Origin of the sequence: Moraxella sp. RCAD0137 (assembly GCF_002894025.1) — a bacterium.
GTDB lineage: Bacteria > Pseudomonadota > Gammaproteobacteria > Pseudomonadales > Moraxellaceae > Moraxella > Moraxella porci.
Map to the genome: position 1 here is coordinate 115,344 of NZ_LTCC01000003.1, position 57,671 is coordinate 173,014.

General features: G+C 47.4%; 49 protein-coding genes, 3 tRNA genes and 1 pseudogene (2 of these 53 cut by a window edge). 26 read left to right on the forward strand and 27 right to left on the reverse strand.

The genetic code is table 11. From position 1 onward, the window contains the following. Positions 1–2,026 carry the 3' portion of an RNA polymerase-associated protein RapA gene (rapA, locus tag AZ602_RS04080; RefSeq protein ID WP_103033813.1) on the forward strand. It extends 839 nt beyond the left edge of the window, so the window shows 2,026 of its 2,865 coding nt (coding positions 840–2,865); its start codon lies off the left edge, out of view; it ends in the stop codon at positions 2,024–2,026. A 189-nt stretch (positions 2,027–2,215) separates the two neighbouring features. Here the strand turns inward: rapA and AZ602_RS04085 are convergent. Then, positions 2,216–2,292: transfer RNA gene (locus AZ602_RS04085), tRNA-Val, on the reverse strand. 71 nt (positions 2,293–2,363) lie between these two features. After that, positions 2,364–3,407, reverse strand: coding sequence for an EF-P beta-lysylation protein EpmB (epmB, locus tag AZ602_RS04090; protein ID WP_103033881.1), 1,044 nt, complete (start codon positions 3,405–3,407; stop codon positions 2,364–2,366). A gap of 169 nt (positions 3,408–3,576) precedes the next feature. On the opposite strand from epmB, the gene efp reads away from it, so the two are divergent. Next, on the forward strand, positions 3,577–4,152 hold the full coding sequence (gene efp / locus AZ602_RS04095; RefSeq protein WP_078317875.1) for an elongation factor P: 576 nt from the start codon (positions 3,577–3,579) through the stop codon (positions 4,150–4,152). Positions 4,153–4,458: 306 nt separating this feature from the next. Continuing rightward, positions 4,459–5,364: a UDP-3-O-acyl-N-acetylglucosamine deacetylase gene (lpxC, locus tag AZ602_RS04100; RefSeq protein ID WP_103033814.1), complete on the forward strand. Its 906-nt coding sequence runs from the start codon at positions 4,459–4,461 to the stop codon at positions 5,362–5,364. A gap of 421 nt (positions 5,365–5,785) precedes the next feature. Here lpxC and AZ602_RS04105 read toward each other — a convergent pair whose 3' ends face one another. Next, positions 5,786–6,319 carry a hypothetical protein gene (locus tag AZ602_RS04105; RefSeq protein WP_103033815.1) on the reverse strand — a complete coding sequence of 178 codons (534 nt, stop codon included), beginning with the start codon at positions 6,317–6,319 and terminating at the stop codon, positions 5,786–5,788. A 280-nt stretch (positions 6,320–6,599) separates the two neighbouring features. On the opposite strand from AZ602_RS04105, the gene AZ602_RS04110 reads away from it, so the two are divergent. Continuing rightward, positions 6,600–7,277 carry a CHAP domain-containing protein gene (locus tag AZ602_RS04110; RefSeq protein ID WP_103033816.1) on the forward strand — a complete coding sequence of 226 codons (678 nt, stop codon included), beginning with the start codon at positions 6,600–6,602 and terminating at the stop codon, positions 7,275–7,277. A gap of 107 nt (positions 7,278–7,384) precedes the next feature. Here the strand turns inward: AZ602_RS04110 and AZ602_RS04115 are convergent, their stop codons facing one another. The 3 genes from AZ602_RS04115 to AZ602_RS04125 all read right to left on the reverse strand — a co-directional run bounded on the left by AZ602_RS04115 (position 7,385) and on the right by AZ602_RS04125 (position 8,920). Further along, the gene (locus AZ602_RS04115; protein WP_103033817.1) at positions 7,385–7,858 is read right to left on the reverse strand and encodes a hypothetical protein; all 474 of its coding nucleotides are present in this window, start codon (positions 7,856–7,858) and stop codon (positions 7,385–7,387) included. 82 nt (positions 7,859–7,940) lie between these two features. After that, on the reverse strand, positions 7,941–8,591 hold the full coding sequence (locus AZ602_RS04120) for a hypothetical protein (protein ID WP_146025220.1): 651 nt from the start codon (positions 8,589–8,591) through the stop codon (positions 7,941–7,943). An 11-nt stretch (positions 8,592–8,602) separates the two neighbouring features. Further along, positions 8,603–8,920, reverse strand: coding sequence for a YhbY family RNA-binding protein (locus AZ602_RS04125; protein WP_103033819.1), 318 nt, complete (start codon positions 8,918–8,920; stop codon positions 8,603–8,605). Between the two features lie 141 nt (positions 8,921–9,061). Here AZ602_RS04125 and AZ602_RS04130 point away from each other — a divergent pair, with 141 nt between their 5' ends. The 3 genes from AZ602_RS04130 to AZ602_RS04140 all read left to right on the forward strand — a co-directional run bounded on the left by AZ602_RS04130 (position 9,062) and on the right by AZ602_RS04140 (position 12,656). Then, positions 9,062–9,694 (forward strand): RlmE family RNA methyltransferase, encoded by a 633-nt coding sequence (locus AZ602_RS04130; protein WP_103033882.1) that lies wholly within the window; start codon positions 9,062–9,064, stop codon positions 9,692–9,694. A gap of 114 nt (positions 9,695–9,808) precedes the next feature. Beyond that, positions 9,809–11,704 (forward strand): ATP-dependent zinc metalloprotease FtsH, encoded by a 1,896-nt coding sequence (ftsH, locus tag AZ602_RS04135; protein ID WP_103033820.1) that lies wholly within the window; start codon positions 9,809–9,811, stop codon positions 11,702–11,704. Between the two features lie 175 nt (positions 11,705–11,879). Then, the gene (locus AZ602_RS04140) at positions 11,880–12,656 is read left to right on the forward strand and encodes a 1-acyl-sn-glycerol-3-phosphate acyltransferase (RefSeq protein ID WP_103033821.1); all 777 of its coding nucleotides are present in this window, start codon (positions 11,880–11,882) and stop codon (positions 12,654–12,656) included. Positions 12,657–12,739: 83 nt separating this feature from the next. On the opposite strand, the gene AZ602_RS04145 is transcribed toward AZ602_RS04140, so the two are convergent. Continuing rightward, positions 12,740–15,100 carry a penicillin-binding protein 1A gene (locus tag AZ602_RS04145; RefSeq protein WP_103033822.1) on the reverse strand — a complete coding sequence of 787 codons (2,361 nt, stop codon included), beginning with the start codon at positions 15,098–15,100 and terminating at the stop codon, positions 12,740–12,742. 244 nt (positions 15,101–15,344) lie between these two features. Here AZ602_RS04145 and AZ602_RS10290 point away from each other — a divergent pair, with 244 nt between their 5' ends. The 6 genes and pseudogenes from AZ602_RS10290 to gdhA all read left to right on the forward strand — a co-directional run bounded on the left by AZ602_RS10290 (position 15,345) and on the right by gdhA (position 21,047). Further along, entirely contained in the window at positions 15,345–15,467 is a 123-nt protein-coding gene (locus tag AZ602_RS10290) for a pyrimidine dimer DNA glycosylase/endonuclease V (protein WP_255409063.1), read from the forward strand. 47 nt (positions 15,468–15,514) lie between these two features. Further along, positions 15,515–15,559 (forward strand): annotated as a pseudogene (locus AZ602_RS10395) (hypothetical protein); the annotation flags it as partial. 3 nt (positions 15,560–15,562) lie between these two features. Further along, positions 15,563–15,829, forward strand: a complete 267-nt coding sequence (locus AZ602_RS10295) for a hypothetical protein (protein WP_255409064.1) — start codon at positions 15,563–15,565, stop codon at positions 15,827–15,829. A 45-nt stretch (positions 15,830–15,874) separates the two neighbouring features. Then, entirely contained in the window at positions 15,875–17,821 is a 1,947-nt protein-coding gene (gene htpG, locus AZ602_RS04155; RefSeq protein ID WP_199174082.1) for a molecular chaperone HtpG, read from the forward strand. Between the two features lie 167 nt (positions 17,822–17,988). After that, complete coding sequence (locus tag AZ602_RS04160) at positions 17,989–19,416, forward strand: C13 family peptidase (protein WP_103033824.1); 1,428 nt, start codon at positions 17,989–17,991, stop codon at positions 19,414–19,416. Between the two features lie 290 nt (positions 19,417–19,706). Continuing rightward, positions 19,707–21,047, forward strand: a complete 1,341-nt coding sequence (gdhA, locus tag AZ602_RS04165; protein WP_103033825.1) for an NADP-specific glutamate dehydrogenase — start codon at positions 19,707–19,709, stop codon at positions 21,045–21,047. Positions 21,048–21,108: 61 nt separating this feature from the next. Here gdhA and AZ602_RS10195 read toward each other — a convergent pair whose 3' ends face one another. Continuing rightward, the gene (locus AZ602_RS10195; protein WP_227525167.1) at positions 21,109–21,366 is read right to left on the reverse strand and encodes a hypothetical protein; all 258 of its coding nucleotides are present in this window, start codon (positions 21,364–21,366) and stop codon (positions 21,109–21,111) included. Positions 21,367–21,540: 174 nt separating this feature from the next. On the opposite strand from AZ602_RS10195, the gene AZ602_RS04175 reads away from it, so the two are divergent. Beyond that, complete coding sequence (locus AZ602_RS04175) at positions 21,541–21,825, forward strand: hypothetical protein (RefSeq protein ID WP_103033827.1); 285 nt, start codon at positions 21,541–21,543, stop codon at positions 21,823–21,825. On the opposite strand, the gene AZ602_RS04180 is transcribed toward AZ602_RS04175, so the two are convergent. From AZ602_RS04180 to AZ602_RS04195, 4 genes are all read right to left on the reverse strand, one after another. Continuing rightward, a complete protein-coding gene (locus AZ602_RS04180; protein ID WP_103033828.1) occupies positions 21,822–22,637 on the reverse strand; it encodes a sulfite exporter TauE/SafE family protein in 816 nt (271 codons plus the stop codon). The genes AZ602_RS04175 and AZ602_RS04180 overlap by 4 nt on opposite strands. Before the next feature lie 2 nt (positions 22,638–22,639). After that, positions 22,640–22,822: a cbb3-type cytochrome oxidase assembly protein CcoS gene (ccoS, locus tag AZ602_RS04185; protein WP_078317437.1), complete on the reverse strand. Its 183-nt coding sequence runs from the start codon at positions 22,820–22,822 to the stop codon at positions 22,640–22,642. Positions 22,823–22,901: 79 nt separating this feature from the next. Next, positions 22,902–24,395 (reverse strand): protein adenylyltransferase SelO family protein, encoded by a 1,494-nt coding sequence (locus tag AZ602_RS04190; protein ID WP_103033829.1) that lies wholly within the window; start codon positions 24,393–24,395, stop codon positions 22,902–22,904. 119 nt (positions 24,396–24,514) lie between these two features. Further along, positions 24,515–25,693 carry a fatty acid desaturase gene (locus AZ602_RS04195; RefSeq protein WP_103033830.1) on the reverse strand — a complete coding sequence of 393 codons (1,179 nt, stop codon included), beginning with the start codon at positions 25,691–25,693 and terminating at the stop codon, positions 24,515–24,517. Between the two features lie 419 nt (positions 25,694–26,112). Between AZ602_RS04195 and AZ602_RS04200 the strand changes: the two genes are divergently transcribed. Further along, positions 26,113–26,841, forward strand: coding sequence for a TetR/AcrR family transcriptional regulator (locus AZ602_RS04200; protein WP_199174083.1), 729 nt, complete (start codon positions 26,113–26,115; stop codon positions 26,839–26,841). Between the two features lie 79 nt (positions 26,842–26,920). On the opposite strand, the gene AZ602_RS04205 is transcribed toward AZ602_RS04200, so the two are convergent. From AZ602_RS04205 to AZ602_RS04235, 7 genes are all read right to left on the reverse strand, one after another. Further along, positions 26,921–28,309, reverse strand: coding sequence for an APC family permease (locus AZ602_RS04205; RefSeq protein WP_078317435.1), 1,389 nt, complete (start codon positions 28,307–28,309; stop codon positions 26,921–26,923). 324 nt (positions 28,310–28,633) lie between these two features. After that, positions 28,634–29,404 (reverse strand): pteridine reductase, encoded by a 771-nt coding sequence (locus AZ602_RS04210; protein WP_103033883.1) that lies wholly within the window; start codon positions 29,402–29,404, stop codon positions 28,634–28,636. A gap of 76 nt (positions 29,405–29,480) precedes the next feature. After that, the gene (locus tag AZ602_RS04215; RefSeq protein ID WP_103033831.1) at positions 29,481–30,170 is read right to left on the reverse strand and encodes a metallophosphoesterase family protein; all 690 of its coding nucleotides are present in this window, start codon (positions 30,168–30,170) and stop codon (positions 29,481–29,483) included. A 61-nt stretch (positions 30,171–30,231) separates the two neighbouring features. Next, positions 30,232–31,407: a tRNA nucleotidyltransferase gene (locus AZ602_RS04220; protein ID WP_103033832.1), complete on the reverse strand. Its 1,176-nt coding sequence runs from the start codon at positions 31,405–31,407 to the stop codon at positions 30,232–30,234. Between the two features lie 100 nt (positions 31,408–31,507). Next, complete coding sequence (locus AZ602_RS04225; protein ID WP_078317431.1) at positions 31,508–33,838, reverse strand: NADP-dependent malic enzyme; 2,331 nt, start codon at positions 33,836–33,838, stop codon at positions 31,508–31,510. Between the two features lie 270 nt (positions 33,839–34,108). Then, positions 34,109–35,113 (reverse strand): porphobilinogen synthase, encoded by a 1,005-nt coding sequence (gene hemB / locus AZ602_RS04230; RefSeq protein ID WP_103033833.1) that lies wholly within the window; start codon positions 35,111–35,113, stop codon positions 34,109–34,111. A 195-nt stretch (positions 35,114–35,308) separates the two neighbouring features. Beyond that, the gene (locus AZ602_RS04235) at positions 35,309–35,833 is read right to left on the reverse strand and encodes an MCR_0457 family protein (RefSeq protein ID WP_103033834.1); all 525 of its coding nucleotides are present in this window, start codon (positions 35,831–35,833) and stop codon (positions 35,309–35,311) included. Between the two features lie 349 nt (positions 35,834–36,182). Here AZ602_RS04235 and ruvB point away from each other — a divergent pair, with 349 nt between their 5' ends. Beyond that, positions 36,183–37,172, forward strand: coding sequence for a Holliday junction branch migration DNA helicase RuvB (gene ruvB, locus AZ602_RS04240; RefSeq protein ID WP_078317428.1), 990 nt, complete (start codon positions 36,183–36,185; stop codon positions 37,170–37,172). 257 nt (positions 37,173–37,429) lie between these two features. On the opposite strand, the gene AZ602_RS04245 is transcribed toward ruvB, so the two are convergent. Next, positions 37,430–38,713, reverse strand: a complete 1,284-nt coding sequence (locus AZ602_RS04245) for an acetyl-CoA C-acetyltransferase (protein ID WP_103033835.1) — start codon at positions 38,711–38,713, stop codon at positions 37,430–37,432. A gap of 361 nt (positions 38,714–39,074) precedes the next feature. Between AZ602_RS04245 and AZ602_RS04250 the strand changes: the two genes are divergently transcribed. From AZ602_RS04250 to hpt, 4 genes are all read left to right on the forward strand, one after another. Further along, positions 39,075–40,442, forward strand: coding sequence for a 3-oxoacyl-ACP reductase (locus AZ602_RS04250; protein ID WP_103033836.1), 1,368 nt, complete (start codon positions 39,075–39,077; stop codon positions 40,440–40,442). 39 nt (positions 40,443–40,481) lie between these two features. After that, positions 40,482–41,375 carry a MaoC family dehydratase gene (locus tag AZ602_RS04255; RefSeq protein ID WP_103033837.1) on the forward strand — a complete coding sequence of 298 codons (894 nt, stop codon included), beginning with the start codon at positions 40,482–40,484 and terminating at the stop codon, positions 41,373–41,375. Positions 41,376–41,655: 280 nt separating this feature from the next. Further along, positions 41,656–42,915, forward strand: a complete 1,260-nt coding sequence (locus tag AZ602_RS04260) for a serine hydrolase (protein ID WP_103033838.1) — start codon at positions 41,656–41,658, stop codon at positions 42,913–42,915. 33 nt (positions 42,916–42,948) lie between these two features. Next, positions 42,949–43,485: a hypoxanthine phosphoribosyltransferase gene (hpt, locus tag AZ602_RS04265; RefSeq protein ID WP_103033839.1), complete on the forward strand. Its 537-nt coding sequence runs from the start codon at positions 42,949–42,951 to the stop codon at positions 43,483–43,485. Positions 43,486–43,532: 47 nt separating this feature from the next. Here the strand turns inward: hpt and AZ602_RS04270 are convergent, their stop codons facing one another. Both AZ602_RS04270 and ilvD read right to left on the reverse strand, forming a co-directional pair. Next, entirely contained in the window at positions 43,533–43,934 is a 402-nt protein-coding gene (locus AZ602_RS04270) for a hypothetical protein (RefSeq protein WP_103033840.1), read from the reverse strand. Between the two features lie 64 nt (positions 43,935–43,998). Next, entirely contained in the window at positions 43,999–45,897 is a 1,899-nt protein-coding gene (gene ilvD / locus AZ602_RS04275) for a dihydroxy-acid dehydratase (protein WP_078317421.1), read from the reverse strand. A gap of 563 nt (positions 45,898–46,460) precedes the next feature. On the opposite strand from ilvD, the gene AZ602_RS04280 reads away from it, so the two are divergent. Then, positions 46,461–48,149, forward strand: a complete 1,689-nt coding sequence (locus tag AZ602_RS04280; protein ID WP_103033841.1) for a BCCT family transporter — start codon at positions 46,461–46,463, stop codon at positions 48,147–48,149. A gap of 258 nt (positions 48,150–48,407) precedes the next feature. After that, entirely contained in the window at positions 48,408–49,649 is a 1,242-nt protein-coding gene (locus AZ602_RS04285) for an AI-2E family transporter (protein ID WP_103033842.1), read from the forward strand. A gap of 34 nt (positions 49,650–49,683) precedes the next feature. Here AZ602_RS04285 and AZ602_RS04290 read toward each other — a convergent pair whose 3' ends face one another. Continuing rightward, the gene (locus tag AZ602_RS04290; protein ID WP_103033843.1) at positions 49,684–50,331 is read right to left on the reverse strand and encodes a hypothetical protein; all 648 of its coding nucleotides are present in this window, start codon (positions 50,329–50,331) and stop codon (positions 49,684–49,686) included. 153 nt (positions 50,332–50,484) lie between these two features. On the opposite strand from AZ602_RS04290, the gene AZ602_RS04295 reads away from it, so the two are divergent. Further along, complete coding sequence (locus AZ602_RS04295; protein WP_103033844.1) at positions 50,485–50,910, forward strand: HIT family protein; 426 nt, start codon at positions 50,485–50,487, stop codon at positions 50,908–50,910. A gap of 70 nt (positions 50,911–50,980) precedes the next feature. On the opposite strand, the gene AZ602_RS04300 is transcribed toward AZ602_RS04295, so the two are convergent. After that, the gene (locus AZ602_RS04300) at positions 50,981–51,604 is read right to left on the reverse strand and encodes a hypothetical protein (protein ID WP_103033845.1); all 624 of its coding nucleotides are present in this window, start codon (positions 51,602–51,604) and stop codon (positions 50,981–50,983) included. A 101-nt stretch (positions 51,605–51,705) separates the two neighbouring features. Continuing rightward, positions 51,706–52,479: a ferredoxin--NADP reductase gene (locus AZ602_RS04305; protein WP_103033846.1), complete on the reverse strand. Its 774-nt coding sequence runs from the start codon at positions 52,477–52,479 to the stop codon at positions 51,706–51,708. 139 nt (positions 52,480–52,618) lie between these two features. Here AZ602_RS04305 and tsaA point away from each other — a divergent pair, with 139 nt between their 5' ends. Continuing rightward, positions 52,619–53,335, forward strand: a complete 717-nt coding sequence (gene tsaA, locus AZ602_RS04310; RefSeq protein WP_103033847.1) for a tRNA (N6-threonylcarbamoyladenosine(37)-N6)-methyltransferase TrmO — start codon at positions 52,619–52,621, stop codon at positions 53,333–53,335. Positions 53,336–53,405: 70 nt separating this feature from the next. Here tsaA and AZ602_RS04315 read toward each other — a convergent pair. Then, a tRNA-Leu gene (locus AZ602_RS04315) sits at positions 53,406–53,492 on the reverse strand. Positions 53,493–53,768: 276 nt separating this feature from the next. Continuing rightward, a tRNA-Cys gene (locus AZ602_RS04320) sits at positions 53,769–53,842 on the reverse strand. A 400-nt stretch (positions 53,843–54,242) separates the two neighbouring features. On the opposite strand from AZ602_RS04320, the gene AZ602_RS04325 reads away from it, so the two are divergent. Both AZ602_RS04325 and AZ602_RS04330 read left to right on the forward strand, forming a co-directional pair. Continuing rightward, positions 54,243–55,658 (forward strand): efflux RND transporter periplasmic adaptor subunit, encoded by a 1,416-nt coding sequence (locus AZ602_RS04325; protein ID WP_103033848.1) that lies wholly within the window; start codon positions 54,243–54,245, stop codon positions 55,656–55,658. Between the two features lie 20 nt (positions 55,659–55,678). Further along, positions 55,679–57,671: the 5' portion of an efflux RND transporter permease subunit gene (locus AZ602_RS04330; RefSeq protein ID WP_103033849.1), read on the forward strand. The gene runs 1,163 nt beyond the window's last position; 1,993 of the gene's 3,156 nt are visible here — the first part of the coding sequence; it begins with the start codon at positions 55,679–55,681; the stop codon falls past the right edge of the window.

The window sequence follows — 57,671 nt, forward strand, 5'->3', positions numbered from 1 at the left end:
GCATCACTTACACTGGGATAGCGAGCAAGGCGGTAATGATAAATATGAGATGGTGGCGGATTTTGCTGCCAATATCGCAGGCGTGCTACTACTGACAGCGACACCAGAGCAGCTTGGGGTGGAGAGTCATTTTGCTCGTCTAAGACTGCTGGATCCGCATCGCTTTGATGATTTGGATGATTTTGTGGCCGCCCAAGATGCCTTTGCCGATGTGGCGATGGTGGCGACCTTGTTAATTGATGATCAAGAATTATCCGAAAAACAAATCCGTGCCGTGGCAGGCTTACTGGGTTTTGATGAACCTGAGCTTGCTGATATCAATGCCAATGAGCGACTGCGTACCCATGTGATTAATGAGCTGCTTGACCGTCATGGTACAGGCCGTGTGCTGTTTCGCAATACCCGTGATAGCGTCCAAGGCTTCCACGGTCGCATGAGTATTCCTTATCCATTGCCACTGCCTGATGCATGGAAGGGTACACATTATACCGATGGTAAGCTGCGTGAACAGCTGTGGGGCGAAGAGAATTACCCTGATGGTGCATGGCTTGAGACCGACCCGAGAGTATCGTGGCTGATTGGGCTATTGCGCCAAGAACTCAAGCACAAAAAAGTACTGCTGATTGCTCGCAGTGGTGCGACGATTGAGAGCCTAGAAGCGGTGCTACGCTTGCACGCTGGCATCAAGACAGCGATTTTTACCGAGCAGATGAGCCTGCTTGAGCGAGATCAAGCGGCGGCTTACTTTGCTGATGATGCTGGGGCACAGATTTTGCTGTGTTCAGAGATTGGTTCAGAGGGGCGTAATTTTCAGTTTGCCCAAGATTTGGTACTGTTTGATTTACCTGCCAATCCAGATACGCTTGAACAACGCATCGGCCGTCTCGATCGTATCGGTCAAACTGCCCAAATCCGCTTGCACGTGCCATTTGTGATGGGGACTGCCCAAGAGCGTCTATATAACTGGTATGATGGTGCTTTGAATATTTTCCATCAAATCAGCCCAACTGCCCAGTCTGTCCAAGAAGCCTATATTGCGACACTCAAGCCACTGCTTGAAGGTGGTGACAATGCGGATAATCGCACAGCACTCATTGAGCTGATTGCCGAAGCGGCCGTCTATCGTGGACAGCTTGAAGCCGAGCTACAGGCAGGACGAGATCGCTTGCTTGAGTATAATTCATGCCGTCCAAATGTCGCCACACGCATTGAGACTGCCATGCACGAGCTTGACAACAACAAGCTGCTGCCTGTATTCCTAGATCGCTATCTGACCGCAGTGGGTATGGATTATAGCGTTCAGCGGGATGGCTCATGGATCATTCATCCGGTCGATGCATCCGAAGTGGATATCGAAGGGATTGAGAGCCTACCGATTGATGAAGATGGCATGACTTTGACCTTTAGCCGTCAGCAGGCACTGGCTCGTGAAGATATGGAATACATGACTTATGAGCATCCACTGGTGCAGGCGGTGCTTGAGATGGTGCTGTCAGGGACTTTTGGTAATACCCAAGTGGCACTACTCAAATCATCTGCTCTACCAAAAGGTATGCTGCTGATCGAAAGCCAGTATCGTATCGAAGCCATCGCTGCTAAGTCGCTCAATTTATCCGCTTATTTGCCGCAGCAGAGCCTAAGGGTGTTTTTGAGCGAACGCGGAGATGATCTAACCAAAGTCGCCACCACTGACAAAATCATGCCGCTGATTGATCGCCTTGACAAGCCAAGAGCCCGCCAAGTCACCAAAGCCCGTGCTGCTGTGATTGATGCTCGTGCCCAAGATGCCAAAGCCCGTGCCACCGCTCAGCTTGATGAGATCAGCGCACAGGCGATGAGCGCCTTTGGTGAGTATATGGATAAAGAAATTGGCCGTCTGACTCGCTTACAAGCCATCAACCCAAATGTGCGTGATGATGAGATTATCGCACTTGCCAAGCGTAAAGAACAGGGCCTCGCGGCACTTGCCAATCTGTCACTCGTGCCTGATAGCATCCGAGTGCTGGTGGTGGTATCGCCTGACTAACGCAGATGGGACTCATCCAAATCGCTTAGGTGTTTACTTAAGCGATTTTTTTGGTGGTATGGCTTGGCTCAATTTGCGTTTACTTTGGCTGTTTTTGTCAAAAGGCACAAAATATCATCAATGTAAATTTTCAGTAATTGTTAAATAACAAAAAGCCCTTGAAATCATTGACTTCAAGGGCTTTGGATTTGGTAGGCATAACTAGATTCGAACTAGCGACCCCCACCATGTCAAGGTGGTGCTCTAACCAACTGAGCTATATGCCTGTGTAAGTGGACGCTATTTTACCAAGTTTTTAAGATATTGCAAGTGTTTTTTGCAAGAATTTGCAAATTTTTTAGTCATCGTCGATAAGATGGAGATTAACGGGTGTTTTGTAAGGGCGATTTGGCAGCTCTTGCACCAGTTTTGGCACCAAATAGCCTGATAAGCGCTCAAGCAGCTGCCAATAGATGCCCACCGCTTGTTTGATTGGCAGATCAAAGTGCGCCGCGCCTGCCACCTTATCAAGCACATGCAGATAGTAGGGCATGATGCCAGCGGCGAATAGCGCATGGCTAAGCTTAGATAAGACCTCGGCATCATCATTGATGCCTTTTAATAGCACAGTCTGATTCAGCAGCATGACATTGGCTGCGCGCAGGGCTTGGCATTTTTTGATGAGCGCCTCATCGATCTCATTGGCGTGATTGATGTGCAGCACCATCACTATTTTTTTTGGATAATTGGCAAACAGTGATAACAGCTCGTCATCTACGCGATTGGGCAGCACCACAGGCAGGCGCGTGTGCAGACGCACGGTATGAATGTGGGAAATGTCAGCAATTTTATCGAGCCATAGTGACAAGAATTTATGATTCACGCTCAGTGGATCGCCACCACTAAAAATCACCTCATCAAGTTCAGGATGGGCGCTGATGTACTCAGTCACCGCACTGATTTCACGGCTACTGGGCTGATTGGCGGCATAATCAAAATGCTGACGAAAGCAGTAGCGGCAATGCACAGCGCAGGCGCCTGTGATGGTCAAAAGCACGCGCGAGCGGTATTTGTGCAGCAGCCCTTTGATGGGATTTTGGTGATTTTCAGCCAAAGGGTCGGTACCATATCCCTCGACAGCCAAGCGCTCAGCAGGACTTGGCAACACCTGTAGCAGCAAGGGGTCGAGTAGATCTGATTTTTGCATTTTTTTGATAAATGCATGTGGTACGCGCAGGCCGAAGTGCTTGGATGTATCGGCAGCTTCTGGTGCAGGCAAATCAAGCAGCCGATGCAGCTCATCTAAATCGCTGATGGCAGCAGCAAGCTCGCTTTGCCAATCGTCAAAATCGGGAAAATCGGCACTTTGAAAAAATTTTTTTGGGGAAATGGTGGAAATCATGGTTTTATTTTTGACAAAAATCACTAAAACTTTATATAATACAAGGTTTGAGGTCACTGATGTATTCAGCACTGACACTGCTGCAAATTATACCGCATTTTTGACAAAGAATTGAAACTTTACACCGAGCGTTGCTCGATTTTTTATTGATAAGTTGCAGGTAATCCCTATGGCAAGTTTTTCTACGAACGATTTTAAAGCTGGATTGAAAGTCATGTTGGATGGCAATCCATGTTCAATCATCGAAAACGAATATGTCAAGCCAGGCAAAGGCCAAGCATTCAACCGCGTCAAGCTGCGTAATCTGCGCACTGGCAAAGTGCTTGAACAAACCTTCAAATCAGGTGACAGCCTAGAAGGCGCTGATGTGATGGATACTGAGATGAACTATCTGTATAATGATGGTGAGTTTTGGCATTTCATGCACCCAGAGACTTTTGAGCAGCTACAAGCTGACAAAACTGCGATGGGTGATGCTGCTCAATGGCTAAAAGAAAACTCAAACGCACTATGCACCATCACGCTGTTCAACGGTGCGCCATTGTCAGTGACTGCGCCAAACTTCGTGGAGCTTGAGATCGTCGAAACTGATCCTGGTGTACGCGGTGATACTTCAGGCGGCGGCGGCAAACCAGCTCGCCTAGAGACTGGCGCTGTGGTTCGTGTACCGCTATTTGTCCAACAAAACGAAATCGTACGCGTCGATACCCGTACTGGCGAATACCAAACTCGCGTTAATGCTTAAGTCTTAGCCTTAAAACAGATGTCAGCAATGGCATCTGTTTTTTTATGCGCATTACACCCGCTATGATGGATCAATTACAAACCATAAAACAAATCAAACACAATTATTGAGAAAGCTTAAGCCGAATGGATGACAAAAAAGCTGCTAAATGTTAAAATATTATGACACATTTTGAAATATTTTGCTGAAGATGGCCACAGATCATCGCTAAGTTAAACAGCGTTAAACAGCCTTTCGTTGTCTGTTAAGAGGCTTTATGATCAGGATGCATCATTTGGCAACACTACGACCCTATCGAGAATAATTATGACAAAGCTCTATCAACGCACGATCGCAAAAGCCATCACTGCCACAGGCATCGGCCTGCATAGCGGCAAAAAAGTCACGCTGACGCTACTGCCTGCTGAGGTGGATACGGGCATCGTGTTTGAGCGGACGGATTTGGACGCCATCGTACCGATGGATGCCTTTTTGGTGGTGGATACGATGATGTCATCAAATCTAGTGCAAGGCGAGGCGCGTATCGGTACGGTGGAGCATTTATTGTCTGCTGTGGCAGCTTATGGCTTGGATAATCTGATCATTCAAGTCGATGCGCCCGAAATCCCAATCATGGACGGCTCTGCAGCACCATTTTTATATTTGATTGATCAAGCTGGGATCAAAGACCAAACGCAACTAAAAAAATTCATCAAGATTCTAAAGCCAGTTGAGGTGATAGACGGTGATAAGTGGGCGCGCCTTGAACCTTATGATGATGGCTTTTTGATGGATTTTGAGATTGATTTTAATCATGCGGCCATCGCTGCGACCGAGCAGAGCACGCGTCTGGATTTTAATACCGCTAATTTTGCCATCGAGGTCGGGCAGGCGCGCACTTTTGGGTTCTTAAAAGACATCGAATATTTACAAATGAACAATCTGGCATTGGGCGGTAGCCTAGATAATGCTGTGGTACTTGACGATGATAAAGTCGTCAATGAAGGCGGCCTGCGCTATCCGAATGAATTTGTGCGCCATAAGATGCTCGATGCGGTGGGCGACCTTTATGTCATCGGCCATCCTTTGCTGGCGAAGTTTTCTGCCTTTAAATCTGGGCATGCACTGAACAACACACTGATCCGTGCGGTGCTAAACGATGAAAGTTCTTTTGAAATTGTAACATTTTATGACAAAAATGACTGCCCGATTGTCTATGTCGAAGCGGCTTGATGGCTGACATCTTTAGTGTACGGTTGTACGACTCACTACAAAAATTCGGCAAAACCTTCGCAAAATAAGGGAAACATTTTATTTTTTGCATAATCCGCACTAAGCCCAGCGAATGATTTTGCTGGGCTTATTTGCTAAATGGATCATCGCTGGATGAAGTTTTAATTGGATAAACCCTTGTTTACGATAAGGCTTTGATTGGCAATGGTTGGCATAGAGAGGTAATTGTGCAATTATGCCGATGGCTTATTTTTGAATGATTAACATGCAAATACCACTATTGGCTGTTTGATCATAAAAAATTGCAGGTCAAATACGGTAAATTTACAAAAGTTTACAAAACTTAGCAGTTTTTTACGGTTTACATGATAAAAATAACCGTAAACTGCATCGTTTTATTTATCAATATAAATTTAATAAATTATTGATTATTTTTAGATGATGGGTTGCTTAGCCTAGCCAAAGCTTGCTTTAGGCGTGTATTTTGGGTGACAAACTCGGCATTTTGTGCTATTATTTGCCTTGTGTTTTCGCTTAGGGTCTTTTTAGTACCGTCTGGGCGAGTCTCTGATTGCAGCAAATTTGGCGATAAAATCACCTTAATTGACTGTAACTGACAAAAACGCTGATCATAAGCGCGTAAAGCTTGAACACAATTCTCCATCACATATCGCGCGTGATTGGCAGCAGTCGCAGAACCCATACTCAGGGTGATCTCGACTGGCGAAACATGCACTACATAACAGTCATTCAACAGTGCTTCAGTGAATAATTCTGCTAAAGCCTGACGAACCAGCTGAGTGTGTGCCATCAAAAACTGATATTTTGAGGACAGATGTTTCGGTAATGCAGCTCCAGCCGCAGCTTGTTTTTCGATGAGTGTGGCAAGATGGTTTGGCTTCTGCTGTTTGGCAAGCAGATCATTAATCGGGGCGGTTTTTGTTGAATCAGACATGGCTCACCTAAATGATAAATTGACCTATGGACATGGTGTCCAAGAGCAAGTGTATCACGCCTAAGAGAAAAGTGGTAATTTCTTTGATGTTTAGACATTGGGATATTGCCAGTTTTCTAGTGCACTAAGGATGTGTGCTGTGTGCCACGCGCTTTAATCAAAACCAAACAAACAACACAAGCAAAGCGACGCAATGGGGCTGATCATCCATAATTTACTGTCGGATGAGCGATGCGCCTGCATCAAGCCAAAGCAAACTTTGGGCGTGTGAGGAATCTAAATGAAACAAGTATTTTGGCTGCTGTCAGCCCTAGGACTGACATTTGCACAATCGAGTGCAGCACAAAGTGCCTATTCAAATAGCTCTACCCAAATCAGCTATACTGCCAGTATTCCAGATGACATCGATAGTGTAATTAACAGCCTAATCGCAAGCAGCTCAAATACACCATCTCAAGTTTATCTTCAGGCCAGTAATAGCAGCACACTTCAAAATTTCAGCGCCAATTTCCAATCGCCAATTACTGCAGTCGAGCGCCTAACCAGTAACAGCGCTCCAAGTATCGCTGCGTCTTCGGCGTCGCGTGCGGCTTTGAGTCGTAGCATCGGTCGCTGTGCTTTATATGTTCGCCGTGCGCTACAGGCCGCAGGTTACAGCTTCACCCCACAGGCATCTGCCTATCAATATGCCAATGGCACTTTGGCCAGTGCAGGATTTGTCAAATTGAACAACGATAACTATGTCCCACAAGTGGGCGATGTTGCCGTATTTAATCGCACAGCCAAAAATCCTCATGGTCATATCCAGATCTATGATGGCAATCAATGGGTATCAGATTTTCGCCAACCAAAATTCAGCCCATACAGCCAACATAATGGCTATACCGTATGGCGCGATGCACGCTATAATGACGCATCGGCAAATACAGGCACCATGCTTGCATTGAACGATCGTTAATCGCTGATCGTCCACAAAAAAAGCCCAGTCTTAGCTGGGCTTTATGCTATCTATCCATAGCGCATGGCGACAGAGGCTATCAAATATGGATGATGGCTGGTAATGAGTTACAAATAATCGGATTCTTCTAGGCAGCTGGCGGTCACAGATAAAAACGAATCACCATTACTATAAATATCAGAGATCATCAGCTTGCCGTTTTGTTTGATAAATTCAAACTGTACCACATTAATTGGAGAATTGGCCTCCGATCTAAAGCGGGTCTCTACATTGCCATTTTTGAGTACTTTATAAGTCGCTGAGCGCGTCACACGGCTTTGGGAATAATCTTGGCCGCCGACCATATCCCAAGGGGCACAGCTGATGTAATCATCTCTTTCGGCGACGGCATCGGCATAATTGGCGACACGCTTCAACTGAGGCGAGGCATGTTTTTCGATGGTGGTGTGTCGATTATCAAGTTTGGTGATAACTTGTTTGACGATCGCGGTTTTGCGCTGATTGTCGGTGGTGTTGGCGTGCGCGATGCAGGGCAAAACTAGAATACTTGAGAGAGCAAGTGCTAAAACTGGGGCTTTCATTGGCTATCCTTAAAAATCTATGGAGTTTTTATTATAACATACTTGATAACAATCACCAGTAGATTTTTCGCTGATTTGGTATCTATTCTTCAGCAGTTCGATAATCCAGTCGCTGCCAATATGCCGCATGATGAAAATCAGGCGGCGCGGCATGTTGATGCGCATAATATACTGGCACAGCCTCACCATCGATGATCGGGTATAATATCACAGCAGGATTAACATTTAGGCCTTGCGCCAACCACTGCGTCTGTAAGCCTTGCTCAAACAGCGGTGAGATTTCTACAGCAAAATACAGATGATGGTCATCAGCATCGACAAAGCTTTGCAAAGCATAATCCTGACTTGCCACAGGCGGCATGGTCGGTGGCGTGCGATAAGCATCAAACTGATAAATGTTAAATTCGCCAGTCAAATTGGCATTCACCTCAAGATAGGCCGTCTCATCGACGCGCTGAATAAAGCACTCAAAACAGTCTTTTTGCCATAGATAATCAGTACGGATTGGCTTTAATTCCCCTGATCGAGCCTGCAAATGTGCGCTTGCAGCTGTTTTTTCGACTATAAAGCTCAGCTGCAACACCTCTTCGCTGCCAGAAATATGCGCAGTGATCTGTGGTGGCTCAATCTGATGTGCCAGATGCGCAAAATCGCCATCAATGACAGCGATTAAGGGAAAAGTGCGCATCGCATCTATCGCACGATGTCTAAATAATGCCTGATGCACAGTCATCGATACAGCCATCAAAAACCAAAACGGCTTAGGTTGGACAGCTTGACATTCGGCTCAGGATTGGCGCGCAATAGCAGTACCATGCGGCCGATGTGATGAATCACCTCAGACTCAGTGGCTTCGGCGATGGCATTGGCGCACTCTTTGCGCTCATCGGCAGATCCTGCTGGGATTTTGATTTTGATCAATTCATGGTCATGCAAGGCGCGTGCCACTTCTTCGATCAGCGTTGGCGTCAGACCATTGGCACCGACGATGACGATGGGGCTTAGCTGATGGCCGATGCCGCGTAGTGCTTTGATGTCTTGTAATTTTGCTTTTTTGCTCATAAAAATTCCAAATTTGCTTAATATTAAGCGGACGATAGAAATAATTACACTATTATAGCAGAATTTCACCAAATTTGCTGTCAATGATGGTAAACTAATTGATTGGATGCAACTTGATTGATTGAGGTGACACAAAGCGTCATGGCAACGAGAATTAAAAATAAAAAGCTGTCAAAATCCAGCCGCGCTTGGATGAAAGAGCATATTGATGATTTTTATGTACAAAAAGCCCAAAAAGAAGGCTATCGCGCTCGCGCTGCTTATAAATTAATCGAGATCAACGAAAAAACAGGCCTTATCAAAAAAGGCATGACCGTCGTCGATCTTGGTGCTGCGCCAGGCAGTTGGTCACAGGTGGCAGGGCAGCTGGTGGGTGATTCAGGCACGCTGATCGCCTCTGACATTTTGCCGATGGATACGCTTGAGAATGTTACCTTTATCCAAGGTGATTTTCGCGAAGAGGCGGTATTTAACCAAATCATGGATGAAGTCGGCGGCAGGCGCGTGGATGTGGTGCTGTCAGATATGGCACCAAACACCTCGGGCATGGCAGCAGTGGATCAGCCGCGCATGATGTATCTGTGTGAGCTGGCGGTGGATTTTGCGCTAAAAGTACTGCCTGATGGCGGAGCGCTGATCATGAAAGTGTTTCAAGGCGAGGGTTCTCAAGAGCTGCGAGCGCAGATGCAAAAGCAATTTAGCAAAATCAAAAGCATCAAACCTGCTGCTTCACGCCCGCGCTCAAAAGAGATGTTTTGGGTGGCGATCAAATAATCATTGAAGTGATGATTACACTTGAAATTGCGAATTTTAACAACATATACACTAAACTAGCATTGGGCGCGTTGCCCAATATCCCTAACTAAGGATGAGAAAAGTTTGAGCGACATGGTAAAGAATACCTTATTGTGGCTGGTGATTATCGCCATCGTGGTTGCGATTTTTAGCAATCTGGATAATCGTAACGCCGATGCCGATACGATGAATTATTCGGCATTTGTGACAGCAGTTTCGCAAGGCGAGATTAAAGATGTCAAAATCACAGGCGAAGAAATTACTGGCACCAAGGTGAATGGTTCTGAATTTGAGACTATTCGCCCTGAAATTACAGATAACGAGTTGATGCCACTACTGCGCGAGCATAATGTCGAAGTGCAAGGCACGCTGCCTGAGCGCCAAGGTGTCGGCATGCAGCTGTTGATGGCGGCATTTCCGATCCTATTGATCGTCGGTTTGTTTTGGCTGATTATGCGTGGCATGTCTGGCGGCGGTGCTGGCGGTGGCGGCGGCATGGGTGGCCGTAACCCGATGAGTTTTGGTAAGTCCAAAGCCAAAATGCTGTCAGAAGATCAGGTAAAAGTCACCTTTGCTGATGTCGCTGGTGTTGAAGAATCTAAGCAGGAAGTTGCTGAGATTGTCGATTTTCTAAAAGATCCAAGCAAGTTCACCAAGCTTGGTGCGACCATTCCGCGTGGCGTGCTGATGGTGGGCCCACCGGGTACGGGTAAGACATTGCTTGCCAAAGCCATCGCTGGTGAAGCAAAAGTGCCGTTTTTCTCGATTTCAGGTTCAGATTTCGTTGAGATGTTCGTCGGTGTCGGTGCATCGCGTGTCCGTGATATGTTCGAACAAGCCAAGAAAAATGCGCCATGCATCATCTTTATTGATGAGATTGATGCTGTCGGTCGCCATCGTGGTAGCGGCATGGGCGGCGGTCACGATGAGCGTGAACAGACGCTAAACCAGCTGCTTGTCGAGATGGATGGCTTTGAGGGCAATGATGGCGTTATCGTCATCGCCGCGACCAACCGTGTCGATGTGCTGGATAAAGCGCTGCTCCGTCCGGGTCGTTTTGACCGTCAAGTGTCGGTCGGCTTACCTGATATCAAGGGTCGTGAGCAGATCTTAAATGTGCATCTTAAAAAACTGCCTGCTACCGTGGGTGTCGATGTCAATGCTTTGGCTCGCGGCACGCCGGGATTCAGTGGCGCTCAGTTAGCCAACCTAGTCAATGAAGCTGCGCTATTTGCTGCACGCCGCAACAAAAGCAGCGTGGATATGAATGACTTTGAGGACGCCAAAGATAAGCTGTACATGGGGCCTGAGCGCAAATCGATGGTGCTACGCGAAGAAGAGCGCCGCGCGACCGCTTACCATGAAGCTGGCCATGCCCTCGTCGCTGAGCTGCTGCCAGGTACTGATCCCGTACATAAAGTGACCATCATGCCGCGTGGCTGGGCTTTGGGTGTGACTTGGCAGCTGCCTGAACAAGATGCTGTCAGCAATTATAAAGACAAGATGCTAAACGAGATCTCGATTTTATTTGGCGGTCGTATCGCTGAAGAGATTTTTGTCGATCGCAAATCAACTGGCGCATCCAATGACTTTGAGCGCGCGACCAAGATGGCTCGTGCGATGGTCACACGCTACGGCATGTCGGATGCGATGGGTGTGATGGTCTATGAAGCCGAAGAGCATGGCGGTTATTTTGGTGGCAGTACTCGCACCATCTCAGAGGCCACACAGCAAAAGGTCGATGATGAGATCCGTCATATTCTTGAAGCGCAGTACGATGTGGCGTACAAGCTGATTGATGAAAATCATGACAAAATGCACGCAATGGTCGATGCGCTGATGAAGTGGGAAACCATCGATCGTGAGCAGCTATTACAGATCATGGCAGGTGAGACACCGCGTGAGCCTAAGGATTATCAATTAAGCAGCAGCACGCCTGTGAGCGAGCCTGTCGATGATGATGCTTTGCCACCACCGTTGCCAGTGTGATGCAACCTAAGACCCCAAAAGCGTTTCTTTTGGGGTTTTTTATCGGCTTCCTGACTTGCTATGAATGTCAAAAAAAACGATGTGATGGTTTAGTTTATAATCGTACACCAAAATGCTTGATTTTTTTTGAGTTTGGGTTTAGTCTGTACAACAAAATTTCACAACAAGGTATGCTATGGCAAATTTTATCCGCAATCAATTTCATCGCAGCAAGGCGGCATTTGGCTTGACCAGTACTTTATTGAATGGCTTTCAGATGGCTTATCAAGCAGGCGCCTTTAATCCCAAGACTTCGCGCAGTACCTTGACGCCATATATTCAAAAGTTCTGCCGAAAAATGGCAGGATCTTTTGGGGTGGAGGTCGTACAAGTTGAGCCTGTGCCACAGCGACATGGGCTGTGGGTGAGCAATCATATTTCTTGGCTGGATATTCCTGTGGTGGGGAGTGTGGCACCCGTGTTTTTCTTATCCAAAGCTGAGATTGGCGAGTGGCCGATTTTTGGACGCTTGGCAAAGGCGGGTGGTACGCTGTTCATTCAGCGTGGATCGGGAGATGCAGGCTCAGTCAGTGATCAGATCGCAAATTTCTTAGAAGAAGGATCATCGGTGGTATTTTTTCCAGAGGCCACGACGACAGATGGCAAGCAGATTAAGAAGATTTATGGCAAGCTGCTGAAAGCCGCGATCGATACAGGGCTGCCGATTTGCCCGATGGTGATCGCGTATGTCGATAAAGAGGGTAAGCTGTCGGATGAGGCGGCATATTATGGCGAGCGGACGATGGCTCAGAGCCTAAAATCGGTGGCAGACGCCAAAGGGATCACTGCTTATGTGCTGCCATTGGCGCCGATTTATCCAGATGGGCATGATCAGCGTACACTGACCACGCTGCTACAAAGTGCGATGGAGGAAGGTCTGGCAGATCTGCACAGCCGTGTACTGACTGCTTAATGTCTACAGATGGTCGGTTATCGACTTTTAAAAATCAGCCCCAAATGCCAAGCGGAATTTGGGGCTGAAATTTATGAGCAGCTTTAGTCTTTGAGATCGACGACGCGCTGAGTGGCCTTGACAGCCTTTGAACGGTCTTCTTTACTCACCCATTGAGATGGCGTACCACGCAGTTCTTGACGCATGAAATCCACCCAGATCGGCAATGCAGCAACACCGCCGTACTCGCTATTACCCAGCGTCGATGGTGTATCAAAACCGACCCAGACCACAGCGACATTGGTCGGATGAAAGCCTGCAAACCAAGCATCTTTAGCAAGGTTGGTGGTACCTGTTTTACCGCCGACATCGCCACGACCCAATGCGCGGGCACGACGACCTGTACCGCTGGTGATGACTTCGCGCATCATGTTCGAGACATTATAGGCGGTCTCATGAGACAAGACGCGAGGCGCTTGGATGGCTGCTTGATATTGTGGCGCGGCTTTTGGATGCAGACGGTCGCCAGCAGGCGTGCCAGCTGTGGCAGTCGGCATCTGTGCTTGAGCTTCTGTGAATGATTCGACAAGTGCAGCGTTGGTTTGGCTTAGGCTTTCATTAAAGCAAAGCGCGCACGCTTGCATCGGATTGGCTTGGTAGATGATGTCATTGCCAAAATCATAAATGCGCTCGATGAAATAGGGCTGAATGCGATGGCCGCCATTGACGATGGTGGCAAATCCTGTCGCCATTTGTAGCGGTGTAGCATCTGCTGCGCCCAGCGCCAGAGCCAGTGTCGATGGCATGCGTTCCATCTCAAGACCGCCCATGGCATTCATCAGATGACGCGTCTCATCGATGCCAGCTGAGCGCAGTAGGCGAATCGCTGGCGTGTTACGAGACAAGGCCAATGCACGGCGCAGCGTCATATCACCCGTGTAGCGACCATCGGCATTCTTAGGCTGCCAGCTACCGACACGGATCGCAGCATCTGATACCAGGCTGTCTGGCGTGTGCTTGCCGCTTTCAAGGGCGGCTGCATAGACGAAGGGCTTGATGATCGAACCTGGCTGGCGATAACCTTGAATGGCGCGGTTAAATTTACTGTGGTTAAAATGAAATCCACCCACCACGGCACGCAGGGCACCATTTTCAGGATCAAGTGAAATCAGCGCACCTTGCACCTCTGGAATCGGCTCAAGCTTCCATGAAGTGCGTGCTTCATTGGTCGGTTTGATGCGTACGATATTGCCGACTTTGACCATTTGATGAGCGTTGCTGTAGCCACCACCGACACGGTTGGCGCTGTAGTAACGGCGCGCCCAGCTCATGCCCGACCATGGAATCAGTACAGTTTCGCCTGATTGTAATTGCGCCTCAAAGCTTGAGTCATTGACCTTGGTGACTTTGGCTGGATAAATGTTATCAAAATTTTTGCGCCCAGCCAGTTCGCCTTCCTCAGCCTCGACACCGCGCCAGCCATGGCGACGATCATAGCTACGAAGACCCTCGACCACCGCGGCATCTGCTGCCAGCTGTGATTCACTATCTACTGTGGTCTGTACGCGCCAGCCAGAATCCATCACTGCCTCGCCATAACGCTCCACCAAAGATGAGCGAGCCATCTCTGCCAGATAAGGCATGTTTAGATCCAGTTGCTCTTCATAAAGATTGAGATTCAAAGGCTCAGCGATCGCTGCGTCGCGTTCGGCTGCGCTTATAAAGCCCTCTTCATGCATACGGCCGATGATCCAGTTGCGACGCTCCATCGCGCGTTCTGGATTCACCACAGGGTTATAGGCCGATGGCGCTTTTGGCAAGCCTGCGATCATCGCCATCTGAGCGATGCTAAGGTCATCGAGACTCTTGGAATAATAGCGTCTGGCGGCCGCTTGGATGCCGTAAGTGCCTTCGCCTAGATAGATTTTATTGACATATAAAGTCAAGATCTGATTTTTGGTCAATTCATTTTCGATCTTACGCGCGATAAACAGCTCGGTCAGCTTTCGATCGATGGTGCGTTCAGGGCTCAAAAAGTAGTTTTTTGCCACCTGCATGGTGATAGTCGAACCGCCCGTTTGGGTGTCGTTATCAGTGACAACCTCAGTCAAAGCACGACCCATGCCCTTGACGCTGATGCCGGTGTGTTCAAAGAAGGTGTCATCTTCAGCAGCCAAAAATGCATGAATCATATGCTGCGGAATCTGCTCAAAAGTCACTGGCAGCGACATTTTGTTGCCATATTGTCCGATCAGCTTTTGATCTGATGTATAGATTTGCAGCGGCATCTCAAACTTGGCATTGTCAATATTCTCAACATCTGGCAAAGTCGGCTCAAGATACATCGCCATCCCATAAAAGCCAATCGGAAAGGCAAGAATCAAAATCGCAAGAAACGCCAAAACACCCAAAATCAGCTTGGATAAAATGGCAATAAATGACGCAGAAAAAGTGGTATTAGACATAAAAATTGTGCTTGCTATAGACCTAGAGAGCTATTTTACTAGGTTGTGGGGACAATAGCTAGTTTTTTTATTGATAATTAAGTGCTGCTTTGTAGGTGGATTCTTGTTTATTTTTGGTAATAAAAGCAGGCTTTTGACCCTAAGCTTGTATTATTTGCCCCAATATTTTAATTATAAGCAGCGTTATTTTGGCTTTTTGATGTATCTGTTGTATGATTGAGATTTATGACACTGTATATTTGCCATGACTCGTATCAATCTGATTGACCCAAAAGCACTCACCGATCAGCACCTTTTCGCCGAATATCGTGAAATCACCCGTATCTTTGGGCGGGTGCAGACGGCACTTGCCAAATATCCTGCCTAAAGCGTACTTGCCAAATTCCACCATCGTATCGACTGGGTACAGGCCATGTGCTGTTCTTTTATGACAAATTAGCGTTTATCCAAAGGCGTTATTTTATGCTAAAAGACGAAGTATTGGCACGCGGCTTTAATATCACGCCAAAAGACAGTATCGCCATGTTTCAAAAGTGTCTGCCCGAGCGATTTTATGGCGATTATCAGCCGACGATGGACGCGATGGCGTTATCAGTCCAAAGGCTGATTGACAAAATCCATGCCAAGCCAAATTGGTATCGGCGACACGGTGAGGTCATTGATGATCAGGCGTATTGTGATGAGCTGTTGGCATTTGCTCAAAATCCAGTCAATACTAAACGCTCTTGAAAATTTTCCCAGCATCCCTATTTTTCTTAAAATCAAATCAGCTAAATGGAGAAAATTATGACCACCACTAATCATCATTTTGAAGCCGAAGTTGCCGAGCTTCTACACCTAGTGACACATTCACTGTATTCAAACGCGGACATCTTTGTGCGTGAATTGGTATCAAACGCCTCAGACGCCTGCGACAAATTACGCTTTTTGGCGACAAGCGATGATAGCCTGTATGAGAATGATGGCGAGCTTGCGATCAAGATTGACATCGATCAAGATGCCAAAACCATCACCATCAGCGATAACGGCATCGGTATGAATCAAGCAGATGCCATCGAGCATTTGGGTACGATTGCCAAATCAGGCACCAAGGCATTTTTGGAGAAACTCTCTGACAGCGACAAAAAAGACGGCAATCTGATTGGTCAGTTTGGCGTAGGCTTTTATTCAGGCTTTATTGTCGCCGACAAAATCACTGTCGAAAGCCGAAAAGCTGGCGAAGCGGCCGATCAAGGTGTACGCTGGGTATCAGATGGCACAGGTTCATTCACCACTGAGACCATCACCAAAGACAGCCGTGGCACGAGCATCACTTTGCACCTAAAAGATGAGTACGCAGGTGGCGGTGAAGATACCACCAATTATCTGGATCGCCACACCATCAAGTCACTGGTGAATAAATACTCAGACCACATCAGCTTGCCGATTCAGATGCGTAAACAAGAATGGCAAGATGAGCTTGATGACAATGGCGAAGTGGTCGCAGGCAAGGGTGAATACATCACCACCGATGAGTATGAGACCATCAACCAAGCCAATGCTCTGTGGACACGCAGCCCAAGTGACATCAGCGATGATGAGTATAACGAGTTTTATAAAAATCTCAGCTATGACTACACAGATCCATTAGCCCATACGCACAACCGTGTCGAAGGCCGTGTACAGTACACTCAGCTTTTATACATTCCAAAAAAAGCACCGTTTGATCTGTATGCCCGTGAGCAACAGCGTGGGCTTAAGCTCTATGTCAAGCGTGTGTTTATCATGGAAGATGCCGAGCAGCTACTGCCGATGTATCTACGCTTTGTCAAGGGCGTGATTGATACCGCTGACCTACCACTCAATGTCAGCCGTGAAATCCTGCAAGAATCTCGTGATGTCAAGGCGATCCGTGATGGTAACGCACGCCGTGTGCTGACTCTTTTGGCAAGCCTTGCCAATAGCGAAGATGCGGATAAGCAAAGCAAATTTAAAGAGTTTTATCAAGAATTTGGCGATGTGCTAAAAGAAGGCTTGGGCGAAGATCAATCTAACCAAGAGCGTATCGCTAAGCTGCTTCGCTATGCCACGAGCCAAAATGACGCCATCGAGACTGGCTTTGCTGACTATAAGGCACGCATGAAAGACGGTCAAAAGGCGATTTATTATCTGACAGCGGATAACTTGGCAGCTGCCAAAAACAGCCCGCAGCTTGAACTATTTAATAAAAAAGGCATCGAAGTAATTCTAATGACCGCTCGTGTCGATGAGTGGGCGATGAACTTCTTGCATGAGTTTGATGGCACACCGCTACAAAATATCGCTAAAGGTGCGGTGGATTTGGGTGAGCTAACTGACGAAGCCGAAAAACAAGAGGCTAAGCAAGCCGAAGAAACTCTAAAACCTGTGGTGGATAAGCTTAAGACCGCCCTAGGTGAGCGCGCCAAAGATGTGCGAGTCTCTAGCCGTCTGGTGGATAGTCCTGCCTGTCTTGTGGTCGGTGATGGTGAGCTGTCCCCGCAGATGGTGCAGATGCTCAAAGCAATGGGGCAGCCTGTGCCTGATGTTAAGCCAACACTTGAGATCAACCCAACCCATCCGCTGATTACCAAGCTTGAGAGCAGTGCTGAGTTTGATGATCTTGCCCAAGTCATCTTTGATCAAGCACTATTGGCAGATGGTGGACAGCTTGATGACCCAGCAGGGTATCTCAAGCGCGTCAATAAGCTTTTGATGAAATAATCAAGCTTTTGAGAGTCGATCTGTGGCGTAAACCTTGTTACGCGATTATCGTGGATGGTTTATGCCATTTTTAAATAATATCGGTTCATATAAAAAATTTTTTTCACTTTTCTAATGGCATTATGCTACAATAATTGCCAATTTTATCCCAAAAATTCGAGAGCTGAATGCGTTTTATCTCCAATTTTTTCTCAAATCTGGGCGCGTCCTTATGGATGCTTGTGGGTAGTACTCGAGCATTTAATTTGGTTAAGCCTACTTTTGCTCAATTTAGCTGCTTTTTGGTGGTGGCGCTATCGGCGAATATTTTATTTGCTTGGCTGGCCGCCCCTGATCAGAGCTATTTTAATGAGCAAGGACTCATCAGTTATCTCGTCTGGCCAGTGATCATCGTAGCAGCAGGCATCATCATCGCCCAGCGATCAGTAAACTATGCATTGTTGTTTGTGCCTGCGATCTTGTGGCTGGCGGCAGATACTTTGCTGGTGCTATTTCAAAGCGGCATTCAGTTTTTAGAAAATCAAGGTCTGTTACCTTTTTGGTTGCACAGCATATTGCCAACGCTGTTTTTGTTGCTGTTCGTGTGGCAGACGACGGCGCTGTTGTTGATTTTTGCCAAGCGCTTCGGTTGGCCGTGGTGGGAGCAGCTACTGATGCTGATCGCCACCATTGCACTGCTTGTCGTGTGGCAAAAAAACACCATCAATCAACCAATTTTTAAGACCGATGAAGTGGCAGTGATGCTTGATGAGGCCGCGTTTTATGAGCAGTCCGAGCTTTTGACGCGAGCGCTCGATGGCATCTCTGAGCATCAAGCAGGGCGACATGAGTGGTATTTTTTGGGTGTGGCAAGTTATGCCGAGCAAGATGTCTTTATGAGCGAGATCTTGCAAACCAAGCAGCTGTTCGATGGACGATTTAATACCGCGGGGCGATCTGTGGCGCTAATCAATAACCCTGCAACTTGGGGAGAGTATCCGATTGCCACGCGTACCAGCATTGAGCATAGCTTGGCGCGCATGGGTGAGCGCATGGATGCTGATGAAGATGTGCTATTTTTGGCGCTAAGCTCGCATGGTTCGGTGGATGAAAATGGCACCCCGATGGGTGAGCTTGCGGTGAGCAATCCGCCGATGAATCTGCGCCAGATTGATCCATTTTGGCTGCGTACTGCGCTGGACAAATCCGGCATCCGCTGGCGAGTCATCGTGATCTCAGCATGCTATTCTGGCACCTTTATCAATGCGCTAAAAGATCCTTATACCATGATCATCACTGCTTCTAAGGCAGACAATGCCTCGTTTGGCTGCACCGATGATGCTGACATGACCTACTTTGGCCGCGCCTTTTTCTCAGAAAGTCTGCGCCAAAATAATGGCTTGATGGAGGCGTTTTATGATGCTGCACCAAAAATCAAAGAGCGCGAGATTTTGATGGGCTTTAAGCCATCCGAGCCACAGTTGGTGATCGGTGAGGTGATGCAGTTGGCATTGCCTGAACTTCAAAAGGCGCTGTTTGAACATCACAAAAATCCGCAGATCACGCTCCCTTATGGGCTGATCAATAAGCCCGTAGAAGAAGCACCAACGCCTTAACTGGTTGATGGCTTGGATCAGTATTGCAAAGAGTAAATTAGCCGCTTGGATAAGTGGCTTTTTTATTTTGATAAATTTAGCGTTAAATAATAATTTTGTTACCGCCTATTTTGCCAAAAACCCCAATTATTTGCCAAAATCGCTTGTAATTTAGCCGAAAGTTGGGTATATTGCATTTACTTATGATGTGAAAAGTTTTTGTGATTTATCTGTGAGTCCATCGATGGTATCAGCAGACGATCATCGGTTTTGTATCATAGTCAAACTTCCACCAACCTTAAGGGATTTTTATGAGTATTCAATCTGCCGTCGAGCAAGTCCAAAAAAATTATGCACATCAGCCTGAGTTCATTCAGGCGGTTCAAGAAGTCGCCATGACCATTGAGCAGGTTTATGCCGACAATCCTAAGTTTGCAGAACTAAAAGTCTTTGAGCGCCTATGCGAACCAGATCGCATCATCAGCTTCCGTGTAAACTGGGAAAATGACAAAGGCGAAGTGCAGGTGAACCGCGGCTGGCGTGTGCAATTTAGCAATGCCATCGGCCCATACAAAGGTGGCTTGCGTTTCCATCCTACGGTCAATGAAGGCGTGCTAAAATTCCTAGGCTTTGAGCAAATCTTCAAAAATGCCCTAACTGGCCTACCAATGGGTGGTGGTAAAGGCGGCTCAGACTTTGATCCAAAAGGCAAATCAGACGCCGAAATTCGCCGTTTTTGCTATGCATTCATGCGTGAATTGCACAAAAATATCGGCAAAGATATGGACGTACCAGCTGGCGACATCGGTGTCGGCGGCCGTGAAGTGAACTATATGTTCGCGATGTACAAAAACTTAACTCGTGAATATGAAGGCGTCTTGACTGGTAAGGGCGTGGGCTTTGGTGGCTCTTTGATCCGTACCGAAGCGACAGGCTATGGCTTGGTGTATTTCTTGGATAATATGCTAAAAGCTAACGAAGATAGCTTGGTTGGCAAGACCGTCCTAGTATCAGGCGCGGGCAATGTGGCACAGTATGCCGCTGAAAAAGCATTGCAATTGGGCGGTAAGGTGATTACTTTTTCTGACTCTCAAGGCACTTTGCATGATGCTGATGGCTTCACCCAAGAAAAAATTGACTGGGTAAAAGCACAAAAAGACGCTCGCAAACCACTGTCTGACTATGTATCAGTCTTTGGCGGTGAGTGGCTGGCAGGTGAAAAGCCTTGGAAATTCACTGCTGATATCGCTCTACCATGTGCTACCCAAAACGAAGTGAACGAAGATGAAGCGCGCCAAATGGTCGCAAATGGCATCAAATATGTCGCAGAAGGTGCGAATATGCCACTGACTGCCGAAGCCATTGATGTCGTGCGTGATAATGGCATCTCTTATGCACCAGGTAAAGCTGCTAATGCTGGCGGTGTCGCGGTGTCTGGTCTTGAGATGAGCCAAAACTCAGTGCGTCAATACAAGTCATTCGCTGAGCTTGACGAAAAACTACAAAACATCATGAAAAATATCCATGATAACTCTCGAGCAGCTGCCGAAAAATACGGCACGACCAAAGGCACGATCGACTATATGACTGGTGCCAATGTCGCAGGCTTTACCCAAGTGGCAAATGCTTTGGTGGCTTATGGTATCTTATAATCCATAAGTCCAAGTCTGTCGCACCCCAAAGGTTTTGATAATCTTTGGGGTGTTTTTATGGTTAATTATTTGTTCTGATAGCGATTTTAAAAAAACTATCATATTGCTTGAGATTAGCTGAGATATGGTATAAGATAAAATTATCAGCCAAAATGCACTTTACTAACATTTTTTCAGCAAGAATGGTTATGAATAAGATTTTAGCAGTTGCTTTATCGGCTACCCTATCATTACTTAGCATCGGCTGCACAACCACACAGCCGATCTCCCAAACCATACCCGAACCTATCGCACCTATGCCAAGCCAGTTAAAACGCATATTATGTATTATTGGGTGCATTCTCCCGACTTTGGTCAAATGCTGACAACGATATCTGGACAGTTTTATTGGCAGGATTATTGCTTGTATTTGCTAAATAGAGAAGGTAAATTTGTCCCTACATTCCCCGAACTGCCCAAAGATGCGGTTTATTGGAATGAGTAGGATAAAACCTTGACCATGACCAATAAAGATAGACCGCCCAAGCAGTTTACTTTTAAGATGGGTGATGTGATTTATACCAATGGTAGAATTATTGATAAGAAAAATATCGATATGAATAATAAAAGTCCCGAAATTCAAAAATGCCTTGCGTCGGCATCAGGTATAGCAGAGCTTGGCACGATTGATATCGAAAAATATGATCTATCGGATAAGCGACAAGCTGTGATTGGCAAAATAGTAAACTTTAGTGTAAAAAAATACCCCAATTTTGACAAACTGGGGTGTTTATTTTAATGATGTGTATGCTGACTATGGTCAGTATGGGTGCTGTGATTGGTATGATTGCTATGGCTGTCAGTATCAGCACTGTGCATTTGGGTGCTATGCGCATCATGAGAGCTGTGTGCGCCATGACCACCGTGTATCGCCTGCATGATCGGTGCGCTAAAGGCGATGGCTAGCCCTGAGATGAGCATCACCACACCGCTGAATTTACGCAGATTAAAGGCGGTAATCTTAGAGCGCAGCCAAGCAATCAGCGAACCAGTTGCCAAGAGCATCGGTAAAGTCCCAAGCCAAAAAAATACCATGAAGCCAGTCGCTGCAAGGCCAATGCTCTGATCTGCTGATAGACTAAGTGCCACACCCAGCGCACCATAGACAAGACCGCAAGGCAAAAATCCCCACAATAAGCCTGCCGCCAATGCCTTTGGTAGATTATCCATCGGCAACACCTTGCTACGGATCGGCGCAAGGGCATTCCACAGCCCCAGACCTGCTTTTTCTAGGCGATTGAGCATCGGCAAGCCAAGCATCAAAAGCGCAGCAAAGATCAGAGCGCCACCGAGCAGGTATTTTGGGATATTGCCATTGGCCATCAAGGGCGCAAAGATGTGCTTACCGATGGTGGCAGCCATTAAGCCCAAAATCAGATAGCTGCCGAGGCGGCCTAGGTGATAGCCTGCCATCAGCAAGGCTTTTTTGGTGGGGTGTTGGTCTTGCATCGACAGTCCAAATGCCGCCACGATGCCACCGCACATTCCAAGGCAGTGCGGCGAACCCAAAAAACCCATGCTAAGCGCAGCAAAAATCAAAACAGCGGTCATAATCAGTCCTTGGGCTTGGGAGAGGTTTGGGCTTTGCGGCGAGCTTGACGATCGTCAAGGATGATCTGTTCGGGGGCGTTATCCAAATCTTCAAATTGATTGGATTTGACCGCATAATAAATCGCCCAAATCGCCACCACAAACAGCATCAAACTCAAAGGAATCAGCAGATAAATACTGAGCATAATACGCTCCAGCTAAAAATACTTTATTTTACCAAAATTCCCCAATCTATAAAAGGATTTTATTTGGCAGCCCTGCCCATTAAGACAGGCAGCTGACCGCGACCTGCTGATCAGTGCTGGCAGGTGTGATGTCAGACCTTGTGGCAGCAGGGTGTATTTGATAAGGTTTACTTAATATTTCAAATAGTCTTTCTACTTCGCTAAAGTCATCATTGAGCGCATGATCGATTGCCAGATGAGCCATGTGGTTTCGTAGAATGTACACGGGATTGTGCTGGCTAAGCGTGTCAAGCACCGCGTGTGTGCCTGAAGCTTGCACCAGTGTGCGATAGCGCGCCAACCATGACTGCCAAGCATCTTCTGCTTGTGCTAGGCTGTTGTGCAGCGTCGTAAGTAACTGACACTCGTGGGTATAATCCTGCTGATGATCCATCATCTGTGCCACCACAGCAATCAGTGCGCGAAAGGTGTTGGTATAATCCAGTTGATGAGATCTCATCAAATCCAGCAGCTCATAGCCGAGCGCCGTGACCTCATCAGTAGCTCGAGTAAAACCAAGTTTATGCGCCAGACCTTGATGATAGGTATCTTGCAGAGCTGTTTCATAATGACTCAACGCATCATCAATGGCATCGGGCATTATGCCAATGCGCTCAAGGCGCTTAAACACCGTCGCCAAATTCCAGTAGCCGATCATTGGCTGATTTTGATAAGTATATCGGCCAGTGTGATCAGAATGATTGTTGATCCAAGCAGGATCAAAGCGCTCCATAAAGCCAAAAGGTCCAAAGTCGAGCGTCGTGCCAGTGATGTTTAGATTGTCGGTATTCATCACCCCATGGCTAAAGCCAATCAGCTGCCATTTAGCGATCATGCGCGCGGTATTGATGGCGATTTGGCTGAGTAGTGCAGGGATGTTTGCTGTATTGGTTGTGTCATCGTACAGCTCTGGATAGTAGCTTTGGGTGATGTTATTGATAAAATTGGCTAAATAATCGGGTGCATACATCGCCACCCATTCAATATGCCCAAGCCTGACATGGCAGTCGCTGACACGCAGTAAGGCCGCGGCGCGCTCCATCTGATAGCGCTGAATGGGTGTATCAGACACCACAAAGCCAATCGCATCAGATGAGGCAATGCCCAGATGATTTAGTGCATGACCACACAGATATTCACGCACGGTGCTGGCGATCATTGCTCGCCCATCGCCACGACGAGAATACGGCGTGCGTCCTGCACCCTTTAAATGCAGATCTGTCAGTCGTCCATCATTCAATAGCTGTGCGATCAACAGACCGCGACCATCGCCAAGCTGTCCTGCCCACTGCCCAAATTGATGCCCAGCATAGGCCATCGCGATCGGCTGCAGTCCATGTGGACTTAGATTTGTCAGTGGCGACAGTCGCCCGCTGATGATATCTTGCCAATCCTGATCACTCAGACGGCTCAGCCCAAGTTTGTCAATTAATGCACGATTGAGTCCGCCAAGCTTAGGATTTTCAAGCGGATTGGGTGTGATGTGGCGATAAAGGCGATCGTCATGTTTGTGATAATCAAAGATAAATTTCATGATGGCTTGCTAAAAAGACTAAATATGCAAGCCAGTGTAGCACATTTTGCTAAGTGGTGTACAAAAGAAAAACCCTTTATCCAAGTTTGGATAAAGGGTGGAGAAAAAGTGTCACTCACTTAAGCAGCTTTACCTTTTAGCTGCATAAATGCCTTCTCGATGCGTTTACTTTGATCAAAGATCTTTTGTTCGACTTGAGCAAATTGTGCTTTTAATTTCTCATCAGCCTCGTGCAGACGATCGGCAAATTCCGCGCGTTTTAGCTCGATGGCCTCAGCTTTTAGGGCGTGCCATTCTTCGACAGTTTTAGTAAATTCGTCGTATTCGGCACTGATGCGTTCTTTGAAGGCAGCCAGTCGTTCATCTAAGCTGGGTTCGCCCCCTTTTGCGATGCGTTCTTGGGCACGCTTAAATTGCATGGTCACCTCAGCGTGCTTGATGGTCAAGTCATCGACTTTTTTGAGATTCTCAGCCAAGCCAATTTTTGACAAAATGGCGATAAACCACTTGGTCGGGTCGTATTGCCACCATTTGACACCATTGCGATAGTCGTATTGGAAATAGTGATGGTAGTTGTGATAACCCTCACCCCAAGTAAAAATCGCCAACACGCCATTGTCTCGTGCGGTATTGGTATCAGTATAAGGACGCGTGCCGATCATGTGGCACAGTGAGTTAATAAAGAAAGTAAAGTGATGTGTCAACACCAAGCGCAATAGGCCTGCGATCAAAAATGTCCCAAGCATGTCACCAGTGATCAAGCCTGCAATGCCGACGACGACAAGGTTGGTCGCCACCACCCAAAAGCCGTAGTATTTATGCTGCAAGGTGAGCAGTTTGTCTTTTTTTAGGTCGGGGATATTTTTGTAATCGTACTGACCGCTGGGATATTTGCGCAGCATCCAATCCATATGACTGAACCAAAAACCACGGCGCGCCGAATACGGATCTTCATACTCATCATCGACATGGCGATGGTGAGTGCGATGACCTGAACACCAATCAAAGGCAGAGCTTTGGACCGCCAAGGTCGCCCCAAGTAGCAAGAAATATTTGACAATCGGATGGGCTTCATAGGCCTTATGCGACCACAGTCGATGATAGCCTGCGGTGATTGACAAACCTGTCCACGCCATAAAAAACGCAAAGGCGGTCCAGACGGCAGGGTTGACGCCATGCGTCCATAGATACCAAGGCACCAAAATGATGGCAAGCAGCGGCGTGGATAAAAGCACAATGGCAGGCACCCAGTTGATGGGTGGATTTTCAAAGGCTTTTGGGTTTCGTTCAATGCTCATAAACCAAAATTATCCTATATAAAAGAGCAAAACTGGCAGACTTAAAATAAGTTTGCAATATCAATAAAAAACATTCCAAAAACTTATAAAATCACTGCATCAGCACCTGCTAAGAGTCAGTATTTTAAAGGCTTTGGTAAGATTTTTTATTACCAAATTATCCTAACATAAAAGCTTTTAAAAGTGAACAATTATTCACAAAAAATATCGGCGAAATTGTAACAACTGCAACGATGGCTTGCTGTTTGGTATCTGAGATGATTTGACCGTTATGAGCCAGATTTTTTTGTGAATAAATGTCTATACAGTATAAAAAAATTCACCAATGCGAACGGGTTTTGATATAATTTGCCAACTGATAGTTATTTTATGCCTCGATCCAAAATGGACTTGAGCATTTTTATCATTAAGGGTGAACAATGAGTAATCGCAAGCAGCAGTTTGAACTGCGAGAGATGCGTATTTTGCAGACGGCTGAGCAGCTGCTGTTGGAATCTGGTGAGGGGGATTTGACCTTGGACAGTCTGGCACTCACTTTGGATTTGGCAAAAGGGACTTTATATAAGCATTTTTCCAGCAAAGATGAGCTGTTGATGCGCATTTTAATCGACTATGAAAAACGCAAGCTGGATATGATCGTCGTCGAAGATGGCGCAGGCGCAGGCGTGGCACGGCTGGTGCTGCAGCTTCTAAACCTACCTCATCGCGCGATTTTGTTTAACCACATCGAAGAGCGCTTGTCCTCGACAGCATCAGGGCTAAATAAGATGTTCGCTGAGCTGTACAGCATCCGCCGTGAACGCATGGTGCGCATGTCAAAAATCGTTCAGTTATACCTATCCGAGCAAGACAGCGTGATGAACATTCGTGATTATATGGCGACTTTATATGCTGTGGGTCAGGGCGGAGCTAGCCTGCTAAACTCAAGCTTTTATCAGCGCTACTTGGGCAGCCGAGACACGCTAAAGACCGCTTTGGTGCGTCAGATGCTGGATTTGCCGCGTCTGTATCCAAGGGTTGATGGCATCAGTAGCGACAGCGAGGTACGCGATCGGCTGATGAATGCCAGTCATGATATGAGCGAGGAGGAGATCCGAGAGATCGCTGAGGCCATCGGTCAGGTGATTCGCCCAGCGATGGCAGGTTAATCACTTTAAAGGCCTTTGATGTTAAGCCAACAAAAAATATCCCAAGCCAAGACTTGGGATATTTTTTTGTGAAGTTGGATTATACATCTTCTTCTTTATATTGCGGGACAGGTGCTTTAAAGCCGCGAGTCTTAATGCCAAGCCAGATAAAGCCAATGGCTGCCCAGAATAGGCCGACTTTAAAAGTGGTGCTATCCACTTCTAGCCACATTAAGAATACGCTGATAAAGCCTGCTACTGGGACGATGATGTAGCTGAGTACATCGCCAGCGGTTTTGACCATCTTGTTGCGGAATACATAATGGAACAGCACCGAGATGTTCACAAAGCTAAATGCGGTCAATGCACCAAAGCTGATTAGGTTTACGACTGCTTCTAGGCTGATAAAGCCAGCAGTCAATGCCACAGCGCCAGCAATTAGGATGTTATTGACTGGAGTGAACAGTTTTGGATGAATTTGACCAAAAATATTCTTGCTGATGACGCCATCGCGACCCATCACATACATTAGGCGAGAAACACCTGCGTGCGCTGAGATCCCTGATGCCATCACAGTGATGATCGCAAAGCCCAACACGACCGCTTTAAATACTGCGCCACCTACTGCCTCTAGAATCTCAGGCTGTGTCTCATCCACCAGCTCAAAATAGGTGCTTGGATGATTTGGGAAATACAGCTGCATAAAGTAAGTACTGATGATAAACACGATACCTGCGATCAGCGTAGTTAGGATCATCGCTTTTGGCAATGTGTTTTTGGCATCTTTGGTTTCTTCAGCCAGTGTCGATAGTGCATCAAAGCCTGTGAATGAGAAACACAAAATCGTCGCACCAGTAATCAGGGCGGTCACTGAAGTCATGCTGTCCCAAAATGGTGCCATGCTCCATAGGTGGTAAGCGTTCTCAGGGCTGATGATACCGTCAGCGTTTTGACCTGCTGATAGGGCGTCATAAGTCAAGAACACAAACACCGCGATCACTGCAAGCTGTACAAATACGATCCAGCTGTTAAAATACGCCACCACTTTTGAGCCGAACAAGTTGATGCCTGTCATAATTGCCGTCAAGCCAATGACCCATACCCAGTGGTTCACCGCAGGAAATAGCGCCTCAAGATAAATCACAGCCAAAATGATATTGACCAGCGGTGATAGCAGATAGTCAAGCCAGCTTGACCAACCGACCATAAAGCCCATGCTTGGGTTGATTGATTTTTGGGTATAAGTATAAGCCGAACCTGATGAAGGATAAGCGCGAATCATATGGCCATAGCTGATCGAGGTCAACAAAATGGCAATCAAGGCAAACAGGTAAGACATCGGCACATGACCGCCACTGTCTCGAGAGACCATGCCAAAGGTATCTAGCAGGGTCATCGGCTGGATATAAGCAAGGCCGATGATGATGACATGCCAAAGACCCAGATTTCGCTGCAGGCGAGCGACATTAGTAGTAGGTGAAGTATTCAACGATGGTATTCCTTTTAAGTGTGCAAAATGCAGCCAACACAAAAGAGAACTACAGCTTCATCGTATCAAACGCAATGGTTTGAATTTGGTTCGATTAGGCTATCTGCTCCAAAGATTTAACAAAAAGTTTAGGGGTTGAAAAAATGGGTATTAAAATTGCTGATTTGTAACAACATTCAATACCCATGTAAGTTCGTGTGAATTTTAGCTTAAAAAAAGCGATTTGTCAGCAAGTTTTTTGGCGATTTGCGAATTTTTCATCCATTTTGGCAAATTATTTTGTAAAAATTGATGAAAAATTCCCCAATGTGGTGTTTTGGTCAATTATCCACCCTTTAGGGTCAGTCCACGACCGCCATCGACCGCCAAGATTTGCCCCGTGATATATCGGCTATTTGCCATAAAGACCACCGCCGCTGCGATGTCTTCGGGCGTGCCGATTTGCTTAAGTGGTACTGAGTCTGTCAAGATGGCTTGGGTTTGGCTGTTTAATTCAGGATTTTGGTCATCATCAGGAAAGATATTCACGCCAGGGGCGACACCATTGATGCGGATATCAGGCGCAAGCTCCAGTGCTAGGCTCTGCACCATCATACGATGTGCCGCCTTTGCCATATTATAAATCGGATAGCCAACAAAGGGCTTGGCATCAGCATGGATGTCAAGTAAGCTGATGATACTGCCTTGATTTTGCTGAAGTTCTTGGGTGAATGCATGGGTCAGTAGTAGCGGTGCTTTGGCATTGGTCAGTATCAAATCATCCCAATGTGCCATCATCATCTCATGCGTACCATCGAGCGGTGTCGCATAAAAGCTAGATGCGTTATGCACCAAGACATCAAGCCTGCCAAAACAAGACAGTACTTGTTCTTTGAATGCATCAAGCTCATCACTGCTATTGACGACATCAAGCCCCGCTTGGAGGGTTTTGGCAGAGTTTGGGCGGATGGTATTTAGCATATCAGCCAAGGCATGGGCATCATCACAACTATGATGATAATGAATGATGACATCATAGCCATCAGTGTGTAGGGCAGTGGTGATGGCTTTGCCGATACGCTTGGCAGCGCCTGTGATGAGTGCAGTTTTGTTCATGAGTGGTGTAATATTTTTATCAGTATAGCAATATCGGTTTGCTTGGATATGTCGAATCATCGCATGCTAAGCGGTGTTAATCGTTGTGAATCAGTGTCAAAAAATAACTTCGGCATTTTGTCGCATCCGCCTGAAAAACTTGCATTTGAGTTACTTCAATCGCTGTCAGGCAATGATTGTCATGTTCGCAGGTATCGATGCAGATTAAGTTATTATGATGATAGATTTTACTATCTTTTTGGGTTGAGTGACCACAAATGATGGTTTTGCCTGTGCAATGTGCATCTTGACCATCGGGCGGTATGAATCGCCATCGCAAGCCTTCATCGCTTTGCTTATCCATTGTCAAGTGTGGCAAGGGCGTGGCATGACAAAAGATAAACTCTGCGGTTTCATAATAATCCACAGCGGATTTGAGTAATTTAAAATATTCAAATGGTATCTGCTTTAAGCCTTGTAAATCAGTGCTTACATCAAATGATTGTAAAGTCTCAACACCGCCAAATTTTAGCCAATATTTCAGATATTCTCGTTCATGCACCGCACCTAGCATCATCTCTTCGTGATTGCCTTTGATGAGTACGACTTGGCAAAGTGACTGATAATGCAAAATGGTATCTAGCGCACCTTTACTATCCGCTCCACGGTCAATCACATCGCCCAAAAATATCAGCGTATCATCAGGCCTAATTGAGAGTGCGGTTAACAAGGTGGTCAGCTGTGCATGACAGCCATGGACATCACCGATGGTGTAGATTTTTGGCATGGTTAATGAGTGCTAAGTATTGTGATTAAGATACGGATAAATTGATAGCTAAGTCAAAAGATCAAAATACTGTCAATGCATTTGCCATCTGAAAATTACCCAATAAACCATACAATGCTTGCTTTCTAAGTCGTGCCAGTTCATCACCGATTGCCTTGCCAGTGAGTGCTGGGTCGATATTTGCCATACTGACGGACTGATAGCGAGTGATGGCATCATGCAGCCACGCCTTTGGATAAATCATTGATTTATTTTGATAAATTTCACAAGCATCATACAGTGACATCAGTAGGGTATCATCTTTATGAGCTTTGGTATGTTCGATCACGGTGAATAACTGTTCGGCAGTGATATTCGGTAAGTTTAGTAATATTTGATGATAATTCACAAATGCATGGATAAACTGGCCGATGGCTTTTGGGGCATTTAGCCGTGTCAGGCAGTCATTGAGCTCATTGCTATCATCAAGGATCGAAAATAGCATGGCAAAGCGAGTGGTAAGTGAGCCGTCTCGGCGACAAGCGTTTTGTAGTCTTGTCATCATGACTTGATAAACTTCATCATCTGCCAATCGCTTGGCAAGTATCGGCAGGATATGTGCTAAAATCCCAAGCTGATGCAAGCAATCGATAAAATAAAAACCGTGCGGCTCACCCATCGCTCGTGATGCCTCTTGCCAAATGCGTTCACGGCTTAGGTGGGATAATTCGCCTTGATCAGCGATGTGCTGCATGAGTGTCTGAGTGTCATCATGAATGACAAAACCCAGTGGGGCAAATCGGGCATAAAATCGTGCCAACCGTAGCACCCGCAACGGATCTTCGCTAAAGGCAGGGCTGACATGACGCAGGACTTTGGCGTGCAAGTCAGCCAGTCCGCCATAATAATCCACGACTTCGCCTGTGACTGGCGTATCATCAAAAAGACCTTGAACTTCGATGGCTAGGGCGTTGATGGTTAAATCACGGCGTAATAAATCATCAGCCAGATTGACATCAGGACTTGAATGAATATCAAAGGCAGTATGCCCTGTGCCAACTTTTCTCTCAAGGCGGGCTAGGGCGTATTCGGCGTGTGTGTCGGGGTGCAAAAATACAGGAAAATCAGCACCCACTTGGCTAAAGCCGTGCGATAACATGGTGGCAGCATCCGTACCGACCACCATAAAATCTTTGTCTTTGATGGGTAGTCCGAGCAGACCATCACGCACTGCACCGCCAACCAGATATACTTGCATGGTATGTTCCTAAGATAAAGGCGAATTTACTATAACAAGTTTTGCTAAAAATGCCAATAAAAATGCCAGCACTTAGGCTGACATTTTTGACGATTAACAATTATTTTTCAGCATTTTGGGCATCGGTGACCACGACTGCTGTCATGTTGACAATGCGACGCGCAGTCGATGCAGGCACTAGGATATGCACTGGTTTATCAGCGCCAAGCAAGATAGGGCCGATGGCTGAGCCGCCTGAGGTGGCCTTTAATAGGTTAAAGGTGATGTTGGCGGCATCCAAGGTTGGCATGACCAGTAGGTTCGCCGAGCCTTGCAGTGTGCTGAACGGATGGTTTTGTTCACGCACGCGCGCATCTAGGGCGGTATCTGCATGCATTTCACCATCAAACTCAAAGTCCACATTCATCTCGCGCAGGATGCGATAAGCTTCACGCATTTTCACTGCCGATTCGCGCTGTGAAGTACCAAAGTCAGAATGCGACAACAATGCCACGCGAGGCTCTACACCGAATCGGCGCACGCTTTGGGCAGCCAAAACAGTCATCTCAGCGATCTGCTCAGCTGTTGGGTTGGCATGGATATACGGGTCAGCGATGAATAGGGTGCGGTCTTGGAGGATGACGCCGCTCATCGCGTAGTACTCGCTTACGCCCTCACGCTTGCCGATCACACGGCGAACATAGTTCAGATGCAGATCGTAATAACCAAATGTACCACACAATAAGCCATCAGCATCGCCTTGCTCAACCATCATCGCGCCCAACAGCGAACTCTTACGGCGCATATCACGGCGTGCAAGCTCGGCAGATACGCCCAGACGATGATTGTCTTGATGATAATGCTGCCAGTATTGTTCGTGTTTTGGATTGTTATTGATATCCACCACCTCGACATTGCCACCGAGGGTCAAGCGCAGACCCAGCTCTTTGATTTGGGCTTCGATGACATCAGGACGACCGATGACAATTGGTTTTGCCATATTTTCATCGACGACCACCTGTACAGCGCGCAAGACATTAGCATCCTCACCTTCGGCATAGACAATGCGTTTTGGTGCTTGTTTGGCTTGGGTAAAGACAGGCTTCATCGCCAAGGCTGAGTTATAGACGAATTCAGACAGCGTTTGACGATAAGCATCAAAGTCTTCGATCGGTAGTGTCGCCACACCCGAATCCATCGCTGCCTTAGCGACGGCTGGGGCGATATTTAGGATCAGATTTGGCTCTAGTGGGCCTGGGATCAGGTATTCACGGCCAAATTGCTTGCTTTCGGTGATTTTATCTGTCTCTGAGACCGACACCTCAGTGTGTGCCATCGCAGCGATGGCATGCACGCAGGCGATTTTCATCTCTTCATTGACGATGGTGGCACCGACATCAAGCGCACCACGGAAGATGTACGGGAAGCACAGCGCGTTATTGACTTGGTTTGGATAATCAGAGCGGCCAGTTGCCATGATGACATCTGAGCGAGCGGCATGAGCAAGCTCTGGCATGATTTCAGGCGTTGGGTTGGCTAGGGCAAAGATGATCGGGTCTTTTGCCATGCGTTTGACCATCTCAGGGGTCAAGATGCCAGGGCCTGATAAGCCTAAGAAGAAATCAGCATCACCAATGACTTCGTCCAGCGTGACCGCATCGGTGTCTTGGGCGAAGCGTTGTTTTGATTCATCCAGATTGTCACGGCGCGTATTGATGACGCCGCGAGAGTCTAGGACAAAGATGTTTGAGCGGCTGACACCCAAAGCGATGATCAGCTCAAGGCAGCTGATGGCCGCAGCGCCAGCGCCTGAGCAGACGACTTTGATCGCGCCGATGTCTTTATTGACCAGTTTTAGAGCATTTAATAGCGCAGCAGCAGCGATGATCGCGGTGCCGTGTTGGTCGTCATGGAATACAGGAATGTTCATGCGCTCACGCAGTTCGCGTTCGATCTTAAAGCATTCTGGCGCTTTGATGTCTTCTAGGTTGATGCCGCCAAAAGTCGGCTCAAGGCTTGCCACTGCTTCGATGAATTTATCTGGATCGTTTTGGTTGATCTCAATATCAAAAACATCAATACCAGCGAATTTCTTAAATAGCACGCCTTTACCTTCCATCACAGGCTTGGATGCTAATGCACCGATATTGCCCAGACCCAGTACGGCAGTACCGTTGGTGATGACGCCGACTAGGTTGTTACGAGCGGTATATTTGGCGGCAAGTTTCGGGTCTTTTTCGATTTCAAGGCAAGGTACGGCCACACCTGGAGAATACGCCAAAGCCAAGTCACGCTGGTTGGCGATTTTTTTGGTTGGGGTGACTGAAATTTTACCTGGGCGTGGGTGTTCATGATAATGAAGGGCAGCTTGCTCAAACTGCTGCTTTTGTAGGTCGGCATCCGAATTAAAAGTGGTGTCATCGACCTTTTGGTCTCTGGTAGCTGAAGTCATAGTACATCCATATTGGTGCTAAATCATACGGCGCTGCAGCATATCAAAAGGCAGCGCCTAGGGAGGATTTTGTTATTCTAGCATGATTTTTTGGCAAGCGGTAGGCGAAAGCGCGCTGATTGCATGAAATATTTTCAGGTGATAAAAAACTAAAAATTTGCATAACAATCATTCATCTTTATCATCATCTGCTCAGATCGGCGGCATGCGTCAGTTGAGTTGATGGCTAAAAATACCGCAAAATTTTGCCAAAAAGCGCCATTTGGCAAATCAATGCGCCTCGTTCAGTAGGCGTGCGGCATCCAAGGCAAAATAAGTCAAAATGCCATCGCAGCCAGCACGACGAAAGCCGATTAAGCTTTCTAGGATGACTGCTTCAGTGAGCCAACCGTTTTGGATGGCTGCCATATGCATGGCGTATTCGCCTGAGACTTGATAAGCATAAGTCGGTACACCAAAGCGGTCTTTGACCTCACGCACGATATCCAGATAAGGCTGACCTGGCTTGACCATCACCATATCGGCACCCTCATTGATGTCTAGGGCGACTTCGTGCAGGGCTTCGGCTCGATTGGCAGGGTCCATTTGGTATTGTTTTTTGTGGCCTTTTAGGTTGCCTGATGAGCCGACCGCATCACGAAACGGCCCATAATACGCCGATGCATATTTGGCAGAATATGCCATGATGGCGGTATTGACATAGCCAGCTGACTCAAGTGCGTGACGCATCGCACCAATACGGCCATCCATCATATCGCTTGGGCTGATGACATCGGCACCTGCTTGGGCGTGGGCTAGGGTTTGCTTGACGAGCGCTTCGGTGGTGATGTCATTCATCACATAGCCTGACTCATCGATGATGCCATCTTGACCATGTGTGGTATAAGGGTCGAGTGCCACATCAGTCATGACAATCATCTCGGGCACGGCATCTTTGATGGCGCGCACTGCACGCACCGCCAGCGTCTCAGGATGATAGGCATCTTGACCGTCTGCGGTCTTAAGAGCTGGATTAATCACAGGGAAAATATCAATCATCCGCACGCCTTCGGCATACAGTGATTTGACATAATCAATCAATAAATCAATCGTGTAGCGATAGACATTTGGCATGCTGGCGATGGCTTGTTTTTCGCCAGTGCCTTCGATGACAAATACAGGGGCAATCAGATGACATGGCGCCAGATGCGTCTCACGCACCATCTCACGGATGCCATCACTGACACGCAGACGACGCAGGCGCGTGTTGGGAAATTGTCGATTAAAAATATGCATATCGGCCTCATCAAGGGTTTGGTTGTGTTTATTATAACAAATTATCACAAACCTCGTGGCCAAAAATCAACATAACTACAGCAGCCATTTGATGGGCGGTCAGACATGATGGGTGACACAAAGCATCTTGAATGATCAAGCCAAGATAAACGATGGATCAACAGCTATGATCAATAAAATCAATCAATCGCGTATTCACATTTGTGCTAAGCTTGCAAATTCACGGCACAAGGCGCGATTTTCGGAGGCGGGAAAACTGGCTGTCCATGCGCGCACATTATGCAGCACCATTCGATATTCACGCTGCGCTGTCAGCTGACGGAGCGTTTGATGCGGATTGGCAGCGCGCGGCATGAATAATCGCAGCTGCTGATTATAAGCGCGGTTAAAATCGGCTTTTTGTTGAGCGTTTAACACTGATGGGCAGATCTCTGATAATACTTGGATCAGTGCCAATTCATACTGCGAGACGCTCAGATACACCTCTTGGCTAGCGACCGCCTGCGCAGAGGACACGCGCTGATAACGGGGCGTGTTGTTGGCTGAGGCCATCGATGAGATGCCGATGCTGATCATCACCAGTAATACCAAACCAAGCCTTCTAAAAAACTTGCGCTGATGGCTGAGTGAGACTGATCGTGAATAATGGCGTGCAGCTGCTACGATGGACATGTCTGGCACATCGGTTTTGGCGGCTGATATGATGGCAGAATTAATCATTGGCACTAAATAATTCGTCAGTGATAATATTAATGGAATATAATAAAGCGTTTACCTCAAAAAATCCCCTAATCTGTGTATGTATATTGTAGTGCAAAGTTTACTTTAGTTACACAGGTGAAAAATTTGCTCAGTTTGTGCCAGTTTGTTGGGTGTGTGTTCTATCACTCGGTGATGATGCATTGTGCCAACTGATTCATAGCCATATACTTAATACCAATCAGCTATTTGTAATCAGCCATCGACGACTCCCAAGATCTGCCGCCATCACCAACAAACTGTATCAATGAAGTTTCTTTGATCAATTTGTGTTAAAATACCCATTCATTATCATTGTATGCAAATCATCATGTCACAAACCCGTCTTATCGACCCTATTGCCAAAAAAGATGATGCCGCCGATCGCGCCATCCGTCCTGTCAGCTTAGATGAATACATCGGCCAACCCAAAGTGCGTGAGCAGATGAAGGTTTTTATTCCAGCTGCCAAAGCGCGTGGAGAGGCGCTCGATCATACGCTGATTTTTGGGCCGCCAGGGCTGGGTAAGACGACACTAGCCAATATCATCGCGCGTGAAATGGGTGGTAATCTGCGCTCGACCTCAGGCCCTGTGCTGGAGCGTGCTGGCGATCTGGCGGCGATTTTGACCAATTTGGAAGCAGGCGATGTGCTGTTTATTGATGAAATCCACCGCCTAAGTCCAGTGATTGAAGAGATTTTATATCCTGCGATGGAAGATTATCAGCTGGATATTATGATCGGTGAAGGGCCGGCGGCTCGCTCGATCAAGCTGGATTTGCCGCCATTTACCTTGGTGGCGGCAACCACACGCGCAGGCTTGTTGTCCGCGCCTTTGTTTGATCGTTTTGGGATCGTGCAGCGACTTGAGTTTTATAATGTGGCTGATTTGACGACGATTGTTAAGCGGTCAGCTCGGCTTTTGGGTGTGCGCATGGATGATGGCGGCGCTCAAGAAGTGGCGCATCGCAGCCGTGGCACGCCGCGTATTGCCAACCGCCTTTTGCGCCGTGTGCGTGATTATGCTGAGATCAAAGGCGATGGCGTGGCGACAGCCGAAATCGCATCGGCAGCGCTGGATATGTTGGCAGTGGATAAGCAGGGCTTGGATCAGCTTGATCGCCGTTATCTGTCAGTATTATCCGATCGCTTTCATGGCGGGCCTGCTGGCGTGGAGGCGTTGGCTGCAGCTATGGCTGAAGACCGTGGCACGCTCGAGGATGTCATCGAACCATATCTACTACAGCAAGGCTATATCCAGCGCACCAGTAAAGGGCGAATCATCTCCGATAAGGTCATCCAAGATCAGATCTTGGATTAGGCTGGGTTTTGAGCAGGTGATGGTTACAAGGCTGCTGTGTACGCGGTGGATTTATGATAAATTAACAAGACTTGGTATGTGCCAAGTCTTTTTTGTTTTGGGATAAATCCTTTTTATGGATTGATTGTTCGGTTTGGTTTGTGCTATCTAAGATGGGTTCATGAAAATTTAAATAAATCATTTTTTGGGCGAATTATTATCCATAAAATTTAAAAGTCTGCCACGATCGGTCATGGCAGGCAAGCTATCAAGCTATCTTAACGCTCCAAAATACAAGTCACGCCTTGACCGCCAGCTGCACAGATAGAAATCAATGCGCGGCCTGAGCCTTTTTGGGCAAGTAGCTTGGCAGCAGTGGCTAGGATGCGGCCGCCAGTCGCTGCAAATGGATGCCCTGCAGCTAGGCTTGAGCCATTGACATTGAGCTTACTGCGGTCAATCGCCCCTAGTGGCGCATCCAGTCCCAGACGCGTCTTGCAGAAAGTCTCATCTTCCCAAGCCGCCAGTGTCGATAGTACTTGCGATGCAAAAGCTTCATGAATTTCATAAAAATCAAAGTCTTGCAGCGTAAGACCTGCACGTGCCAGCATCTTGGGAACTGCATAGGCAGGCGCCATTAATAGACCTTCGGTAAGACCATTTTTACCAATAAAATCCACCGCCGCTGTTTGTTGATGGGTGATATACGCCAGTGGTTCATAGCCATGCTCCGCCGCCCAAGCCTCGCTAGATAGCAGGACACATGATGCGCCATCGGTGAGCGGGGTAGAGTTGCCCGCGGTCATCGTCGGATTGGCGTTCTTTTTGCCAAAAGCAGGCTTTAGTGTACTTAGCTTATCTAGCGTGGTATCAGCGCGCAGGTTATTGTCTTGGGTCAGTCCTTTATATGGCGTGATCAAATCCTCAAAAAATCCCTCTTCATAAGCGCGCGCCAAATTCTGATGGCTTTGATAGGCCAGCTGATCTTGATCGGCACGGCTGATATTCCACTCAAGTGCAGTGATGGCCTGATGTTCGCCCATCGATAGACGGGTGCGTGGCTCACCATTTTCAGGAAATGCCAGCAGATCTTTTGGGTTGATGCTGCTGATCGCGCCCAGACGCTGCTTGGCGGTTTTGGCACTGCCTAAGCGCAGCAGTGGCTTACGAAGACCATCGCCCAGTGCGATCGGTGCATCCGAGGTGGTGTCTGTACCGCCTGCGATGCCGCTGTCGATGATGCCAAGTGCGATCTTATTAGCCACCGCAAAGGCGGCTTGTAGGCCAGTACCACACGCTTGAGAGACATCATAAGCAGGCGTGGTGGCTGCCAGTGGGGTGTTAAGCACCGCCTCTCGGGTGAGGTTTAAATCACGGCTATGCTTAAGTACAGTGCCTGCCACTACCTCGCCAATGTCTTTATCTGCCAAGTCAAATCGCGCGACCAAGCCATCCAAGGCTGCGGTCAGCATGTCGATATTACTGGCGTCGGCATAAGTGCCATTGCTCCGTGCAAATGGAATACGGTTGCCACCTAGGATGGCGACTTTTTGAATACTCATAATCTGTCCTTAAAATGATCGTTTATTTTGCTGATTGGGTGGGTTTTGTGAGGCCATCGACCAACGCCCAATGATGCATCCAAATCAGCGCTTGATGGTTAGCTTAGCATTAATAAGGATAAATGTGGCGGAAATTTCCCAATTAATAACAAAATATTATACTAATTTTTTATAGCATAATAATAATTTATATAACAGCAAAATTATGCGACCAAGCATCGCGAAATCGCGGAATGCTGCGATTTTATGCTACAATAAACTGCTGCTTTTGGATAGATATTAATTTTATATTAATAAATATTTATAAGCATTGAAAAGTGGAAAACTGATAAATAGGTTAATAATACAACAGGAGTGCGTGATGAGTGATCGTTATGGTGAATTGGTGCAGTCATCGTTAGGCAGAAAAGTCGCCAAAAATCTAGGCTTGCCGACGCCGATTAAGCTGGATCGTTATGAGGCTGGACAGCCTGTGATTCTTGGCGAGGTGGCGCTTGGCATCTCAGCGGGTGTCGATCATTCGGTGCGTGATGCACTGGTGCAGACCTTAGGCGATCAACATGCCAAGGTGAGCTCAAATACACCGCTGTCAGCGCTAGCCACCACGGCGATCGATGAGCGCTTGGCAGATGATAATGTGCGATTTAAGGTGGTGATTTTTGATGCCACGAACATCAAAAACGCCGATGAGCTCAAGCAAGTGTACGACTTTTTTCATCCGATCGCACGCCGTATCAAGACCTCAGGTCGTGTGATCATCATCGCTCGTCCAGAGTGCTGCACTGCGGATGATGTTGGTTTTGCGTTGGCGCAGCGTGCGGTGTTGGGCTTTGCCAAGTCGATTGCCAAAGAATTTAAAAAAGGCATCACCGCGCAAGTGCTGTATGTCCAAAAAGGCGCTGAAGATCAGCTTGAGCATACCCTAAACTTCTTCATGTCTGCCAAATCGGCCTATGTCTCAGGTCAGCCTATTTATATCACCAAAGCCCAATCAAGCAGTACCGGTGACCTAAAAGGCAAAAAAATCCTCGTCACTGGCGCAAGCCGCGGCATCGGTCAGGCCATCGCACAGGTATTAGCACGCGATGGCGCCAAAGTCTATTGCCTAGATGTGCCAGCAAGCCTTGCCGATCTACAAAAAGTCGCGGGTCAAATCGGTGGCCATGCCCTGCCTTTAGACATCACCGCCCACGATGCAGGTGAGCAGATCGTGCGCGCGTGCGGTCAGCTTGATGGCGTCGTGCATAACGCTGGCGTCACCCGAGATAAGACCTTGGCGAACATGAGCGAGGATAAATGGGATCTGGTGATGAACATTAATTTGGCCGCCATCCATCGCGTCAATGATTATCTGATCGGTCATCAAGGTCTGTCTGAAGCGGCACGCATCGTCTGCGTGTCGTCGATCTCAGGCATCGCTGGCAATGTCGGGCAGTCAAACTATGCCATGAGCAAAGCTGGCGTGATCGGCTTGGTGCAAGCCACGGCCAAGGTATTTGAAGGCTCAGCGCGCACTATCAATGCCGTCGCACCTGGATTTATCGAAACCAAAATGACAGGCCAAATTCCATTCGCCATCCGTGAAGCTGGCCGCCGCATGAATTCAATGAGTCAAGGCGGTGATCCGATCGATGTCGCCGAAACCATCGCATGGATGCTGTCACCTAAAGCAGGTGGCATCAATGGCAATGTCGTCCGCGTCTGTGGCCAAAGTGTGCTAGGCGCGTGATCTTGCTGTATTTTTAGTATTAATAAGTAAGGAAAACTTATGTCGGATCAACATTTTCGCGAATTGCCAAAAATGCACACGACTTATGCCAATGTCATCAAAAGTCTGCTGCCCTCAGGCGATGCCAAAGCGAAGCAATTACCCAGCTCGGTATATACCGTTGATCAATTGGTCATTGATCAGGCCAATCTGAGGGATTATCGCAAAATTTGTGGATTTATGAATGATGGCCGTGTGCCTGCGACTTATTTTGCGGTGTTGTCACAGACGCTGCAAATGAATATGATGGCAAAGCCTGATTTTCCGTTTGCGATGCTGGGACTGGTGCATTTGGAGAACAGCGTCACTCAGTATCGGGTGATTTTTGATACTGAGACGGTGCGTATGTCGGTGCAGTTGGATAATTTGCGCGCGCATGACAAAGGTCAGCAGTTTGATTTTGTGACCACGGTATTTGTGGGTGAAGAGCTGGTTTGGCAGGGCGTCTCAACCTATTTGTCGCGCCAAAAAAAATCCAAACAATCCCCACAAGCTGCCAAGCCCAAAGAGACCATCACGCCTGCCAAGCTTGATGCCAGCGAGGGCGGATTGTCATTGTCGATCGAAGTACAAGAGGACATTGGTCGTCGATATGCCTTTGTGTCGGGGGATTTTAACCTAATTCATCTACATCCATTATCAGCGCGCGCTTTCGGCTTTCCTAAGGCGATCGCACACGGGATGTGGACCAAGGCGCGTGCGCTTGCTGCCATCGCGCGCAGTTTTGAGTTGCCAGCGGCATATCAGGTGCAGGTGTCATTTCGTCAGCCCGTTTTTTTGCCATCTGCCATTGAACTTGTGACCGATGCGCCAGATGCCTTGGGGATTGAATTTGGGCTGTACTCTAAAGACAGCAAAAAAACTCATGCGCTGGGGACAATTGCTTATTTATGATGGCTTATTTATAATAACTTAAGTATCCCGCCTCCGCAGGCTTGGTAATGATCAGGCTTGCGGTGTTATTTTTGGTGATGCAAGGATTGATAGCTTACCATGAATCGGCGATGCTTTGTGGTTTTTGGCGATTTAAGTTGAGCTTGAGCATTTCAATGACCAACCATTGCCAAACAAGCCAAATGGATGTCAAAATTTGATGGCTGAATTTTGATAGCTGAATTAAGCGAATGATCCATATTAAGGTATAACAGATTTCATGGCCTAACAGAGATAATAGATGCAACAACAATTTCAACGCGTACTTGATGAGCTCAAGCTCGATGATGCACCTGCAGGTGGGGCTTTGGTGATTTATCATCAAGGCAAAGAGGTCGTGAATGTCGCCACAGGCAACGCGCTGCCTGATTTGGCTTGGTCTGCCAAAACTTTATCGGTGAATTTCTCCATCGGCAAGGGTGTGATGGCAACTTTGATCGCGATCTTAGTAAGCCAAGGGATGCTCGATTATGAGGCGCCGATCAGTCACTATTGGCCAGAATTTGCTGAGAATGACAAAGCGAATATCCGCTTAAAGCAAGTATTGTCACACAGTGCAGGATTGTTTGACATCACCTCCATCACCACAGATGCAAATCTGCTACTGGACTGGGAGCAGATGATACAGCGTGTCGCGGCCATGCCAGTGAGCATCCCCAAAGGCCAAGATGAGCATCACTATGCCAGCGCGTACAGTGCTTTGGTGTCGGGCTGGGTACTGGGTGCTTTGGTGGAGCGTGTGACAGGACTTGGGCTAAATGATGCGCTCAATCGTTATTTGGCTGAGCCGCTGGATGTGGTAGGTGAGCTGTATTATGGCGTCGATGAGGCGCTGCTGCCGATGATCGCCAAGCCTGAACGCTATTTTTATCAATCACCTGATAAGTCCACGCCACGACGAAAACCTGTATTAAAGCCAGACAGTGAAAAGACGCTACACACTTTGGGTCATCTGCCAGTCAGTGGTATGTGGCAGCGCGCTTTGGGTGAACAAGCCATCAGTACTGCTGCCATTAATCGCCTGTATTTTGACACCTCGCGGATGAATTTGGCCAACTACAAAAACGCCTTGATGCCCAATGCCAAAGATGGCTTGGAATATCATCGGGATGATGTGCTGATGGCAAAAATCCCTGCTGCTAACGGCGTCTCAACAGCCAATGCACTGGCGCGCATTTATGCCATGCATGCCGCTGATGGCATCCATGATGACCAAGTATTGATCTTGCCAGAGGTCATCGAGCAGATGCGCCAAATCCAGACCGAGGGTTATGATGCGGTGATGCCTGCTGATATGCGCTGGCGTATGGGCTTTCATCGTGTATTTAGCCTACAAGATACACAGATGGCTTATGGGCACATGGGTTATAATGGCTCGGTGGCGTTTTGTGATCCCAAGCGTCAACTAGCTTTTGTTTTTATTCATAATTTTGATACTACCATGCTAAATGATGTCAGACAATTTGCTTTGTCTGAGATGGCATTGGATATTTTTTCTTAAATTTTATTTATTAATCAAAATCGGGAGTCTTTCATGAGCGAACCGCGTGAATTGAATGTCATGATCAGCAGTGAACAGATCGCTGCCAAAGTTAAAGAGTTGGGTACTGCCATCAATGCACATTATCAAAACAGCGATAAAGAACTGGTGCTGGTTGGACTGCTGCGTGGATCGGTGATTTTTATGGCGGATCTGTGCCGTGTCATCGATAAGCCGCATGAAATTGATTTTATGACCGTCTCAAGCTATATCAATAAAACCACCGTCTCAAGTGGCGATGTCAAAATCATCAAAGATCTTGATAGCGAAATTAAAGACAAAGATGTGCTGATCGTCGAGGACATCATCGATTCTGGCCGCACCTTATCAAAGGTCGTGGAGATTTTGCAAACGCGCGAACCCAATTCCATCGAGATCTGCACCTTGGTGAGTAAGCCGTCGCGTCGTGAGATTCCGATGGCGGTGAGCTTTTGTGGCTTTGAGGTTGAGGATCGTTTTATCGTTGGCTATGGTCTGGATTATGACCAAAAATATCGCCATCTGCCGTTCATCGGTGAGATCGGTTTATGATCAAAAAAAGCCCATCTGCAGTAAGATGGGCTTTTTGATTGGCGATATTAAGAATTTTGGGCAGGGATCGCCAATGAATTGAGTGTCTCGACGACACAAGTCTGAAGTGAGTTGACGACGATTTTTTGGGCGATTTGCGTGCGTGCGCTTGGATCGATGGCGGCAGTAGCAAGCTCTGTCATACTGACAGATTCTGGCGCTTTATCCGCCACGCAGCCACAGGCGGTATTTGAGATGTTGGCTTTGGATTGCTCAGACATCGCCACCGTTGCCAGCTTCCAATATTGATGATTGGTTAGCTGTGTTTGGCAGGTTTGCTTGATGCTGGTTTTTAGGATGTTCATGCCGATGCTCGTGGCAGCATCTGTGCTTTGACTGCCGTCGGTGGCAGCACAACTGGCCAGTGTCGCAGCGGCGATGAGTGCGCTAAAGATTTTTAGTGATTTCATAAATTTTCTTTTGGTTTTGGTGAGTCAGCCAAGCAGTACTTGGCTGACTATGGCACTGCTTGGATTATTCAACCTGACTAACATCACGCACAGCACCAGTATCAGCACTGGTGGTCATCGCCGCATAGGCACGCAGGGCAGCTGAGACTTGGCGAGTGCGATTGACAGGCTTAAAAGCTTGTTTGCCACGAGCCAGCATCGCTTCACGACGAGTGGCCAGCACTTCGTCCGATACTGCCAGATGAATGCGACGATTTGGGATATCAATCTCAATCGTGTCAAACTCTTCGACCAAGCCAATAGCACCGCCTTCGGCAGCTTCAGGGCTGGCATGACCGATAGACAGACCTGATGTACCACCGCTGAAGCGACCATCAGTGAGCAGGGCACAGGCTTTGCCTAGACCTTTTGACTTCAGATAAGATGTCGGGTAGAGCATCTCTTGCATACCAGGGCCGCCTTTTGGGCCTTCGTAGCGGATGATGACGATGTCACCTGCGACGATTTGATCATCCAAGATGGCAGCAACAGCAGAGTCTTGACTCTCAAACACACGAGCACGGCCAGTGAATGTTAGGATGCTTTCGTCCACACCTGCGGTCTTGACCACGCAGCCACGCTCAGCGATATTACCAAATAGTACCGCAAGTCCGCCATCTTGAGAATAGGCGTGTTCGCGGCTACGGATACAGCCTGATTCACGATTGACATCGAGATTTGACCAGACTTTATTTTGGCTAAAGGCTTGGGTGGTGCGTACGCCGCCTGGGGCCGCGATATATAGGTCACGCGCTTGGGTATTGTCAGGATTCATGATATCCCACTTGGCAAGTGCATCAGCCATCGTCGCACTGTGTACAGTTGGCACATCAGTCTGTAGTAGCCCTGCGCGGTCAAGCTCGGCTAAGATACCCATCACACCACCAGCACGATGCACATCTTCCATGTGGTATTTTTGGGTAGCAGGGGCGACTTTTGATAGGCAAGGTACTTGGCGAGATAGGCGATCAATGTCCGCCATCTTAAAGTCCACGCCCGCTTCATTGGCAGCTGCCAATAGGTGCAAGATAGTATTGGTCGAGCCACCCATGGCGATATCTAGGCTCATGGCGTTTTCATAAGCGGCTTTGGTGGCGATCGAGCGTGGTAGCACCGATGCATCATCTTGTTCATAGTAGCGTTTGGCAAGCTCGACGATACGGCGACCTGCTTCTAGGAATAAATCTTTTCGCTTGGCGTGCGTCGCAAGCAGTGACCCATTGCCTGGTAGTGATAGACCAAGTGCTTCGGTCAAGCAGTTCATCGAATTTGCGGTGAACATACCTGAGCATGATCCACAAGTTGGGCAGGCTGAGCGTTCGGTGGTGGCGACATCGCTATCACTGATCAAATCATCGGCAGCATCGATCATTGCATCGACCAAGTCAAGCTTACGCACCTTTTGACCATTTTCATCCGTCACAGTCTCATGTACGGTATGACCATCGCCTAGCGTGCTCGCTAGCACCTTACCTGCTTCCATCGGACCACCAGAGACAAAGATGGTTGGGATATTCAGACGCATTGCTGCCATTAGCATACCCGGGGTGATTTTGTCGCAGTTTGAGATACAGACCAGTGCATCGGCACAGTGAGCATTGACCATATATTCGACGCTATCAGCGATTAAATCACGGCTAGGCAAGCTATACAGCATACCGCCATGACCCATCGCGATGCCATCATCGACAGCGATGGTGTTGAACTCTTTGGCGACACCGCCGGCAGCTTCGATCTCACGAGCGACCAGCTGACCTAAGTCCTTAAGATGCACATGACCTGGCACGAACTGAGTGAATGAGTTGGCGATGGCGATGATTGGCTTATTAAAATCCTCATCCGTCATACCGGTGGCACGCCATAGGGCGCGAGCACCTGCCATGTTGCGACCAGCAGTAGAAGTCTTGGAGCGATAAATTGGCATTGCGTTTCCTTATAACATCACAAAAATAAAATGAATTTTGCTTGGCGAATATTGCCTGGCATTAATGTCGTCTCTTTGGCTATTTTAGCACTATTTGATGATAAAAAGGTGTTTGATTTTTTGGCATGAAGATAAATTTTGGTTAATAATGTGCTGATTTAGCGTGGCATATTCATCAATTTATATGATAAATATTACCTGAATATCTGGATAATTTGACCAAAATTTGCTCAAAATTTCGATAATTTGTCACAATTATAGGCAGTTTTGCTAAGTTTTGCAGGTAATTTGTTTAATATATATCAGATTATTTGCAAAATCCAGCAATTCTTGCTAGGCTTATGCCAAGGATGGATTTTTAATGGTATTGCCCAAGGACTTGGCGATGACAAGGATTTATGGTCGTTCATGACACTTATTTGCTGATGCTGCTCGGCATTACGCAGCGTCTGTAGTGTGAAGTGATCTTAAGCAACTTAGCGATCTTGATGGTAATGTTATTAAAAATCTTTTCAGTCATCAGGCGGTCTTATGACTGCTTATAGATCGTATTGGGAGGAATTATGGGCATTTCGCCGACACCGTCGGATCAGCACAGACAAGAAAAACGCATCATGAATGAGGGGGTAAAAATCAGCCGCTTTGGGATATTCCCAAAAGTGAGCGTCCCTGTTTTTGCCATCTCAGCCTTATTGGTGGTGCTATTCATGCTCTATGGCGCCTTGTTCAGCGAGCAGGCAGGGCAGCTATTTTCGAGTATTCAGGCCTTTATCAGTGACAAATTTGGGTTTTTGCTGATCATTTTGATGAATGTGGCTTTGGTGTTTTGTGTGTATTTGGCACTGAGTCGCTATGGCGATATTCGACTGGGTCATCAGACTGAGGCGCCGCAGTACAGCTTTGGCTCGTGGATTGGGATGTTGTTCTCGGCAGGCATCGGCATCGGACTGCTATACTGGGGGACGGCTGAGCCATTGTATCACTTTGTCGCACCGCCAAGAGCTGAGGCGCAGACGGTGGATGCTGCAGTCGAAGCGATGCAGATTTCTTTTTTGCATTGGGGGCTGCATGCGTGGGCGGTCTATGCGGTGGTGGCGCTATCTTTGGCCTATTTTCATTATCGCCGCGGATTGCCATTGTCGATCCGATCGGTTTTGTTTCCGCTGATTGGCAAGCGCATTTATGGCGGTTGGGGTCATACGGTGGATATTTTGGCGGTGTTTGGCACCATGTTTGGGGTCGTGACATCGCTTGGTCTTGGCGTGATGCAGCTTGAAACAGGCTTGGCAGAGCTTTGGGGCATCACACCGAGTTTGACACTCAAAGTCGCGCTGATTGCAGGCATCACAACATGTGCCACGGTGTCGGTGATGGCAGGGCTGGATAAAGGGGTTAAGCGCCTTAGTGATGTGACCATCGTTGCAACGATTGTGATGCTGGCCTTTATGATCATCGTTGGCCCGACACAGTTTATTTTTAATAGCTTTGTAGAAAATGTCGGCAATTATGCAGGCAATCTGATCACGCTTGGCCTGTGGAATGAAGCGTACAGTGACAGTAATTGGCAGGCGAGTTGGACGGTGTTTTATTGGGCGTGGTGGGTGAGTTGGTCGCCATTTGTGGGCATTTTCATTGCTCGCATCTCACGCGGTCGCACGATTCGAGAGTTTTTATTTGGGGTGCTATTCGTGCCGATGCTGCTGTTGTTTTTGTGGTTCACTACCTTTGGCGGCGTGGCGATTCATATGGAATTGGGTGGCAGCTTTGGCTTGGTTGAGGCGGTGCAGGCGGATTATGGCAGTGCGATTTTTAAATTGATTGAGTATTATCCATTCACTCAAGGATTAACCGTGATCATTTTGGTGATGATTGTGTTGTGGTTCGTGACATCAGCGGACAGTGCTAGCCTTGTCGTCGATATGCTGACCGCAGGTGGTGAGACCGATCCACCGAAGATTCAGCGCCTATTTTGGGTGACGACTGAGGGCGTGATCGCTGCGATCTTATTGGCGGCAGGGGGACTGTCTGCACTTCAAGCAGCAGCAATCGTGGCGGGTTTGCCATTTGCAGCAGTGGTGTTTGTGATGATGTATTGCCTATGGCGCGGCTTGGGACGAGATCGTCTGACCTTGTATCGCAACAGTCAATGGTACATCACCCAAGAGTCAGCTGAGCATAATTCGCACAATGAGATGGCGGATGAGCATCTGCTTGGTGGCCCGCTACCACTGCCAAAGTCAGATGAGCCGTGATGCATTTGCCAAATGATCGAGCAAATTTGACTTGATTATCAAAAGACCAACTTGACAAGCTGTCAAGTTGGTCTTTTTTATCTGGGCAAATGATGGTATGATGAGCGCGACCGTACTTAATGCTGTCTAGGCTGCGGATGCTGATGGCAGATACTAAGTTTACAAGCAAAACCCAAACTAACAGATGTTCCAGACTCAATGATAGGCTGATAGATAGGATCAGGCCATCAAATCATTTTCTTGTAGAGTGACACCGATATGAATCTTCAAGCCCAAAAAATGTTCATCATCATGACAGTGGCGGCGCTGCTACTGCTGCTGAGTTTTTATTATCTTATTCATGTCTGGCTGATCGTGTTTGCTGCGATTTTGACGGCGATTTTTTTGCTGAGTTTGGTGGAGTACCTGACCAAGACGCCTTGGATTGGCCCTCACCTAAAAAAGCTGCCACATGGCCTATTGCTCGGCACCGTGGTGCTTGGCTTGATTGGGATTTTATCGGCGTTTGCTGCGACTTTTGGTATGGAGCTTAAAAGTCAGCTTGAAGATCTGCAAAGCATGGCGCCAAAAGCCATCGAATACATGCACCAATACCTAAAAAGCTATCCCACCATCTATGAATGGCTAAGCACGCGCGAGTGGGCGCGAGAGCTTCAGGCTGACCCACAGGCGTTCTTGGCGCAGTTTAGTGATGGGGCGATGGCGCATCTGCCGACCTATCTGGGCGGTATGGTCAGTGGCATCGGTACCTTTGTGGTGATCATGATCTTGGGCTTATTTGTGGCGATCTCACCATCGATTTATCGCCGCAGCTTTGTGGCGATGGTGCCAAAAGACAGCCGAGATAAGGCAGAGTATTTGCTTGATCGCAGCTATCGCTCAATCCAGCAATGGCTTTTGGGGCAGCTGGTGGTGATGTCTTTTGTTGGTGTATCGACTTGGCTTGCGCTAAAGCTCATGGGCATTCCTTTTGCATTGGCATTGGGCTTTATTGCGTTTTTGTTGGACTTTATTCCTGTGTTGGGGCCATGGCTGTCGGCAGTGCCGATTGTATTGTTGACAGCACTGGTGGCGCCTGAGATGCTGGTGTGGGTTATTGTCATGATCATCGTCGTGCAGCAGTTAGAAAGCTATGTGGTGGCGCCGATTGTCCAAAATCGCATGGTGGATCTGCCACCTGTGGCGCTGCTGCTGTCTCAGGTCATCATGGGATCAATTACAGGCATCATGGGTGTGGCATTGGCGGCACCTTTGATGGTGATCGCCATCGTATGGGTGCAAGTCTTGTACATCAAATTCACCTTGGGTGATTATGCAGTGCGCGTACTGGATCAAAACGATGCGCAGATGCAGGCCGATCCCTTTGGAGATTGGGAAACTTATCAAAAAAAACAAGCCATTGAAAGCAATCCATCTTTAAAGATGCGCCTACAGATGCTGCGCCGACGCAAGCTGGGTAAAGATGCGATCGATGCAGCGAAGAAAGATAATAAGCTGTAATTTTTTTAGATAAATGAATCCATCCTCACCGCCATCACATGCTGCTGGCGGTGACTTTTTCGATGATGGCAGTGTCTAAATATGCCAACAGATCAGGCTGGGTGTTTTTTAGGGTATTGATGGCGTGCGTGGTGGCTAGTGCATGGCTGTTTGGCAAGCGCACATAGCCATCGTGTGGCGGCAGGGGAAGGGCATCACCTTGCAAATCAACGCTGACAAGCTCATAAGCAGGATTTTTGAACAAAACATTGACATTGCCTGACATCTGCCAGCGCGCAGCTTCTTGTAAAATCAAACTGCTTGGCTCGCCATATGCCGCTTGACTACTTTTGGCGGTGTTGGTGAATTGCACATGTAATGCTAGCGGCAGGGCGTCGCACACGATGACGGCAGTGCCACTGATCTTGATGTGCCATGCAGGGCGAATGCTGCCTGATGGCAGGCTCAGTAAGGCACAGGCCTCATCGGCGCGCACGAGGGTGTTGATTTTTTTGAGCAGTGCTGGCGTCAGTGGCAGATCTGCTTTGATGTCATCGGCCAAGCTGTCATAGTGCGCCAAAAACATCTGCGGCAAATCATAGCTGCTGTCAACGGTGGCAAGCTTGACATTGTGCACCCGAAACACAAAACCTGGGTCGGTGAAGAGTTCTTGTAATATCAGCAGGGGCTTATCATTATCCATAAGTGGTGATCGATGCTAAAATTGATACTATAGCATAAATTGAGTGATAAAATCAGATTAAATCATACCCAAAGCTGTGCTAAAATGTAACCATAGCCATCGATGCCGCAGCGACATCGATGAGCATATTCACGAAATAAAAAGGAGCATATCATGACATCAGCCTATGATGAGAATAATATTTTTGCCAAGATTTTGCGTGGTGACATCCCGTGCCACAAGGTCTATGAAGATGACAAAACCTTGGCTTTTATGGACATCATGCCAGTGGCAAAAGGCCATACGCTTGTGATTCCAAAATGCCAAGCGGTTGAGCTGTCGGATTTGCCTTGTGAATTTGCTTGTGCGGTATTTAAGACTGCTCAAAAAGTGATGACAGCACAGCGTGCGGTGCTTGGCGTACAAGGCATCACTCAGATGCAGCTGAATCACTCAGATGCAGGTCAATCGGTGTTTCATTATCATATGCATCTTGTGCCGACGCATTTTAGTACCTTTGCTCATCACGAAAGTAAGATGGGCGACCAAGATGAACTGGCCAAATTGGCAGAACAGCTACGCACCGCCATCGCTGAATAACTGCCAATCTTATGTTGATCACAAAAGCAAAAAGCCAACAAATCACTGTGTTGGCTTTTTTGATTGGTAATTAGTAAGTGCAATCATAAAACCACACTTCGCCCGTTTCTTCATTGCGATTAAAGCTAGCTGAAATATTTACATCAAATGCTTCTTCATAAATTGATTTCAGCTTGATTTTCTTTAATTTGGCAAGTTGGGCATCACTAATGTTGCCAAAATTAACATAAGATCGTGGACTTTCGGTTTCAAGTCCAAATCCTGCGACATATTCTTTGATGGGTATACCGTACAGTCTGGCATTATTAAGTGGTACATGAATGTAAATGGAACTGCTATGGCTACCATCGGTGATATAAGCCTTGCCCATGTCTTTGCGATATTGCGTTGGTATGGTAGGGAATTTACCTTGCAGAGCATTTTTTGATACCAGTAAATTGTCATCGACGCCATAGCTTGCCAAATGGTCATTGTAGCGTGGATCATCATAATCACCATGCCAATTTTGGCTTGCAAGCTCATATGCATCGGTGTATTTTTGATAATCGGCACGAGTTCCAATGACTGCTTTGTCGATTTTGGTGACTATAGATGATGATTTGCACTGCTCCCATGGCTTAAATACCGGCGTCCAATCGGCGGCAAAAGTAGCGCAGGGTAGAGTGCATAGCAGGGCGATAGCAAACTTTTTCATAAACAATCCTTTTGATGAATTTAGATGACTATAGCATAGTTTAAATGGAGTGTAAAAAAAGACGCACTAATTAGTGCGTCTTTTCACATTTATGAAATTAATCAACCCACAAATGCACGCTCAACCACATAATCAGCAGGTTCGCCCATGCGTGGTGAGATGGTCAGACCAAAGCTATCCAAAATCGCACAGGTGTCATTATTCATCGCCATGCTACCGCAGATCATCACACGGTCGTCGTCTTTGTTCATCGGTGGTAAGCCAATGTCGGTGAACAGTTTGCCTGATTGGATCAGGTCAGTGACACGACCTGTGTTTTTGAACTCATCACGGGTAACCGTAGGGTAGTAGATGAATTTTTCACGCACCCATTCACCAAAGATCTCATCATTTGGCAATTCATTCTCAAAGAAATCACGATACGCCAAATCATCAACATGACGCACGCCATGTACTAGGATGACTTTTTCGAAGCGTTCATAGACTTCAGGGTCACGGCATAGCGACAAGAATGGTGCAAGACCTGTACCTGTGGCAAGCATATACAGATGTTTGCCTGGTAGTAGGTCATCTAGTACGAGCGTGCCCGTTGGTTTTTTGCTGATGAGCAGTTCATCGCCGACTTTGATGTGCTGTAGGCGAGAAGTGAGTGGGCCATCAGGAACTTTGATTGAGAAAAATTCCAGCTCTTCTGCCCAGTTTGGACTGGCGATAGAATAAGCACGTGCCAATGGCTTGCCATCGACCATGATACCAATCATCGCAAACTCGCCATTGCGAAAACGCAAGCTGTCGCCACGAGTGGTCTTGATGGTAAATAGGCTATCGTTCCAATGATGCACATAAGTGACGGTTTCTGTGATAAACTTTGACATAGTAAACTCTTATTATTGGTGTTGGCAATGAGGTGCCAATGAGTGAAATTTTGGCTATAATAACGAGTTTTTACCCAATGGTTTAGGGTAAATTTGGAATAAGCACTGTTTATTTTAGCATAAATAAGAAAAATTCTCTATGACTACGCTGCAAATACCCATCATAGGCACTCATCGTTCGCCTTTGGTTCAAAAATTTGGTACACCAAGACAGCCCAATCTTGTCAATGTGGCAAGTGTGATTGAATTTGTACCGCCTTATGATACGCCATCGGCTTTTCTTGGTATCGAAAAATTCAGCCATCTGTGGGTGATGTGGCAGTTTCATCAAAACAAATCCCAAGACAGCTTTCGCCCGCAGGTACGTCCACCCCGTTATGGTGGCAATGACAAAGTCGGCGTGTTTGCCACTCGCAGTATGTACCGTCCATCAGCGATCGGACTATCAGTGGTGCGATTGTCAAAGGTGGAGATCAATCATCATCGCGTGCGACTGCATATCATCGGTGCTGATATGGTGGATGGTACGCCGATTGTCGATATCAAGCCGTATCTGCCGTTTGTCGATAGCGTGCCCGATGCCATCAGTGGCGAGATCGATGTGCCGATGACTAAGACGGTGACTATGACAACGCAGGCGAGTACTGACTTTGATATGCTGTACCAAGAGGGCAGGCTTGCGATGTTAGACAAAAGCATTATCCAACATCTCATCGCCCAAGACCCACGAGTGGCATATCGTCAAGCTGAAATCGAAGTGGTTAGCACCATGCGATATGGTGCGGTAGATGTGGATTTTTGGATGAATGAAATGGGTGTGATGGTCATCACAGGCTTACGAGTGGTAGATGAATAGCAGTGGTGGCGGGTAATCTTATGGCAACAAAAAAGCCCTTATCCTATCGATAAAGGCTTTGATCATACGGTGGTGCCCGGGGCCGGACTTGAACCGGCACGCTCAAAAGAGCGAGGGATTTTAAATCCCTTGTGTCTACCAATTTCACCACCCGGGCATATTCGTCAATTTATTTCAAAACAATACGGCGTTAGCTTCGCCTTGCTGTACTTGAGTACTATCTGCGGCTCGCTGCCTAGTCTTGTTTTGAACTAAATAAGACGGTTTGACTTGTTTTATTGATTCGATTGCGTCGTTAAACTCACTCGATGTATATCGAATACACCTTCGCTCGTTTGCCTAGCACTCAAATCAATAAAACGGCGTAATTGTCAATCGATTTGATTACATGCTTACGCAAAAATCATCAAAACAAACTGGTAAACCAAAAAAATGGAGGCTGGAGTCGGAATCGAACCGGCGTACACGGAGTTGCAGTCCGCTGCATGACCACTCTGCCATCCAGCCATTAAGTGCTAGCTATATTACCAAAAATTTTCAAAAACACAAGCAAAATTTTAAAAAATTTAGCAAAAATTGGCGCTTAAGCTGATTTTGCACACAAAGCGATGGGAATTTCAAGACACAAATTTTACAGTTTTGGGTAAATGACGCGAAAAATTCTCAATTCTTAATATAAAAAATCAGTTATAATAACAAGATTTTATCCTTTGTGACATTTTGTGTATTTTGTCAAATAGTATCCAATGTTTGGCAATTATTCTTAGTATCAGAACAAAAAAGCGGTTTTAAGAGTGTTTGAATTGATGAAATTACCAGATGACCAAATGGATCAGTTGTTAATTGTCAATACAAATAAAAACTCTTAATACCTTATGATTTTAAGTTAGTCGAAGTAGGTTTTTTTATGAAATTAAATTTACGAGCAGCATTGATCATTGCTGTGATGGGCGGCGTGACGCTGGTAACGGCATGCAGCAAGTCTGAAGATCCTGCCGCAGCAGCCCAGCAAATGCCAGATCCGACCGTGGATGTGCAGACCGTCGCGCTACAGACGGTGCCTGTGATCCAAAACTTCGCGGGTCGTGTTGCGGCCAGTGAGACCTCTGAGGTGCGTCCTCAGGTGACGGGCATCATCGATGAGGTGTTGTTCCGTGAGGGTAGCGTGGTGCGCGCAGGCCAGCCACTGTATCGCATTAATGTCGATAGTTATACCAGTCAGGTACAATCTGGCGAGGCTGCTGTGCGCAATGCTGAGGCGGCGGTAGGTAATGCCACGGCGACGCGTGCATCGGCACAAGCGAATCTGGCTGCCCAAGAGGCGAATCTGGCGCAGGCGCGTGCAGATTTGGCCAGACTTGAAGGACTTTTGGAGGTCGAGGCGATCTCTCGTCAGTCTTATGATCAAGCCATCACTGCCATGCGCACAGCAGAGGCCAATGTGTCTGCAGCCAGAGCAGCCGTGGCTCAGGCAGATGCCACCATCCGCAGCGCCAATGCCTCCGTCCAAAGCGCTCGAGCAAACCTAAGCGCCAGTCAGCTCGATGCTGGCCGCACCATCGTTAAGGCGCCGATTAGTGGCGTAACAGGCATCTCACAAGTCACAGCGGGCGCACTGGTGTCAGCCAACCAAGCGACACCACTGGTCACCATCAACCGCTTAGATGAGGTGTATGTGGACATCAGCCAGTCATCGACCGAGATGCTACGCTTGCGTGAGCAGATTCAGTCAGGACAAGCAGGTCAAGGCACCACTGATGTGCAGCTGGTACTAGCAGATGGCACCACTTATGCTGCATTGGGTCGTCTATTGCTGGCCAATGCTAAGGTCGATGCTGCCACAGGCACGATGACTTTGCGTGCATTATTCCCAAATCCAAACGGTACTTTGTTGCCAGGCATGTTTGTCAATGCGCGCCTGATCCAAAGCGTCGTGCATAATGCCGTGCTGCTGCCTCAGTCCGCCATTATGCGCACACCAAAAGGTGAAACGCAAGTGTATATCGTCAATGCCCAAAACAAAATCGAGGTGCGCAATGTCACCACAGCAGGCACTTATAATGGTAACTGGATCGTCACAGGCGGCCTAAATACTGGTGAGCGCGTGGTCATCATCGGTGGTGCTAAGGTCAAGCCAGAGCAGCAAGTGACTGTGCGCGAACTGCCAGCCGCCAGTACAGAGGCCAATGCCAATGCTGGCGCAAATGTCGATGCTGGTGCAAATACTGGTGCCGCAGCGCCTGCTGGCCAAGTACCGATGGCGCGTCCGCAAGAAAACTCTGCCGATGCAGCACAGTCTCAGCAAGCCGACACCACCAACTAACCCAATCTACAAGGTAAATTATGTCTCGCTTTTTTATTCATAGACCGATTTTTGCTTGGGTGATTGCAATTCTCATCATGCTGGTCGGTGTATTGGCCATTAACGGTCTGCCAATCGAACAATACCCAAAAATCGCACCACCTCAGGTGACGGTCAATGCCGTTTATCCTGGTGCTGATGCTGAAACGGTCGAAAACTCGGTCACTCAGGTCATCGAACAGCAAATGAAAGGCATCGACGGCTTGATGTATATGTCATCAAGCTCATCTGCCACAGGCTCGGCATCGGTGACTTTGACTTTTGAAAATGATACCGATCCTGACACCGCTCAGGTCCAAGTTCAAAATAAACTACAATCAGCCACCAGCTCATTGCCTGAGATCGTGCAGCGCATGGGTGTGAATGTCGAAAAATCCGCCAGTGACTTTTTGATGGTGGCAGCATTCGTTTCTGAAGATGGCAGTATGAACCAGTCGGATATTGCCGACTATGTCTCTACCAATGTCGTCGATCCGCTTAGCCGCGTCGAGGGCGTCGGTGGTACCAATGTCTTTGGTTCGGTGTATGCGATGCGCATTTGGCTCGATCCTGCCAAGCTGCGCGCTTATAATCTTATGCCATCAGATGTATCTGCTGCGATCAGCTCACAGAATGTGCAGGTCTCAGCAGGTCAATTAGGTACTTTGCCCACCAATACAGACCGCGCGGTGATTAACGCCACCGTCAGTGTCCAAAGCTACATGCAAACGGCAGAAGAGTTTGAAAACATCCTACTAAAAACTGACACCGCGGGCGCTCAGGTGCGTATCAAAGATGTGGCACGCGTTGAGGTCGGCAGTGAAAACTACCAATTCCGCACGGTGTATAATGGCAATCCTGCCTCTGGTATGGCCATCATGCTGGCACCAGGCGCCAATGCACTTGAGGTGCGTGAGGCGGTGGGTGCGCGCTTGGATGAATTATCCCAAAATTTTCCTCAAGGCTTAAAACTGGTGGTGCCTTACGATACCACGCCGTTCGTGCGTCTGTCGATTACGCAGGTGGTTTATACACTGCTTGAAGCGGTGGTATTGGTATTTTTGGTGATGTTCTTATTCCTCCAAAATTGGCGCGCGACCATCATTCCGACACTGGCAGTGCCTGTGGTGATCTTGGGTACTTTTGCAGTATTGTCATTTTTTGGTTTTAGTATCAATATTCTCACCATGTTTGCGATGGTGTTGGCGATCGGTTTGCTTGTCGATGACGCGATCATTGTTGTTGAGAATGTCGAGCGTATTTTGGAAGAAGATCCCAATATCTCCGTACTCGATGCGACCATCAAGTCGATGAATGAGATCAGCCGAGTGGTCGTGGGTATTGCTTTGATCTTGTCAGTGGTCTTTGTGCCGATGATTTTCTTTGGCGGCTCATCAGGGGTGATTTATCGCCAGTTTGCGGTGACTTTGATTACCAGTATGACGCTGTCAGCCATCATTGCTTTGGTGTTCACGCCTGCATTGTGTGTGACCATCCTAAAACGACAGGCACATAAAGATATCCATACCCAAAAAGGCTTTTTTGGTTGGTTTAACCGTTTCTTTTATAAGTCAAGTCAGCGTTATGAAAATTTCGTCGGCAAAACTTTCGCCTCCAAACTGATCTATCTGGCTGCTTATGCTGCTGTGGTCGCGGTGGTTGCCTTTGTCTTTATGCGTTTGCCAAGCTCATTTGTCCCTGAAGAAGACCAAGGCGCGGTGATGACGCTGGTGCAGCTGCCAGCTGGCTCGACGCTGGATAAGACCAATGCTGTGATGGATCAGCTGATCCAATATTACCAAAACCAAGAAGCGGATAATATCGAATCGGTATTTGCCATCTCAGGCTTTAGCTTTATGGGCAGTGGTCAAAATGCAGGTATGTCATTTGTCAAGCTCAAAGATTGGGACGATCGTAAAGGTGATGAAAACACCGCTCAAAGCATCGCCAACCGCGCGATGGCGATGAATATGATGATCCCTGAAGCCAGTTTGA

Coding starts and splice junctions, on each gene's coding strand:
- epmB (WP_103033881.1), bottom strand. CDS start 3,407: ATGATTTCCACCATTTCCCCAAAAAAATTTTTTCAAAGTGCCGATTTT.
- efp (WP_078317875.1), top strand. CDS start 3,577: ATGGCAAGTTTTTCTACGAACGATTTTAAAGCTGGATTGAAAGTCATG.
- lpxC (WP_103033814.1), top strand. CDS start 4,459: ATGACAAAGCTCTATCAACGCACGATCGCAAAAGCCATCACTGCCACA.
- AZ602_RS04105 (WP_103033815.1), bottom strand. CDS start 6,319: ATGTCTGATTCAACAAAAACCGCCCCGATTAATGATCTGCTTGCCAAA.
- AZ602_RS04110 (WP_103033816.1), top strand. CDS start 6,600: ATGAAACAAGTATTTTGGCTGCTGTCAGCCCTAGGACTGACATTTGCA.
- AZ602_RS04115 (WP_103033817.1), bottom strand. CDS start 7,858: ATGAAAGCCCCAGTTTTAGCACTTGCTCTCTCAAGTATTCTAGTTTTG.
- AZ602_RS04120 (WP_146025220.1), bottom strand. CDS start 8,591: ATGACTGTGCATCAGGCATTATTTAGACATCGTGCGATAGATGCGATG.
- AZ602_RS04125 (WP_103033819.1), bottom strand. CDS start 8,920: ATGAGCAAAAAAGCAAAATTACAAGACATCAAAGCACTACGCGGCATC.
- AZ602_RS04130 (WP_103033882.1), top strand. CDS start 9,062: ATGGCAACGAGAATTAAAAATAAAAAGCTGTCAAAATCCAGCCGCGCT.
- ftsH (WP_103033820.1), top strand. CDS start 9,809: ATGGTAAAGAATACCTTATTGTGGCTGGTGATTATCGCCATCGTGGTT.
- AZ602_RS04140 (WP_103033821.1), top strand. CDS start 11,880: ATGGCAAATTTTATCCGCAATCAATTTCATCGCAGCAAGGCGGCATTT.
- AZ602_RS04145 (WP_103033822.1), bottom strand. CDS start 15,100: ATGTCTAATACCACTTTTTCTGCGTCATTTATTGCCATTTTATCCAAG.
- AZ602_RS10290 (WP_255409063.1), top strand. CDS start 15,345: ATGACTCGTATCAATCTGATTGACCCAAAAGCACTCACCGATCAGCAC.
- AZ602_RS10295 (WP_255409064.1), top strand. CDS start 15,563: ATGCTAAAAGACGAAGTATTGGCACGCGGCTTTAATATCACGCCAAAA.
- htpG (WP_199174082.1), top strand. CDS start 15,875: ATGGAGAAAATTATGACCACCACTAATCATCATTTTGAAGCCGAAGTT.
- AZ602_RS04160 (WP_103033824.1), top strand. CDS start 17,989: ATGCGTTTTATCTCCAATTTTTTCTCAAATCTGGGCGCGTCCTTATGG.
- gdhA (WP_103033825.1), top strand. CDS start 19,707: ATGAGTATTCAATCTGCCGTCGAGCAAGTCCAAAAAAATTATGCACAT.
- AZ602_RS10195 (WP_227525167.1), bottom strand. CDS start 21,366: ATGCGTTTTAACTGGCTTGGCATAGGTGCGATAGGTTCGGGTATGGTT.
- AZ602_RS04180 (WP_103033828.1), bottom strand. CDS start 22,637: ATGACCGCTGTTTTGATTTTTGCTGCGCTTAGCATGGGTTTTTTGGGT.
- ccoS (WP_078317437.1), bottom strand. CDS start 22,822: ATGCTCAGTATTTATCTGCTGATTCCTTTGAGTTTGATGCTGTTTGTG.
- AZ602_RS04190 (WP_103033829.1), bottom strand. CDS start 24,395: ATGAAATTTATCTTTGATTATCACAAACATGACGATCGCCTTTATCGC.
- AZ602_RS04195 (WP_103033830.1), bottom strand. CDS start 25,693: ATGAGCATTGAACGAAACCCAAAAGCCTTTGAAAATCCACCCATCAAC.
- AZ602_RS04200 (WP_199174083.1), top strand. CDS start 26,113: ATGAGTAATCGCAAGCAGCAGTTTGAACTGCGAGAGATGCGTATTTTG.
- AZ602_RS04210 (WP_103033883.1), bottom strand. CDS start 29,404: ATGAACAAAACTGCACTCATCACAGGCGCTGCCAAGCGTATCGGCAAA.
- AZ602_RS04215 (WP_103033831.1), bottom strand. CDS start 30,170: ATGCCAAAAATCTACACCATCGGTGATGTCCATGGCTGTCATGCACAG.
- AZ602_RS04220 (WP_103033832.1), bottom strand. CDS start 31,407: ATGCAAGTATATCTGGTTGGCGGTGCAGTGCGTGATGGTCTGCTCGGA.
- AZ602_RS04225 (WP_078317431.1), bottom strand. CDS start 33,838: ATGACTTCAGCTACCAGAGACCAAAAGGTCGATGACACCACTTTTAAT.
- hemB (WP_103033833.1), bottom strand. CDS start 35,113: ATGCATATTTTTAATCGACAATTTCCCAACACGCGCCTGCGTCGTCTG.
- AZ602_RS04235 (WP_103033834.1), bottom strand. CDS start 35,833: ATGATTAATTCTGCCATCATATCAGCCGCCAAAACCGATGTGCCAGAC.
- ruvB (WP_078317428.1), top strand. CDS start 36,183: ATGTCACAAACCCGTCTTATCGACCCTATTGCCAAAAAAGATGATGCC.
- AZ602_RS04245 (WP_103033835.1), bottom strand. CDS start 38,713: ATGAGTATTCAAAAAGTCGCCATCCTAGGTGGCAACCGTATTCCATTT.
- AZ602_RS04250 (WP_103033836.1), top strand. CDS start 39,075: ATGAGTGATCGTTATGGTGAATTGGTGCAGTCATCGTTAGGCAGAAAA.
- AZ602_RS04255 (WP_103033837.1), top strand. CDS start 40,482: ATGTCGGATCAACATTTTCGCGAATTGCCAAAAATGCACACGACTTAT.
- AZ602_RS04260 (WP_103033838.1), top strand. CDS start 41,656: ATGCAACAACAATTTCAACGCGTACTTGATGAGCTCAAGCTCGATGAT.
- hpt (WP_103033839.1), top strand. CDS start 42,949: ATGAGCGAACCGCGTGAATTGAATGTCATGATCAGCAGTGAACAGATC.
- AZ602_RS04270 (WP_103033840.1), bottom strand. CDS start 43,934: ATGAAATCACTAAAAATCTTTAGCGCACTCATCGCCGCTGCGACACTG.
- ilvD (WP_078317421.1), bottom strand. CDS start 45,897: ATGCCAATTTATCGCTCCAAGACTTCTACTGCTGGTCGCAACATGGCA.
- AZ602_RS04280 (WP_103033841.1), top strand. CDS start 46,461: ATGGGCATTTCGCCGACACCGTCGGATCAGCACAGACAAGAAAAACGC.
- AZ602_RS04285 (WP_103033842.1), top strand. CDS start 48,408: ATGAATCTTCAAGCCCAAAAAATGTTCATCATCATGACAGTGGCGGCG.
- AZ602_RS04290 (WP_103033843.1), bottom strand. CDS start 50,331: ATGGATAATGATAAGCCCCTGCTGATATTACAAGAACTCTTCACCGAC.
- AZ602_RS04295 (WP_103033844.1), top strand. CDS start 50,485: ATGACATCAGCCTATGATGAGAATAATATTTTTGCCAAGATTTTGCGT.
- AZ602_RS04300 (WP_103033845.1), bottom strand. CDS start 51,604: ATGAAAAAGTTTGCTATCGCCCTGCTATGCACTCTACCCTGCGCTACT.
- AZ602_RS04305 (WP_103033846.1), bottom strand. CDS start 52,479: ATGTCAAAGTTTATCACAGAAACCGTCACTTATGTGCATCATTGGAAC.
- tsaA (WP_103033847.1), top strand. CDS start 52,619: ATGACTACGCTGCAAATACCCATCATAGGCACTCATCGTTCGCCTTTG.
- AZ602_RS04325 (WP_103033848.1), top strand. CDS start 54,243: ATGAAATTAAATTTACGAGCAGCATTGATCATTGCTGTGATGGGCGGC.